This window comes from Corynebacterium gottingense, from assembly GCF_003693265.1.
In the GTDB taxonomy this organism is placed as follows: domain Bacteria; phylum Actinomycetota; class Actinomycetes; order Mycobacteriales; family Mycobacteriaceae; genus Corynebacterium; species Corynebacterium gottingense.
Window position 1 is genome coordinate 114,207 of record NZ_RDRE01000005.1, and the last position, 54,207, is coordinate 168,413.

A 54,207-nucleotide genomic window follows, 5' to 3' on the forward strand; every position below is an offset into this window, starting at 1 on the left:
TAAAACCAGGTTTTATTCGTTCACCACGGAGAAGTCTAGCCCTCAACCATTCAGGTGTATAGGCCCATATTGCTCGGAGCTTATGCTTGCGTCATCCTGCGACGAGCAAGCGCTGCACCAACGAGCATCAGTACGGTGCTCAACGCCAACGGCGCTTGGAGCCCTGGCCCGCCGGTCTTGGGCAGGTTGCCCTGGCGGACGTTGGCGAGTTCCAAGTACACAGTGTCCGTCTCTTTCTCGGGAAGATCGGAGCCCTGCCAGACGCTCATCACCGGCGAGTCCGTCGAAAATTCGCCATTCTGACCACGGAACGCAACGACGTCTTTTCCATCTTGCTTCGAAATTTTGAAAATAACAGGCTCGGTCAGCAGTGAGTACTGTACCCGCTGATTGTCTACTTCCCTGCTCGGAGCTTGAGTTTCGATCAACATGTATTCAGTATCTCGTTTTAGAACTTTTTCAGTGGAGTAACCGACGCCATCCGCCGCCTTAGAAAGCTCGATGCTCTCGGGTGCAGGTGCACCGTTTACCATCTCATGCAACTCGAAGCGAGCTCCATCTAGCGCCACCTTACGGTTCCCATAGTCCACTTTATTCATTCGGAGTTGCACCGCCGACGACCCATCGCAGCCAGCTTCCACCTTATTATTGGTTTGATTCGTGTCATTATCGTTGTTGAAAACCGTGGCCGCGTTGGGGGCGCACGCACCGTCAGGCTGCTTCGCAAAGATGAAGAAACGTGCGCTTTCTCCGGGCCAAAGTGCACCCGAACTCAGCTCGAGATAGCCCGTCATCGTGTTCAGTGTCTCTTTCGACGTGAACTTGGCCCAATCTTCTGAAGGTCGATTTCCATTCACCAGGGTGCCAGGTAAGAAACCGATCGAATCTCGAAGGTATCCCTCGGGGATCTCATCTTCTACACGGCCACCACTGGATGCACCATCGCCGACGTTCTTAATTTGCACCTCCCAAAATGTGTACTGCTTAAATTCTGAACCAATCTTTTCCTTCGCCTGGGCTAGCTCTTTTTGAAAGTTTTGATCGTCAGGGAATACCCGCTGCTTCAAAACGGCTAGATCGGATTGTGGATTGCCTTCAGCACGTAAGCCGTTACTCGAGGCATCCGTGTTGTACGAAAACGGGACATTCCATAGCACTTCTTCAACCTGAATTACCCTATCTGGTGAGCTCGGGTTCGTGATTCGAATCTGGGCTCCAGGACTTCCAGCCGAAGACTGGCCACCAACTGCAAAGCCTAAGTTCCCATTAGCGTATGTCCACGCCTTACCGAACGTGGTCTCAGCCTTCAGGACTTCACCGCCCTTGGTTGTACGTTGAGCCTCGGTCAACGGAAAGTACTCGGCCTTTCCTGTCTGAAGATCAAGACGTTCCAAAATAATAGGGCCACCATTTGCATTAAATTTTTTCCAGTCAACTCCGGTTTTTCCGTAGTGATTGCTTCCTACGATGCCCCATGCATGACCCGGATCACCCGGGTGCACCGCCAAGTCTTCGGAGACGGTCCGGGAACCATCAATTTTCGTACCCTGAGGCGTGGGCGCGCCGAAATTTTTACTTGAAGGGAGAGGTACTTTGTAAAGTTTTTGGGTTCCAGAGAGCGCTCCGTTTGCAAGGTAAAGTGTGCCATTGCTTACCACGCCACTATTGATGAGCATCATGTCGTTGAGTCCTTGCTGGCCCTTGTTATAGGAGTAATCGAACAAGGGGACTCCATTAGCGTCTAGCACTGGTCCGAGATTGCGGACAGCGCCAGTAACTGGATTGATTTGGAGAAGATTTCCTGGCGGATAACAGTCTGATTTACCGTCGGGCGCTTTTCGGTACTGGCTTATCGCGTAAAGCCAGTTGTCTGCGGGGTCATACGCTAGACCATTGTAAATCCAGTCGGAATCCCCTATTTTCTGGAACTTATCGCTGCCCTGGATCTGCTGGCTCAAGTTGGTTTTAACCATCAAGGTACGATTTCCGGTTCCGCCATTCGCGTCGACAGAAGTCGAGACATACACTTGCGTGCCCTGCAAACGCTCTTCGTCGGTCAATGTGCGCTTCGGTGCGGGTGTAGCCATCTGTACTTCGTCTGTAGGGGAATCGGTAACCTTCCCAATTTTTATATCTCGAGCGGCGCCCACAAGCTGAACACGAGCATCGATATCGAGGCCCGCGTAATCGGTAGACACCGACACATCGAACGCACCTCCTTTAGCAATAGCATCGTTTCCGCCTCCCGGAGGTCGCACCGTCAGGGTGCGACCGTCAGCAGACACTTCACTGTAGGCGTTCATGTTGCGGCGCGTGGCTCCCTGAGAGCTTGACGTAGTCAAGCCACCATCAAGCTGAGACGTGTAGAAAATCTCGACCCTGTCTTTCGTTATTCGACTCCCCTCCGGCACAGTAAGCGTAATTTTCTCAGTCGCGAGTTCCTGCGGCACGCCAGTCACACGAATCACTCGCTGGCCGGGACCTCCGGCCGTATTTTCGCTGATGACGCCCTGGTAATACTTGTGCTTCCCGGATCCCCCGTCGCCAAAGACTTGGCATTTGTCGTCGAACGCGTCTTGCACCAAATCCTCTGGAGCGAACCCAACTGACATAATCACAGGCCCTGTCGGTCCCGCAACGTACTTGTCCACGACGTTATATGGACCAACATCCGGATTCGGCTTGAAGTTCATGATGAGTTCGATCTTCGAACCGACTGGAGCTGCGATACGTTCAGGAAGGTAGAAGTCTACGCCTCCCCAACCACGATTTTCTGGGTCATTCTGAGCGACGTTCGGGAAAGGATCACCATTAAATACGGCAGGAGCAGTCCGTTCGTAAAGTACTTTCCCATTAGGAGCTGTTATTCGAACAGTAGGCTCTCCAGCCTCATTGCTCAAGAAATATCCGTTTTGTTCTTTGACGCTTCCCCAGATATGGCCAAAAATTTCACCTTCTTCAGTTGTCGTTCGAGATACTTCCACCCGAGATACGCCTTCGCTGTCAGCAGGGTAAACGGTGGAGCGCATCACTGTATCTCCGACCTTCTCTTCCCAGCTATAGGTATTGCGCAGTCGCTCGTCGACACGGTAGGAGCCATACACCTCCATCTTGTAATTACTTGGTGTGACTCGCCCAGTAGAGCTGTTAAACACCATTGCAATGTCATTCCCGCTCCAAATGTCGACGTTCTCACCAGGTTTACCGTCTACCGGGTCGAAAAACTGAATGTCGTAGCCTTTAATCCGCCCTCTATCGTCCTTAATGGGCAGCGTTTCGATGTTGGACGATGGATAGTACCTCGTACCGTTCTTGCGCAATACCATAGGTAGGTTCACGCGATTAGAGTTGTTCTCCTCATTCCACACGCGGACACGCGTAACACGAATGTCCTTCCCAATTTGGTTAGGGTGACTTCCTGTAACTGTCGTCGAGAGGAACGGTTTCCCGTTCCCGGAAATTCCCAGTCCAGGTGTGCTTGGAATATTTACCGTTCCACCAGTTAAATCGGATGTTTCCATTTTTCGCTCAAGGGACCACGCTTGCCCCGAGCCAGCGCTCACCCGATACCCTAACGCGGTGAGATCCTCTTCTTCCGGTTGGCCGTCAAGACCTATGAATTCGATTTTGGTCGGGATGTCCTCGCTCTCGGCGATGTCGTACTCGCCCTTGGTCTCCGTCTTGACCTTGATGGTCACGTCGACCGGCGGGATCGTTTGCAGCGCGTTCAGGTCAAAGCCGATGAAGGTGCCGTCCTTGGTGTTTACCCAGCCGAACTTCTTGCGGTCTAGCTCGCGGCCGTCGGCGGTGACGGAAAGGACCTCGGTGACCTCGCCCTTGCGAGTCAGCGCGAAGATGTTTTCCTCTGAAGCCTTTCCGCCCCACTGCCACAGTTCGCCCTCGGAGTCGTGGACGTGGATGGTGTCCACGTCGCCGTCACGTTTCACGGTGATGCCGTCTTCGGTAACCGCGCCCGGGAAAAGCGGGCTCGGGCCAAGCGGCGCCGTGCCTCTTGGTGTCGCTGCTGGCGAGGACTGCGCCGGAGAGGTTGCAGCGCCCGAGGGGGAAGCGGGGGCTGCAGCGTCCGTGCCTGAAACTCCGTCGGCAGCTTCGGCAGCGCCGGAGTCAACAGATGGCAAACCTGCGTCCAGGGCCGGCTGTTCGGCGGACACGGAATCGGGGGCAGACTGGTCGGCAGTCGGCTCGGCCACGCCGGCGGGGGCGGTGCCGATAGCCATGACAAGCACGGCCGCGAGCAGCGCACGGACCGGTCGTGCCACGCGCGAGCGCGTGGTGGTGTGACGCATCGATGTACTCCTCATTAGTCTTCTTCCTTCCTCCGTGCCGCCAGGATCACGCCGACCAGCACCAGGGCCATGCCCAATCCTGCGGCCCAGAGCACGTCAGCACCGGTAGAGGCCAGGAAGCCTCCGCGGTCGTCGTTGCTGTTGCTGCCGTTCGAGCCGCCACCGTTACTGCCGCCGCCTCCGCCGTTGGCGGTGGCCAGGCCAGTGGTCGTTTCGGTGGTGCGCACCGTCGTCGGCTCCGTGGTGCGCTTGGTGGTGGTTTCGCCCGTCGTCTTCGTGGTGGTGCGGGTGCGCTCCGTCGATGGCGTGCGCTCCGTGCTCGGCGTCACAGTCGGGGTGGTGGTCACCGTGGTGGTCGGCGGAGTCGGGGGCGGGGTGTTCGGCGAGGTCGAGCCGCCTGGCAGGTTGTTGCCCGGCTTGGTCACGATCACGTTGTCATAGTTGAAGCGGTCGCCCGTCGCGTTGGCCAGCGGCAGGACGATCAGCTTCGGGTTGGACAGCCGGTAGTCGTAGTCGGAATCCGGCGCGGACTCCTCGAGCAGGTACAGGCCCGGCCGCAAGTCCATGAACTGTACGCGGCCGTTGTCGCCGGTGGTGAGGGTGGAGATTTTGTCCAGTCCGGCAGCGTGGGCGTCGTCAAGCGACATGCTCCGCGCCGCGCTACGGCCGCCGGACGTGGTGATGTCCACACCGCGCACCTGCGACAGCGTGAAGATTGCGCCGGCGATGGACGTCGGCTTCTGGCCCGCCGGGATGTCGTCGTAAGGGTTGCTGGCTACCTTGCGGACCATCAGCGAGATCGGCTCGTTGACGTCGACGCTTTCCGCCGCGATGTTGCGGTCGTTGCCGCTGATGACACGGTCGTCTGCGGTAGCAGGCAGCGACGCGCCGACGAGCACCACCGACACCGCACCAGCGGCCGCGAAGTATTTGAGTGTGCGCACTAGGACTTAAACCTCCTCGTTCGAAGCGCCCGCGCGATCGTTCTTCTTTTTCTCGCGCCAGATCCACCAGGCCAAGCCCAGGAGAATCGCCAGCGCAACAAGTCCGAGCGCCCACATCCACCACTGCACGGTGCTGGTGGATTCATCGAGCACGCTCGCCTCGTCCGGATCCATGGGGACGCGCTCCGCGTGGACGAGAAGGCGGTGCGTGTTAATGCCGTAGGGGGTGCAGGTGATCAGGGTGAGCAGGTCGCGACCTTCCTCGGCGCGGAGGCTGTCAGTCTCCTCGGGCAGGACCACCTCGATGTCGTAGACCTGGTACTTCATCCGCTCGCCGAAGGTGGAGAGGTAGATGGCGTCGCCGACTTCGACGTCCACGAGGTCGTCGAAAAGCGTGGCGTTGGTCAGGCCCGTGTGACCGGTGATCACCGAGTGGAAACCCTCGCCGCCGGTGGGCAGCGCCGAGCCGTACAGGTGGCCGAGGCCCTTCTGTAGCGTCTCGTCGCGCGTGCCGTGGTAGACGGGCAGGCGGAGGTCAATCGACGGGATGGCCAGCTGCGACATCGCGGACACGCCCTCGAGGTGCTTCTCGTACTCCTGGTAGTCCAGGTTGTCCTCGGAGATGCGTGCAAGCCACGGGTCCAGAATCGGGCCGTCGGTGTGCGTGCGGTTGTACTCCTTGGCCGCCTCGAGCGCTTGGTTGATCTGCTCCGGCGGCGCCTCTTGGATCTGCTCCTCGTACTGCTTGGCCACCTGCTCCTGCACCCGGTTGTTCCACTGGGTGGCCACGACCGGGTACATCAGCACCATCAGCCCCGCCAGGATAATGATGACCGGCAGCGCAATGCGCTGGAAAAACGGCTTCTGCGCCGGCTTTTTGCGGTGCTTGCCTTCCACGGCAGTAGTCACTGCGCGATCCTTCCTACCTAGGCACGGCTGATGTGTAAAAACTGGGCGGGAGTTTTACGCCTTCCCGCGTTGAGGCGTTGGGCGCCCATTGCTTATCGACGCCCACTCGCACCCCCGCCAGCCCCTCACCAAGGGCCGGACGGGAGTACCGGGTGGTCAGCGCACCGTTATCGTGCGCCGACCTTGGAAAGGCTTACGCCGCCTGGGAGTTGCGACGTGCCGCGTAGACACCGCCGCCGATGATGGCCAGGCCAGCCAGCACGATGATCAGGACACCCATGCCACCGGTGTTGGGCAGGAGCGGAACAGAGTTCTTGATGTTGTTCACCGCAACGCCGTTCATGATCTTGGTGCCGCCCTCTGCGTAGCCAGCAGACTTTGCATCAGTGCTAGTGAGGAAGTTCGCTGGCTGTTTACCGTTCTTGGTTTTACGTGTCAGCTCGAGCGGATAGACAGCATTCTTGTCGAAGGTGTAGCCAGCCGGAGCTTTGGTCTCACGCAGACAGTACTTGCCCGGGTCCTGCACTACAGCATCGTCGGCGTAGTCGGTGACGTGCAGGCCCTGGAAGGTCAGCTTGCCTTCCTTGTCGGTCTTCCCGGACGTGATCGCGTCGCCGTCGATCTTCGTGCCGTCGGCGTTGCACTTACCTACCTCGAAGGTTGCGCCTTCAAGAGCCTTACGGGTGCCATTTTCCTCACCGGTCTTGTACACCTCGATGTTGCCGAAGTAGGAAACGACCTTGTCGTTCGGGGTCTCGCTCGGCGGTGTGCCACCCGGAGGGGTAGTCGGCGGGGTCTTCGGCGGAACCTCGGAGAAGCTGCTGTCGTCAGTGGAGTGGCGGAAGTACTCGCGAACGGAGTTCTCCACCTCCTGGTCAGCGTTAGCGCCCTCGAGTAGCTTCGCGTTTACAGTGGCGATCACGCGGTCGCCCGGCTTAAGTACGGAAGGCTTCACGCCGACGAAGAAGCCTGCGTTCGCGCCAGCGGCAAGGTTCTTGTCCGCGACGGAGCCGTAGCCCGCGTCCGCACCGACAGCGAAGTCTGTGCCCTTGGTCAGGTCCTTCTCAGCACCGTCAGTGCTGATGACCTTGACAGTCAGGTTCTCGTAGTCCGGCGTGATCTCAGTGTTGTTGTACGCATCGCGCAGACCGAACCAGTCGAGCTTTTTGCCTTCCTGAGCAGACGGCACGACGCCGGTCAGCGTGTAGGTCACCTTATCCTGTTTGAGGGCGTGCTTGTCCTTATCCGCGACAGTCTTTTCAACGCGTGCGAAGGAGTTCTTCGGGTATACGTTGACGTTGGAGATCCAGCCTTCACCAGCCGGGTTGGTCATCGGCAGGAACACGATGAACGGGTCAGCCGGGATGAGAGTCTCGGTGCCGTTCTTGTCAAACTTTGCGGCCGGGGCCGGCAGCGTGTCCGCCGTCTTCGTTTCGGTGACAAGGTATGCGCCGGCAGGCAGGTTAGAGAACGTTGCCTTGCCGTCGCTGTCAGTGGACAGCTCCTTAGCGGTAAACCCGGTGTCCTTGGTGATCGTCGGCTTATTGGCGACACCGGCCTTGTTGTACTCCTGGGACAGCTTTGCGAGACGGTTGAAGTCCTCCTGCTTGCGGATGTCGCCCTGGAGCTTCTCGACCTTGAACTTGGCCCCCTCAAGTGCCGCGCCGGAAACCTTGGCGTCCTCCTGACCGGTGCCGACACGCAGCTCGGTCGGGTTGTAGCGCTTGTTCACCGTCAGGGAGAAGTTGCTGCCCTCGGGAATGCTGGAGGATGCAGCCTTCTGCTCGGTCGCGCGCGGGGCCGGATCCGCCGTGTTCGTCGTCTGCGCGAACGCGTCAGTAGCGATACCGGCGGAGCCGGCGAAGGTCAGGCCCGCAGCAACAGCGATGGCTGCGGTCTTTGCAATGGCTTTGGCCATGGTGAAAGTCCTTTCGGAAAATCAGAAATCGCTGGGCCCAAAGTGGTCAGCGGTGGGAAAGGTGCGCCGAGAACGGCACTCCCGGCTTGAACATGGGGCCCAGCATGGGCACCACTAAGGAATCTAAACCCAAACTGCATGAGTGTCTAGATAAATACATGTCTATTTCAATTAACTAGGGCTCAACTGGAAAAAATTTTAATATGCAGACATTTATGCAGCTAGTTTGCACTTCTTCACTAGAGAGTCAAGGCCCCTGACCTGGGAACTTGAATGTTTGACTAAGTCCCCAAAGATTGGCGGAGTGTGGTGAGACACATTCAACCCCTGGATACTCTTCGCCACAGCACCTCCCTCGGGTGTGGACGAACGGGGGTAGAAAGCCAGGAGGTAGGGCACAAAAAAGGGGCGCCCGCACATCAAGCGAGCGCCCAAGCCGACGATTCAGCCGGCGGCTTCCACAGAGCTACACCAGGTAGCGGCGTCCCACCACAAAAACCGCAGCGCCAACCGCGGAGGCGATCAACAGCGCCACGAGCGCGCGAGCCACTGTGTTGGAGCCGGTCTCGGCAGCCATGCCGCGGGCCTGTACCTCGGTGGCACCGGCAACAGCATCCGCGGTCACGGGCGCGGCCTGCTGCTGCACCTCCACAGCGGGTGCTGCCTCACCGTCGGCCTGCTCGGTCTTACCACCGGCCCGAGCCTCCTCCAGCCCCTGCTCACGGATCGCACCAGCGTTGCCCGCCACCAGCTGCGCCGAGGCTTCCGCCTCCTCTGGCGTCGGGGTTTCGGCAACGCGGGCCACGTCAGCAACGTAGGTGGCGCCGTCCTTGTTCAGGTAGTAGGTCTGCCCGTCCACGTTCAGCACAGACGGGAGCGCGACCAATCCGCCGGCAACTGGCGCCGGGTTGTTCGGGTCCACCGCGTCCGCGTCGAGCGCCTTCTCCGCCGGGGCCTGGTCCGCGTCGGGCTGCACCGGAGTGGCAGGCTGGTCGCCCTGCTGGCTCTCCGGCGCGTCGGCGGGAGTAGCCGGGGCGGAGGGGGCGGGCGCGGGGGCGTCGATAAGCCCTGCGACCGCTGCCCTGGTCACGTCGACCGCGCGCTCCTGGTCGTCGGCGCTCAGCTGCGCGTAGGGGGTGGCGACGAGGTTGGCGTCGGACACGTAGTGGTCCCCTGCCTGGTTGAGGAAGTAGGTGTCACCGAGGGCGTCCGTCACCTCGGCGGGGAGGTCCTGCGCGCTGGCGAGCGGGGCCGCGGTGAGCGTGAGCGCACCGGCAAAGGCGACGGCGAGGGAAGTGCGGTTCATGGTGGTCTCCTGTCTCGAGCAAGGGTCACTCTCAAGTTCACCTTTAGACTTTACACAGAGGTGCCACGTTTTCCCAGGAGTCACACGTAACACATTGGCAACGATTGTCGCGCATGTGCGTCGGCTACCCAGCGGCCTCCACCGTCGCGTCGTCCACCACGCCCACAAACTGCCACCCAACCACCGCGTTGCGTACCGCCGCGGCGAGTGGGTTCACCGGCTGGATGCAAGAGATGGTGAGGAGGCGACCGGGCATGGGCTCGGTGCCCCACACGGAGGCGTCGTCAGCCAGCCCCTCCTTCTCCGGGTTGTGCATGTCCGTCGCGCGGTACTCCAACCACTTGCCCGCCGCGCGCGAGTCCTGCGTGCGCAGGTAAAGCGTGTCCCCCTCGCGCACGTTGTGCGCATTCGCGCGCGCGTCGTACAGCCCGTCAAACACACCGTGCACCGCCGCGCCAGTATGCCCCGCCACCACGACAAGGTCGCCAGCACCCGGGCCCGGCAGCTGGTACGGCTTCCCCTCCGCCGTGTACGCGCACGCCTTGCCCATCGACGCCGGATTGATCGCACCGTCCTTCACCCGGCAATCCCCCTCCTCAAACTCGGCGCGCAAGCCTATCTGCGGCACCACGATCTCCACCGGCCGCGACTGCCCAATCGGGCCCGCCTCACCCGGCTCCCCTCCCGCACACCGGCTCAGCAGCGCCACCGGCAGCGCTAACACCGCCACCAGCATCGCAAGCACCATCGCGCGCCGCACCCAATACACCCACTGCGGGCGACGCGGTCTCCGGGATCCCATGGCGCAATAGCGTATAGGATCGGCCCCATGAAAACAGTCAATGTCACAGAAGTACCGCAGGGAGCACAGCTTATCGACGTCCGCGAGCCCGACGAGTTCGCCATCGCCCACGCCGCGGGCGCCGTCAATCTTCCCCTGTCCAACTTTGTCGGCCTAGCAGACAAGATCGACCCGGACCAGGACATCTACGTCATCTGCAAGTCCGGCGGCCGCTCAGCCCACGCCGCCGAGTACCTGGAGCAGGCCCGCGGTTGGGACAACGTCATCAACGTCGCCGGTGGCACAGGCGCCTGGCTCGCCGCCGACCTCCCCACGGAATAGCCGCCTGCCCCGGCAAAACGCACCGCCCGGCGGGGGCAGTTTTCCGCGCAACTGTAATTGATTGAATTAGCCAACTAACCGTATGATGTGGGCATGGCAACGCACGACGAGCTCCCCAATGCACTCACCAAGTCCCCGTCCTTCCAGATCGAGCGGGTCCGCCGCCACACCAAGGAAGAGGTGGAGCGCACCCTGTTCAAGCACGACGTGAGCATGCGCGGCTTTTGGGTACTCACCTGCGTTGACAACACTGCACTGTCGCAGTCGCAGCTGTCCAGCCTGCTGGCTGTCGACGCCTCCGACATGGTCCGCCTCGTCGATTCGCTGGAGAACCTGGGCTGGGTCAAGCGCGACCGCGACCCGAAGGACCGGCGCCGCCAGATCGTCACCGCGACCAAGAAAGGCTCCAAGGCGTTGGGGACGCTCGCCGAGGAGGTCGCCGATGCCGAGGACCGCGCCCTCGACGCGTCCAGCGCCAAGCAGCTCAAGAGCCTGAAGAAGCTGTCGAAGGCGATTCTGCAGGACGAGGACCAGTAGGGGCGTCGATAAGCGAAAAGCCCGGCCCCCGTGGGGACCGGGCAATGAGGCGCGAGCTTAGTCGCCGATCTGGTCGCGGCCGCGCTTGACAATCAGCGGGTCCGGCTCGCCGACGAGCTCGTGGTCCTTGTTCGTGTACTCAAACTTGGACAGGATGTAGCGCATCGCGTTGAGGCGGGCGCGCTTCTTGTCGTTGGACTTGATGGTCACCCACGGGGACTCGTCTGTATCGGTGTAGCGGAACTGCTCCTCCTTGGCGCGGGTGTAGTCGTCCCACTTGTCCAGCGAGGCCAGGTCCATCGGGGACAGCTTCCATTGGCGGACCGGGTCCACCTGGCGGATGGCAAAGCGGGTGCGCTGCTCGCGCTGGGTCACGGAGAACCAGAACTTGGTCAGCGAGATGCCGGAGCCCAAGATCATGTTCTCCAGCATCGGTACCTCGCGAAGGAACTCCGCGTGCTGCGACTCGGTGCAGAAGCCCATGACGCGCTCGACGCCCGAGCGGTTGTACCAAGAGCGGTCAAAGAACACGATCTCGCCCGCCGACGGGAAGTGCTCAATGTAGCGCTGGAAGTACCACGAGGTGGACTCGCGCGGGCTGGGCTTCTCCAGCGCAACCGTACGGGCACCACGCGGGTTGAGGTGCTCGTTGAAGCGCTTAATGGTGCCGCCCTTGCCGGCGGCGTCGCGCCCCTCGAAAAGGATGATGTGGCGCTGGCCCGTGTCCTTGGTCCAGTTCTGCCACTTCAGCAGCTCGATCTGCAGCGCGCGCTTTTCCTTCTCGTACTCCGCGCGGCTCAGGCGCTCGTCGTACGGGTAATTCTCACGCCAGGTCTGAATCGGCGTGCCGTCCGGCATCATGAGCACCGGATCGTCTTCATCAGTATCGTCAACAACCCAGCCCTCGACCTCTGCCAGGTCGATCAAAGGGAGTTCATCATCCTTGTGGTCAGCCATGTCCTTAAGTTTACCGCCCGTCTGGGGTTTGTGTTCGATGGAAGATTGAGAGGTGGAATCGGAAGTCAGTTTCGCCGGGGTGTCCGCCTGGTGTGCGTTGTAGGCCTTCGCCGCGGGCTTTGCATCCGGGGCCTTCTCCGTCGATTCCGGCACCGGAGCGACCAGCTTCTCCTCGGATGCGAGTGCACTGGGATCCTTGGCCGGCTGAGTTGCTTCCGGCTTCGGCTTTGAGGTCTTGGCCCACCCAGCCGCCGGGCGATTCGCCTCTGCGCGGGGAGCCTCAGCACGGGGAGCCTCCAGCTCAAGCTGCGCTTCGCCGGTTCCGCGCACGCGACCAAAGAGACGCCTTAAACGCAAAACAACCCCGCGCAGCGGCGGGGTTGTAAGGCGGTTTGTCTTACGCGACAAGGCCGATCAGCTCGCCCAGGTTGCCAGCCGCCTTAGCAACTGCGCCCAGGATGCCGAGCAGTGCGCCTGCAACGTGTGCGTCAGAGGACAGAAATGCCCAGTTCTGAAGTGCTTCCATGATGTTCTCCTTTTAACGAGTGACCCTATCCAAGGCCAATGAGGTGAGTGTTGAAGTTTGCGCGTTGCCGAAAGTGGACGCGCGAGAGACGACTACTTGGAGGCAGTGTCGTTCGGGAGCTCCTTGGCAGCGGTGCCCAGGGAGCCGAAGCGGATCAGGATGTCCGGAATGCCGCGGAACAGCTCGACGAAGTTCTTACCAAACTTGCCGAAGTCCTTCAGCATGTCAGCGATGGTAGAGAGGTCACCCATTGTTTTCCCCTTACGTGTAGGTGCCAGAGTGTCTGGCTCTAGATTGACAGTGTCCTGACACCCTCCATGGGGCATCACACGAAATATTCTGCCACAGCATTGTGAGCTCGCAAGTGTTCCGGCGAAACTTTTTCCCCGCCAAAGTCGGCCCCATTTGAGAGTTCGTTCACCCAAACGCAACCTTTTTCCAAGGTTCACCGCCAACCTGCGCCGTTACAGCTTTGTTATGATGCTACAAAGTTAACTGTCTCTTAACTCCGGCGGGGCGGCGTAACGGGGGTTGCGGTGGTGTCGATAAGCAATGCCCCCCCACATGGCCGGACATTTCCCCACATACGGGGGTATACGGGCTGGAAGGGGGCCGAGGGAGACAGCAAAACGCCCCAAGCAGCGCGGGGCTACTCGGGGCGTTTCGGACGCAAACGGGCTTACATCATGCCCATTGCCTCCGGGTCCATGCCGGCACCTGCGGCGCCAGCCGGCTCCGGCTTGTCCGCAACGACAGCCTCGGTGGTCAGGAACAGACCAGCGATGGACGCGGCGTTCTGCAGCGCGGAGCGGGTCACCTTGGCCGGGTCGTTGATGCCCTCGGAGAGCATGTCAACGTACTCGCCGGTCGCGGCGTTCAGGCCCTGGCCCGCGGGGAGGTTGGCAACCTTGTCCGCAACAACGCCCGGCTCCAGGCCTGCGTTGTGGGCGATCTGCTTCAGCGGGGCGGAGAGTGCCTCGCGGACGATCTTCACGCCCGTAGCCTCGTCGCCGGTCAGCTCCAGGTCGCCCTCGAGCTCCTTGGCGGCCTGCAGGAGTGCCACGCCACCGCCGGCGACGATGCCCTCCTCCACAGCAGCCTTCGCGTTGCGCACCGCATCCTCGATGCGCATCTTCTGCTCCTTGAGCTCCACCTCGGTGGCGGCACCGACCTTGATCACCGCAACGCCGCCAGCCAGCTTGGCCAGGCGCTCCTGCAGCTTCTCGCGGTCGTAGTCGGAGTCAGAGTGCTCGATCTCGGCGCGGATCTGCTTGACGCGGCCCTCAATCTGGGCCTGGTCGCCAGCGCCCTGGACCAGGGTGGTCTCGTCCTTCGTAATGACGGCCTTGCGTGCCTGGCCGAGCAGCTCGATGCCGGCGGTCTCCAGGGACAGGCCGACCTCCTCGGAGATGACCTGACCGCCGGTGAGGATAGCCAGGTCCTGCAGCATCGCCTTGCGGCGGTCGCCAAAGCCCGGTGCCTTCACGGCGACGGACTTGAAGGTGCCGCGGATCTTGTTCACCACGAGGGTGGACAGGGCCTCGCCCTCGACGTCCTCAGCGACGATGAGCAGCGGCTTGCCCGACTGCATGACCTGCTCCAGGACCGGGACGAGCTCCTTGACGTTGGAGATCTTGCCGGAGACCAGCAGGATGTACGGGTCTTCCAGCACGGCCTCGCCGCGCTCCATGTCGGTGGCGAAGTAGGCGGAGATGAAGCCCTTGTCAAAGCGCATGCCCTCGGTCACCTCGAGCTCAACACCGAAGGTGTTGGACTCCTCGACCGTGATGACGGACTCCTTATTCACGGTGCCGTTGCCAACCGCGTACATCGCCTCGGCGATCTTCTTACCAATCTCCGGGTCGGAGGCGGAGATGCCGGCGGTGGAAGCAATCTGCTCCTGGGTCTCCACTTCCTTCGCGGAGTCGAGCAGGTGCTTGGACACCTTGTCGGTCGCGGCCTGGATGCCGCGCTTGATGCCCATCGGGTTGGAGCCGGCCGCAACGTTGCGCAGGCCCTCGCGCACGAGCGCCTGGGCCAGGACGGTTGCGGTGGTGGTGCCGTCGCCAGCGACGTCGTCAGTCTTCTTGGCAACTTCCTTGACCAGCTCGGCGCCGATCTTCTCGTACGGGTCCTCGAGCTCGATTTCCTTCGCGATGGTCACGCCATCGTTGGTAATGGTCGGCGCGCCCCAGGACTTCTCCAGGACAACGTTGCGCCCCTTCGGGCCAAGCGTCACCTTCACGGCGTCTGCCAGGGTGTTCAGGCCGTTTTCGAGGCTGCGGCGTGCTTCCTCGTCGAATGCAATGGTCTTTGCCATGTGAGTTTGTTGCTCCTTATTTATTGTGGAACGAGTACTCAATTCGTCGGTTCAAGCAGGCGCCCGCGACGGCACGGCTGCTGAGTGGTGCAGCCTCACCCGCTTAGCACTTGGCGTCTCCGAGTGCTAGGACCCATTTTTAGCACTCACCCCCAGCGAGTGCAAGCACCATTTGCCTATCGACGCCCACCGTTTCCCCAATGGTAGCGTCGCCCCCATGAGTGAATTCACACCGGACCGCACACGCATCTTCGCCGACCTGGCCAAACTGGTCTCTTTTAACTCCCCGCACTCCACGCCTGAGCTGGCCGACCAGCACGAGGCCGCCTGCGCCTGGACCGTCTCTGCCCTCGAGGGCCTGGGCCTGACCGTGACCCGCCACGCCACCGTGGACAACGCGGACACCATCGTCGCCGTCAAGGAGCCGGTGGGCGACGCCCCGACCGTCCTCCTCTACTCCCACTACGACGTCGTCCCTGCGGGCGACCCGTCCGTGTGGACCAATGACCCGTTCGAGCTCACCGAGCGCGACGGCCGCTGGTACGGCCGCGGCGCCGCCGACTGCAAGGGCAACCTGGCCATGCACCTCGAGGCGCTGCGCCTGGTCGAGGCCACCGGCGGCACCGACCTGGGCCTCAAGGTCGTCGTCGAGGGCTCCGAGGAGCTCGGCGGCGACGACGGCCTGGGCAAGCTCATCGAGGCTGAGCCGGAGATCTTCCGCGCCGACGCCATCCTCATCGCCGATTCCGGCAACGCCGCCGTGGGCGAGCCCACCCTGACCACCTCCCTGCGCGGCGGCGCCCAGGTGAAGGTCACCGTGGAAACCCTCGAGGGCGCGATCCACTCCGGCAGCTTCGGCGGCGCCGCCCCCGACGCGGCCCACGCCCTGATCCGCATCGCCGATTCGCTGTTCGACGAGCACGGGCGCACCACCATCGACGGCGTCGACACCACCGCCAAGTGGACCGGCGACGCCTACGAGCGCGACACCTTCCGCACCGACGCCGGCGTCCTCGACGGCGTCCAGCTCCTCGGCACCGTCGACGACGACCCCGCCGACATGTGCTGGGCGCGCCCGGCCGTCACCATGATCGGCTTTACCTCCACCCCGGTCGCTGAAGCGGTCAACGCGGTGAACCCGCGCGCCGAGGCCCAGTTCAACCTGCGCGTCCCGGCCGGTCAAGACGCCGCCGAGATCGCGCAGAAGATGGAGGAGCACATCAAGGCCCACACCCCCTGGGGTGCCAAGGTGACCGTGGAAATCAGCGGCGTCAACGCTCCGTTTGCCACCGACCCGGAGCGCCCCGCCGCCGCGAAGCTCGGCGAGTGCCTGCGCGAGGCGTACGGCACCGACAAGCTCACCCTCATCGGTTCGGGCGGCTCCATCCCGCTGACCAACACGCTGCAGGAGCAGTTCCCGGATGCTGAGATCGCCCTCTACGGCGTTGAGGAACCCGCCTGCGGCATCCACGGCGTGGACGAGTCCGTCGACCCGACCGAGATCGAGCGCATCGCCGTCGCTGAGGCCAGCTTCCTCCGCCAGTACGGCAAGTAAGCCACCCTCAGCCACTCAGGGCGCGGTCACGATGCGGCCACAATTCGGTAGCGAAATAGTTATCTAATCGGTACAGTTGGACGCATTGGCCGCGCCTATTCTTTTCGACGCGCCCCACGCTCTCGCACGAGTTTCCAATTCATGGCCGCTCTGTGCCTCCTTGGGCCGCTTTGTTGGGCTTGTTGGGCTCGGTAAGAGAACTCGATCCGTACATGCCCGAGGAGGGGTCCGCACTTTGCTCACGCTGCTCGCCGCGCTCATCATCGCGACGATTGCCGCACCCCCACTCATCAGGTTGTGCGGCCGGGCAGCGTTCGGCATGCTCGCCACGGTCCCACTCGGCGGTTTCATCTGGATGGCCAGCCTGTTCCAGCGGGGCATCTTTACCGACGAAGGCGAGATCGTTGCCAGCTACGCCTGGATGCCCTCCGTCAACCTCAACCTGGAGTTCCGCCTCGACCCCCTGGCCGGGTTGTTCTCCCTGATCATTTTGGGCGTCGGTGCCCTCGTCCTGCTGTACTGCTGGGGCTACTTCGACTCCAACCCGCGCCGGTTGGCCAAGTTCGGCGGCGAGCTCACCATGTTCGCCACCGTCATGTACGGCCTGGTCATCTCGGACAACTTCCTGCTCATGTACGTATTCTGGGAGTTGACGTCCATCCTGTCCTACCTGCTCGTCTCGTACTACGGCGAGCGGGCGTCGTCACGCAGGGCCGCGATTCAGGCGCTCATGATCACCACCATGGGCGGGCTGGCCATGCTGGTGGGCATCAACCTGCTCGGGTTCAACGCGGGCATCTGGAAGCTCAGCCAGATCCCGCAGTTCGCAGACATCCAGAACACGCCGGCGATCTCGGCGGCGATCGTGCTCATTATGCTCGGCGCACTGACCAAGTCCGCCCAAGCCCCGTGGCACTTCTGGCTGCCCGGCGCGATGGCGGCGCCCACCCCGGTGTCCGCCTACCTGCACTCGGCGGCGATGGTGAAGGCGGGCATCTACCTGGTCGCCCGTCTGGCGCCGGACATGGCGGCCGTGAGCACCTGGCACCTGGTGGTCATCTCCACCGGCCTGTTCACCATGCTGCTCGGCGGGTGGATGGCGCTGAAGCAGCGCGACCTCAAGCTGATCCTGGCGTACGGAACGGTCTCCCAGCTGGGCTTTATCACCGCGGTGATCGGCGTGGGCTCGCGCGAGGCGGCGATGGCGGGCCTGGCCATCACGTTCGCGCACTCCATGTTCAAGGCGACGCTGTTCATGATCGTCGGCGCCATCGACCACACGACCGGCACCCGCGACATCCGTGAGCTCTCCGGCCTGGGTCGCAAGGAACCGTTCGTCGCGTTCCTGGCGGTCGTGTCGGCGGCGTCGATGGCGGGCCTGCCCCCGCTGTTCGGATTCATTGCCAAGGAGTCGGCGCTGGAGGCGATCCTGCACGAGGAGTCGCTGCACGGCATGCCGGGCCACATCACGCTGGTCGTGCTGGTGGTCGGCTCCATCCTGACAATGGGCTACTCCCTGTACTTCCTGTGGGGCGCGTTCGCCACGAAGGCGCAGCACCGCGAAACCGGCGTCTCCCCCGCCGTGGCAAAGATGCACCACATCGGCCCGCTCCTGTCCGCCTCCCCGGCGATGCTCACGCTGGCCACCATCGCGTTCGGGCTCCTGCCCGCTTGGCTGTCCAACGCCATCAACTCCTACCTGGACGTCCGCTTCCCGCACGTCGAGGGCGCGCCGTTGAAGCTGTGGCACGGCATCACCACCCCGCTCGTCCTCACCGTGGTGATCGTCGTGGCCGGCACCGTGCTGTTCTGGCAGCGCGACCTGATCCGCAGGGTCCGCTTTGACAAGCCGGCGCTTGGCGACGCCGACGAGATCTGGGATCTCATCCTCCACCAGCTCCGCAACGCGTCGCTCAAGCTCACGGCGTCGACGCAGCGCGGCTCGCTGACCATCAACCTGGCGGTCATCTTTGCCACGCTCATGGTGGTCCCGCTCGCCGCGCTGATTCTGGGGCAGAGCAACGACATCCACATGTTGCTGTGGGACAACCCGTGGCAGGGCCTTGTGGTCTGCATCCTGTGCGCCATGGCGATCTTTGCCACGCTGCAGCGCAACCGCCTCTCCGGCGTGGTCATGGTCGGTCTCACCGGCTACTCGCTCGCGTTCATCTTTGCGCTGCACGGCGCCCCGGACCTCGCGCTCACGCAGGCCCTGGTGGAGACCATCGTCATGGTGGTGTTCATGCTGGTCCTGCGCAAGATGCCCACGGAGGTGGAGCCGCGCAACGACGACAACCGGCTGCGCGCCTGGCTCTCCATCGGCACGGGCCTCTCCGTGGTGATCGTGGCTATGACGGCGATGTCGGCGCGCGTGCAGGACCCGATGTCCAAGTACATGCCGGACCTGGCGTACGAGATCGGCCACGGCCGAAACACCGTCAACGTGCTGCTCGTGGACCTGCGCGCCGCCGACACCTTTGGTGAGATCCTGGTCCTGGTCATCGCCGCCACCGGCGTGGCCAGCCTCATCTTCGGCACGGGCACGTTCGGGCGCGAGTCCCGGCGCCCCACCCTGTCCACCAACAAGCCCCGCTGGCTCGCCTCGGGCGTGGACTCGGAGACGGCGCAGAACCGCTCCATCATGGTCGATGTGGTCACGCGCATCCTCTTCCCGTCGATCATGCTCCTGTCCTTCTACTTCTTCTTCTCCGGCCACAACGCCCCCGGCGGCGGCTTTGCGGGCGGCCTGGTTGCCGCGCTCGCGTTCACGCTGCGCTACCTGGCGGGCGGCCGCGCGGAGATCGACGAGGCGCTGCCGGTCGACCCCGCGAAAATCCTGGGCACGGGCATCCTCCTCTCCGCCGCGTGCGTGGTAGTACCGCTCTTCTTTGGCAACCCGCCACTCACCACCGGCTACGCCTCCCTGGCGCTGCCGCTCATCGGCGAGTTCGACGTCCCCTCGGCGCTGGTTTTCGACGGCGGCGTGTACGCCATCGTCGTCGGCCTCACCTTGCACATCCTCGGCTCCATGGGCGCGTACCTGGACCGCGAGGAAGACACCCGCAAGCAGCGGGCCCGCGACCGCGCCCGCGAGCTGCAGGAAAAGAACAAGCGGCGCCGGGAGCAGCAGGCGCAGCGGCGCGCCGCCAGGGAGTCCGAGCGGGCTTCGGCTGGGGGAGCGGGATCGTCGATAAGCAAACAAGCCCAAGAAGGGAGCAAGTAGATGGAAGCGAACCTCTTCCTCCTGATCGGCTCGGGCGCGCTTATCGCGTGCGGGGTGTACATGATGCTGGATCGGGCGATGACCCGCATGATCCTCGGCGTGCTGCTTATTGGCAACGGCGCGAACCTCCTGCTGCTGCAGTCCGGTGGGCAGGCGGGATCGCCGCCGATTCTCGGGCGCGAATCCGAGCAGTACGCGGACAGCGCGGATCCGCTCGCGCAGGCGATGATCCTCACCGCGATCGTGATCTCCATGGCCATGAGCGCGTTCATGCTTGCACTGGCGTACCGGCAGTATCGCTACCGCACCGACGACATCATCGAACGCGACGAGGAGGACCGCGCGATTGCGAAGCGGCCGACCACGCCTGCAGCCGCGCCGGACCACGACCGCTCCGACGACCCGGAGACCGGCAAGCCGAGCGTGTCCGGCGACTCATTCGGCCCGCGCTCGTTCGAGACACCCGTGAAGGAGGCGGAGAATGACCAGTAGCCTCTTCGACTTCGCCGACTGGGCGCTGCCCGCCATGCCGTACCTGACGGTGATGCCGCTGATCCTGCCCGCCATCGCGGCGGCGCTCATCCTGGTCTCGGGCAAGCACGTCCAGCTGCAGCGCGCCATCGCGCTCACCACGCTGTTCGCGCTCGCCCTCATCGCCGGCGCCATGATTATCATCGCCGACGTCCACGGCATCCAGACCGTGCACATGGGCGGCTGGGACGCCGTCGTGGGCATCACGCTCGTGGCGGACCGGCTGTCCACCATCATGCTGTTCGTCTCCGCCACCGTGCTCTTCGCCGTCATGTGGTACGGCATCTCGCAGGGGCTTCGCGACGGCGGCGAGGACGACCCCATCGCCGTCTTCCTCCCCGTCTACATGCTCCTGTGCATGGGCGTGAACCTCTCCTTCCTGGCCGGCGACCTGTTCAACCTGTACGTCGGGTTTGAGATCTTCCTGGTCGCCTCGTACGTCCTGCTCACCCTCGGCGCCTCACCCGGGCGCGTGCGCAGCGGCATCGGCTATGTGATGGTCTCCATGGCCTCGTCCATGGTCTTCCTTTTCGCCCTGGCCCTGGTCTACTCCGCCGTGGGCACCGTAAACATGGCGCAGGCGGGCATGCGCATGGAGGAGATCCCCGACGGCACCCGCGCCGCCATCTTTGCCACCCTGCTTGTTGCGTTTGGCATCAAGGCGGCCGTGTTCCCGCTGGACGCGTGGCTGCCTGACTCCTACCCCACTGCGGCCTCCCTGGTCACCGCCGTGTTCGCGGGCCTGCTGACCAAGGTGGGCGTGTACGCGATCATCCGCATGCGCTCCACCGTGTTTACGGGCGGCACCCTGGACACCCTGCTCATGTGGGTGGCACTGCTGACCATGATCATCGGCGTGATGGGCGCGCTTGCCCAGAACGACATCAAGCGACTGTTGTCGTTCACGCTGGTCTCGCACATCGGCTACATGATCTTTGGCATCGCGCTCGGCTCCATGACGGGCCTGTCCGGCGCGATCTTCTACGCGGTCCACCACATTCTCGTGCAGACCTCCCTGTTCCTGGTGGTCGGCCTGGTGGAGCGTCAGGCCGGGGCCGCCCAGCTGCGGCGCCTGGGCTCCCTGCTGTACACGGCCCCGATCATTGCCATCCTGTACTTCATCCCCGCGCTCAACCTGGGCGGCGTCCCGCCGTTCTCCGGCTTCCTGGGCAAGGTGATGCTCATCCAGGCAGGCGCAGACGACGGGTCCTGGCTGGCCTGGGTCCTCATCGGCGGCGCCGTGGTAACCTCGCTGCTCACCCTCTACGCCATGATCCTGGTCTGGTCTAAGGGCTTCCTGCGCGACCGCGCCGACGCCCCCGAGGGCAACGTGGCCATGGCGCGGCCATCCCTGCTTGCCGAGCGCGGCGAAACCACCCAGTTCGAGCAGCGCGACGACGTCGGCCGCCTGCCCGCGGGCATGCTCCTCTCCACGGCGCTGCTCGTCGCCGCCTCTGTGTCCATCACCTTCCTGGCGGGACCGATCTCCAGCATCACGGACCGCGCGGCGGAGTCGGCGCAGGACCGCTCGATCTACCGCAACGCGGTGCTGGAGGGCCCCGTAGGGGCGGACAGCGACGAGCCGACCCGGCGCCCCGAGCGCTTCACCACCCCGCACTCGGACTACGGCGCATCCGACAACCTGGACCGCCACCACGTGGAGCGGGACCAGCGGACACCGGAAGGCGGCAAGGGCGTTTCCACGGAGACCGTGCCCACACCCGTCGCTGGGGATACGGAGGAAGCGACGCCGGGGGCGGAGGCGCAGACAAGCACGAGCACCGACGGAGGTGAGGAGTAGATGCTGGAGACGATGCAAGGCGTCAGGCACCGGTTCCGGCCGCTGTTTGTGGTGTGGCTGACGCTCATGTGGGTGCTGCTGATGGGCGAGCTGAGCTGGGGCAACGTCGCCGCTGGGCTCGCGCTCGCGCTGCTGATCGTGCTGCTGCTGCCGCTACCGCACATCCCCAACACCGGCTACAAGGTCCGGTGGGGCAAGCTGGTCCTGTTCGGGCTGGTGTGGCTGCGCGACCTGCTCATCGCGTCGGCGAAGGTGAGCTGGCTGGCGCTGCGCCCCGCGGCGCCGCCGAAGAACGCCATCCTCACCGTCCCCATGCGGCTGAGCAGCGAGTTCGTCCTGTACCTGGCCACCTGCGCGTACAACCTGCAGCCCGGTGGCTCGATCACGGACATCAACCTCGCCGACCGCGAGTGGACCATCCACGTCCTCGACGCCGCCGACCCGCACGCCATCCAGCGCGAGATTGATAACGTCGCCGCGCTCGAGCGCCAGATGATCGACATTTTTGAGAGCAGGAGCTAACCCATGGACCCAACCCTGTACAACGTCTTCCTCTGCATCGCCGCCGTCTTCATCGCCGTCGGCTTCCTGCTGCTGGCCTGGCGCGTCATCGTCGGCCCCGACTCCATGGACCGCCTGCTGGGCAACGACGCCATCACCGCCTCCCTCCAGTGTGCCTTCGCCCTCTACGTGTGCTGGACGCTGGATACCACGGTGGTCAACGTCATGATGGTCATCGCGCTGCTCGGCTTCATAGCCTCCATCTCCGTCGCCCGCTTCCGCAAGAGGGATGGTTCGCTGTGAATTGGGCAATGCTTTTCGACGCCATCTCCCTCCTCTTCATCCTCCCCGGATCCTTCATGGTGTTCTCGGCGGCGGTCGGCGCCGTCCGGTTCGGCTCCACCCTGGCCCGGGTCCACGCGATTACCAAGCCGCAGACCACCGGTCTCCTGCTCATGTTCGTGGGCACCATCATCCGGCTGGTCAGCTCCCCCAGCTTCTCCGTGCACGAGCGCGGTGACCTGGGCATCCTGGTGCTCCTGGTCCTGTTCGCGCTGATGACCAACCCGGTCACCGCGCAGCGCCTCGGCCGCGTGGCCAGGCGCGAAGGGCTCTACGGTTCCGAGGACCAGCTCACCCGCAACGACCGACCGGCCGCCTACCACCCGCGCCGCGTCAACCCGGACGCGCCCGCGGAGTAGCGCTCGCCGCTGGCAGGTCGCCGCTCTAGGCTACCGAGGCGGCTGCATCTCCTGCATCTCGTCGCAGGTCGCGTCCACCACGCGCTTCCAGTCCCCGGTTGCCTCGTAGATTTTCCGCTGTCGTTGGTAGGCCGCCCCGTCGCGCAAGATCTCGCGCACGAGCTCCAGCTCCTCCACGCAGTCAAGCTCCTCCGCGATGGGTGCGAGCTCCACGAGCATGTCGCGCAGCTCATCCTTTACCCAGCGCTCGTCGGTGTCGCGGCTGGTAATCACGAGCGCCTCCATGCCGTAGCGGGCGCCGCGCCACTTGTTTTCGGCGACGTGCCAGGGCTGCAGCGTCGGCAGCGCTTCGCCTGCGGACAGCTTCCTGTCGTAGTACACCACGAGGCAGTGCGTGAGGGCGACGATTCCGGCGAGTTCGCGGAGGTTCGAGGGGGCGTCGCTAATGCGCACCTCGATCGTGCCCCACTTGGCGGCCGGGCGGACGTCGAAGTGCATGCTTCCAGTATGGCTGATCACGCCGGAGGTCTGCTGGTCACGCATGAAGCCGACCCACTCGTCCCAGTCGCGGAACTGGTACGGCATGCCCGCGGTGGGAAGCTGCTGGTAGAGCATGGTGCGGTTTGAGGCGTAGCCGGTATCAATGCCGTCCCACCCCGGACTCGACGCGGAGATAGCCAGCAAGTGCGGGTAGTGCACCATGATCGCGTTGATGATGGGCCACACGCGGTCCTCGTGGCTGATGCCTACGTGGCAGTGCACGCCCCAGAGCAGCATTTGCTGCCCCCAATACTGCGTGCGGTTAATGATCTCCTGGTACGTCAGCTTGGGGCTGAGCGGCTGCTCGCGGAAGTCCGAGAACGGGTGGCCGCCGCTGGCCCACAGCCGGAGGCCCTGCTGCTCCGCGGCGCTGCGGACCTTGCCCAGGTCGGCGTTGAGCGCGCCCATCGCCTCGCGAGTATTGCGGCAGATCGGGGAGACCAGCTCGATGGTGTTTTGCAGGAATTCGCGCTCCAGCCGGGTCCCCGGGTGCTCGCGTTCCACCTGCTCAATGACCTTTTCGGCTTGCGGAACGAGGTCGCGCGTCTCGGGGTCGACGACGCAAATCTCCCACTCCACGCCCAGCGTGGGCTCCGCGGATCGAGCAAAATCGCGATAAGGATCCATGTGGTCAAGTGTAAGGCGGGGCGCCCCGAAACATCGTCAATTTGTTTCAGGGCAATTGCTTATCGACGCCCCCGTTACCGCCCCGCGAGCACAACCGTAATCGCGTTGCGGTTCTGGATGGCCTCCGACGGCAGCTGGGTCTCCCCGTCCGGCAGGTCGTTGTTCGCACGCGGCGTGCCGCCGACGCGCTGCGCCACATCGGCCGCCACCTGGTCCGCCCCCGCCACCTGCGGGTTGTAGAACACGTACGTCTCCGGGAACACGCCGAACGTCTGCTCCGGCATGTTCATCGCCGCCGGGTCCTGCGACTGGTTGGCCACGTGGTACTGGCCGCCCAGCTCGCCGGCCGTCTTGTTGGCTAGCTCCGGCACGCCCGAGTTGTTAAAGACGTAGACCTGCGCGTCCTGCGCCGTCAGGCCCGGGGTGGCCGGGTTGTTGGCGGGGGCGGCGGGGGCGGCGGGCGCAGCCTCGCCGGCATCGCGATTCGCGTTGGCGTCCAGGTTGTTGGTGTCCGGGTTCTGCGCATCCGAGTTGTTGGCGTCCGGGTTCTGCGCGTCGCCGTCCTGGCCCGCGTTTTCCTGGCCCGGCGCCGGTGCGGCCGCGCCGTTGTTGGCACCGTTCTCGCCCGCGCCGTTGGGCTGCGCGGCGCTGCTTGCCTGGCTGCTCTGGGTCTCTTCGGCAGTGTTGCTCGGGGAGTCATCGCCCTTGTTCAGCGCGAAGACGGCCCACAGTGCGAGCAGCACGCCGACTGCCAGCAGGATCATGCCGAGGCCGCGCTTCGGGAGCCCCGCTGCCGCGGCGTCGCGCGAACCAGCTGCGCCCGCAGCGCCGGCCGTGGCCACGGTGGATCCGCCCAGCGCCCCGCGGCGCTCTTCTTCCTCATCAACTAGCTCGGCCTCGACCGGCTCCGCCTCTACGTACTCCGCATCCTCGTACGCTGTGTCGTAGTACCTGTCGTCGGCGTAGCCGTCACCGTATTCTTCCGGCTCGTCGGCGCGCCGGTGGGCGCCACGGTAGTCGTCACGTTCGCGCGGGAACTCGTCTCGTCCGCGATGTCCATCACCAGGGTTCACAGTATTCACATGCGCCACTCTAAACCCTCAAGCCATACTTGAGGTAGAGGTGCGCGTGTGACACGCCGAACGCTGATCGTCGTCAAGCATAAAACGCTACCCAATCTCGCGTGTCTCTCGCACCGCGCGCAGCCGCCGGACCAGCTGCGGCGCGTACGCGAGCGCCTCCGGCGACTCCAACAGCAGGTTCAACCGCTGGTAGTACCGGGTGGGATTCAGCCCGAGCTCCCGCCGGATCGCTTCCTCCTTCGCGCCCAGGCTGCGGGGCGCGTGGGCTTCGAAGTCGAGGAGTTCGCGGTCGGAATCGGAAAGCGTCGAGAGCATGCTTAATATAGTAGGCATGACGATTCGACCCATCGTGATTTACGGCGACCCTGTCCTGCACAACCCGACCCGCAAGGTGGAGCAGCCCGTGGAGGAGCTGCAGGAACTCATCGCCGACATGCACGAGACGATGGACGCCGCGCACGGCGTCGGCCTGGCCGCGAACCAGGTGGGCGTTGACCTGCGCCTGTTTGTGTACCACTGCCCGGATGGAGACGAGATGCGCCGCGGCACCGTGATCAACCCGGTGCTGGAGACCAGCGAGATCCCCAAGACCATGCCGCGCGACGACGGCGAGGACGACGAGGGCTGCCTCTCCGTCCCCGGCGAGGGCTTCCCCACCGGCCGCGCGGACTGGGCCAAGGTCACGGGCCTGGACGAGCACGGCAACGAGATTGAGATCGAGGGCACCGGTTTCTTCGCTCGCTGTTTGCAGCACGAGGTGGGCCACCTTGACGGTAAGGTGTACACCGATGTACTGACCGGCCACTACAAGCGCGAGGCCAAGCGCGCGATCAAGGCCAATGGTTGGACCGAACCGGGCAACACGTGGCTGCCGGGCACCGACGAGGACCCGTTCGGCCACTAGCCCACGAGGGAAGGAACTTATGCGTACCACCGCCGCCATCGCCGCAGGCACGATTGTGCTCGCCGCAGCGCCGTTCGCATCGGCCGAGGAGCCGCTGGAGCAGTTGCTTATCGACGTCACCGCGTCCCACAACTCCCACTCCGAAACCCTCGAGACCCAGCAGGAGGACATCGACGCCGCCGAGGAATCGGGCGACGACGAGGCGCTGGTCGAGGCCCAGGACGCCTACCGCGCCACCCTGAAAGAGTGGCGCACCGACCTCATCGACGCCTCGGACGACCTGCGCGAGCTGCGCGAGGACGCGGAGCAGGAGGCCGAGGAGTCCGGCACGCCCCTGAGCAAGGAAGACAAGGAAGCCTTCACCGAGGCAGCGGACGCTATCAAGGAGGACCGCCAGACGGTCCGCGAGCTGCGCACCGAGGTGCTCGGCGACGACGAAGCGGTCTGCCTCCCCGGCCTCGTCGCCGGCGACACCGGCCTGGGCGGCCTGCTCGGCACGACCGCCATGGACGCGGTCGAGCGCTCCGAGCAGGGCGACAAGCGCATCGCTTTCGACTGCGCGCCGGAGTCCACCCACGCCACCACCGAGGTGAAACGCGCGGAGGAGCCGACGACGGTGACGGGGTCGACGGAAGCGTCGGCAAGCGTGAGCGCTGAGCCGGAAGCGACCGAAACGACCGCTGCGACCGAGGAGCCCAACGTGCGGTACCGCGCGAACGTGCTCGCGGACGACGACGAGGACGAAGACGACGAGACGACCTCGTCCTCCACCTCCAGCGAGTCGAGCACCACCAGCACCTCAGCGACCTCATCCTCCACCAGCTCGCCGGCGGAGACGACCACGGGGACCGCATCGAGCACGACGAGCTCCTCGAGCAGCACATCCGAGAGCACCTCGGCGACCGCGATCCTGCACAACCGCACGACGTCGGCGAGCTCGTCCACCAAGTCGTCGACCACCACGCGCACGACCAGCAGCACCCGCTCCTCCTCCACCACCACCGAGGAGGACGAGCGCGAGGGCGACCTCGCCGAGACCGGCACGCCGATGCTCAACCTGATCGTGCTGGCACTGCTGCTCACGGCAGGTGGCGTGTTCCTCGTGCGCCGTCCGGCGTAATGTCGCGCATCTTCCGCTCCGACGAGGTGGCCGTCGGCGACCGCGTGGTCGTGCGCCAGCGCCGCGGCGAGATGGCCAGCGACGTCATCGGCCACGTCCTCAGCCTCAACCCGCTGGTCATCCGCCCGCAGGAGGTCGGCGGTTTCCCGTCGTTCAAGGACGCGGTGGAGATTCGGGACGTCCACATCATTAAGAAACTGTCGCCGCGCACCGTCCGCAACTCCGACATCCGCGCGATCGAAACCGCCACCGCGCGCGCCTTTCCGGGCCAAGAGCAGCAGCTTATCGACGGCTGGCTCGCCCGCTCCGGTGCCGAAATCGCCGAGCGATCCAACTCCGCCGCCCCCATCGGTCACTCCGCCTCCCTGCAGCCGGTCCCGCTCGACGCGCTCCGCGAGTTCTACGCCGAGCGCGACATGCCGGTGCAGCTGCTGGTGCCGGAGCGCATCGGCAAACCGGCGCTGCGCCTCATCGAGGGCCACCAGGACCGGTGGGAGCTCGGCGAGGAAATCCTGGTCATGACGGCGCCGTGCGAGGACGCCCCCGCCGAACCCGCTGGCGCTGACTTCCGCGTCGACGACACGCCCGACGCCGACTGGCTCTCCATGTACCACTTCCGGGGCGCCGCGCTGCCGGAGGACGCGGTGCTCGACCTGGCGTCGCACATCGAGGGCCGCATCGCCTTTGCCCGGCTCGAGCGGGGCGGGCGGACCGTCGCCGTCACTCGCGCGACGCTCACGGAGTCCGACGACGGGCGCACCTGGCTCGGCTACTCCGCCGTGGAGGTCGCCGAGGACTGCCGCCGCCAGGGGCTGGGCACCCAGCTCACCCGGCAGCTGCTCGCGTGGGGCGCGCAGCAGGGCGCCGAGCGCGCCTACCTGCAGGCGCGCGTGAGCAACACGGCTGCGCTGGCGATGTACCACAAGCTGGGGTTCCTGGAGCACCACCGGCACCGGTACGCCCGGTTGTTGGGGTGAGTCGGGCGGGGGTGGACGTGGCGTCGATAAGCACTGCCCCGAAAACGCTAAGGTGGTGGGCATGCGAATTGCCACTTGGAACGTCAACTCGGTGCGGACGCGCGCCGATCGCATCGCCGCATTCCTCGAGCGGCAGGACGTGGACGTGCTGACCATGCAGGAGACGAAGACGGCGGACGCCAAGTTCCCCTACTCCACGTTTCAGGCGGCGGGCTACGAAGTCGCGCACGTGGGGCACAACCAGTGGAACGGGGTGGCGATCGCCTCGCGGGTCGGGCTCGAGCACGTGCGCGACCACTTCGAGCGGCAGCCCCGCTTTGCCAAGAAGGGCGAGCCGGAGCTGGAGGCGCGGGCCGTCGGCGCGGACTGCGGCGGCGTCGAGGTGTGGAGCCTGTACGTGCCGAATGGCCGCGAGATCGGCGACCCGCACTACGACTACAAGCTGCAGTTCCTCTACTCGCTGCAGGACACGGTGCGGCCCGGCGACCTGCAGGTGCTCACCGGCGACTTCAACATCGCGCCCCGCGACGAAAACGTGTGGGACATCGACTGGTTCGACGGCAAAACGCACGTCACGGAGCCGGAGCGCGCCGCGTTCCAGATGCTGGAGGAGACGGGACTGACCCAGATCACGCACGACGACCTCTACTCGTTCTGGGACTACAAGTCCGGCCGCTTCCCGCGCAACGAGGGGATGCTCATTGACTTCCAGCTGGCCACCGCGCCGCTCGCGGCGAAGGCGACCCGCGCCTGGGTGGACGTGGACGAGCGCCGCGGCACCGGCGCCTCCGACCACGCGCCCGTGATCGTGGATTACGACACCCACGGCCTGGACATCGACCAAGTGCGATGACGTTCTCGTTCGACCTCTCGGTCTGGCAGCTCGTTGCCATGACCATTGACTACGCGATCAAGTTCGTCATGATCGGCATCGTGCCGGAGAACCGGCGCCCGGCGTCCGCGAACGCGTGGCTGCTGCTCATCCTCCTGCTACCCATCGTCGGCCTGCCCCTCTACCTGCTGATGGGATCGACCCTGGTCTCGCGCCGCCGCCACCGCATCCAGCAGCGCGCCACCGCCGCGCTCAACGACATCTACACGCGCACGCCCGACCATCCCGTCGACGCTCGCCTGGCCCCCGACGTGGCGTCGATGATCCGGCTCAACCGCGAGCTCACCGGCTTCCCCGCCGAATACAGCAGCGTCCGCCACACCTGGACCGACTACGAATTAGTCATGCGCCGCCTTGCATCGCTTATCGACGCCGCCACCTCCTACGTCGACGTCGAAATCTACGCCGTGGCGTGGGACCAGACCACCGGCCCCGTCTTCGAGGCGATGGAGCGGGCCGTGCAGCGCGGCGTCCACGTCCGCCTCCTGTTCGACCACATCGGCTCCATGAAGTACCCGCACTTCCGGGCCCTGAAGCGCCGGCTCACCGACGCCGGCATCGACTGGCACCTCATGCTGCCCCTCAACCTGCTGCGCGGCCGCTTCCGGCGCCCCGACCTGCGCAACCACCGCAAGCTCGTGGTCATCGATGGCCGCGTCGGCTTCATCGGCTCCCTCAACCTCATCGACCGCGGCTACCTCATGCCCAACCACCGCCGCGCCGGACGCCAGTGGGTGGACACCTTCATCGAGCTCGAGGGCCCCATCGTCACCTCCATGGAGTCGCTCTTCGCCGTCGACTGGTACACCGAATCCGGCGAGCTCATCGACCTCCACACCGCCGCGGCCCTCCCCAGCCCCCACGGCGAGGACGTCAACCTAGTGCAGCTCCTCCCCTCCGGCCCCGGCTACCAGACCGAGCCCAACCTGCGCAGCTTCAACTCCCTCATCCACCACGCCAGCGAGCGCCTCATCCTCTGCTCCCCCTACTTCGTCCCCGACGAATCCCTCCTAGAAGCGGTGACCACCGCCTGCTATCGAGGCATCCGCGTCGACCTCCTCGTCGGCGAAAAGGCCGACCAGTTCATGGTCAACCACGCCCAATCCTCCTACTACGAGCAGCTTCTAGACGCCGGCGTGCACATCTGGGAGTTCCCCGCCCCCTATGTCCTGCACACCAAGTTCGCGCTGGCGGATCCGGAGGTTGGGTCTGGTTCTGGGGGTGGTTCTGGTTCTGGGGTTGGGCGGCCGGTGGCCATCGTTGGTTCCTCCAACATGGACATCCGCTCCTTCTCCCTCAACTACGAGTCCAGCCTCTTCGTCGCCGAGGGCACCCTCCTCCGCGACCTGCACCGCCTCGCCGACACCTACCTATCCGTCTCCAGCGAACTCACCCCGGAGCGCTGGAACCGCCGCCCCTGGTACCGCCGCTACGTAGACAACGTGATGAAGCTGACCTCCGCGCTGCAGTAGGCGGGGCGCTGGATGACGAGAATGCGTAAAATTTCCGGTTCGCCGCCTACCCAATTCGTCGCGACCTGGGGCCACGCCACGCCGCAACCACGCAGCGCAGAAATCTCTCACGCCCACCCCGCAAGACCCCACCAAAAAGCCCCCGACCAGCCGCAACCGGCTGCCCAGGGGCACAAAAACCAAACCTTTACGCGTCGCGCTTGTGCAGCAGCACCACGCCGGCCACCCACGCGACGAGGGCCCAGACGACGAAGATGCCGAGGGAGACGAGCGGGTCGTCGTTCGGCGCCTTCTGGTTGAGCATGAACGCGTTGAGGTCCTTGAACGGCAGGAACCGGTCGACGTGCTCGCCGATCTTGGGGATGACGGGCAGGACTCGCTCCACAAGCAGCATCATGAGCAGCCCGGCGCAGACCGTGACCGCAGTGTTGCGGAGCAGCCAGCCGACGCCTTGGACGAGGACGGCGAGGAGTGCCTCGCCAAGCGGGACCGCCCACAGCGCCCGGTGCACGAACGAGTTGCTGGCCCAGCCGACCGGGTTGTTGTCCACCAGGTCCGCCACCGTGAAACCCAGGACGAGGCTCACCAGCGACACCACGGCGACGAGCACCGCGCCAAGAATCAGCTTGGCCAGGGCGAGCTGCCAGCGCTTCGGCGCGACCCGGAAGTTGGTGGCGGCCATGCCAAACCGGTATTCCGTGGTCACCATCATTGAGGTCTGCACCAGCGTGTACATGGAGAGTACGACGGTGATGACGGCTGCCGTCGTCAATGGCTTCGGGAACGACATCGTGTTGTAGATCCAGCCGGTGAGCGCGGCGTTGAGCAGCGAGAGCACGAGCGCCACGATCACGCACGCGTAGAACGACGCGGTGGTGCGCAGCTTGGTCCATTCGGCGTTGATCAGATTAAGCACGGTTTCCCTCCGGTGCGACGTATTGGGCCTTGTCCATGGTCGAGTGCATGTACGCGTCCTCCAGCGAGGCGTGGCGCTGCGTCAGCTCCGCCAGCTGCACGCCCGCCTCGTGGGCGATGCGGCCGACCTCGTCGCTGGTCAGGTCGGGGATTTCCAGCACTTCGCGCTGCGCACTATCGACGCCACGCTCCACCCGCGCACCGGCCTGGCCGATCGCGGCGCTCAGGCCCTTCAAGTCCGCGACGGTGGCGGTGCGCACGACGGTGGTGACGTTGGAGTTCGACGCGATGAACTCATTCACCGACGTGTCCGCCACCAGCCGGCCGCGGCCGATGACCACCAGGTTGTCGGCGGTCTGCGCCATTTCGGACAGGATGTGTGAGGACACGAGGATGGTGCGCCCCTCGTCGGCAAGCCGACGCAGCAGGCTGCGGACCCAGCGGATGCCTTCGGGGTCGAGGCCGTTGACCGGCTCGTCAAGGATGAGGTACTCGGGGTCGCCCAGCAGTGCGGCCGCGATGCCCAGGCGCTGACCCATGCCGAGCGAGAAGCCGCGGACCTTCTTGTCCGCCACGTCGGTCAGGCCGACCAGGCCGAGGACCTCGTCGACGCGCTGCTTCGACAGCCCCGCCGCCTGCGCCTGCCAGAGCAGCGCGTTGCGCGCCGAGCGGTTCGGGTGGATGCCCTTCGCGTCCAGCAAAGCGCCCACGCGGTGGGTGGGGTTGGGGAGGTGCTGGTACAACGTGTCGTCGATAAGCGCACTGCCCGCGGTGGGCGTGTCCAGGCCGAGGATCATCCGCATCGTCGTCGACTTGCCCGATCCGTTTGGGCCGAGGAAGCCGGTGACCACGCCAGGTTTGACGGTGAAGGTGAGGTCATCGACGGCCCGGACCGGACCGTAATGCTTGGTCAGTCCCTGTACTTTAATCATGCGGTTCAGTATGCCCGATAAGGTGATCCAGCGCGGCAGCGAAACCCGGGTGGAGGGGCAGCTCGCGCAGCGCGCCCAGCGGAACCCAGCGCAGCTCCTCGCTCTCCTCGTTCGCCGTGACCGGCAGCTGGGCGCCGTCGTCGGTGCGCGCGATAACGGTGGTGTACGCCCAGCCGGGGACCTCGAACGTGACCACTTCCTCGAGCGGGCGCACGCGGTCCGGGTCGATGCCGCACTCCTCCACCGTTTCGCGCAGCGCGGCCTCGCTGGCGGTTTCGTGCGAATCGCGCGCGCCGCCGGGGATGCCCCACGTGTCGCCCTGCGCGGTCCATGCGGCGCGGTGCTGCATCAGGATTGCGTCGCCTGCCTGTAGGAAGAGGCCAGCCGCCCCGAATTTGCCCCAGTACTTTTCACCGTGGGGTCCGATGACCCATCCGTTTCCGTCGCCAAGCATGCCCCCACTGTAGACAGACACGTTATTCTTGGGGAATGAGCCACAACGTGCAGCTGCCCGGCACGGCCCAGGACGGGGCCGCGCCGACGTCTGATGACGCGTGGCTGGACGAGCTCGAGCGCGTCCCCACCCGCCGCACGTTCGGCGCGATCGTGCGCGACTACGCCACGGGCCCGGCGCGCATGGCCCGGCGCGGCGCGAGCTTCCTCGCCACCACGCCGGGCAAGCTCATCGCGATGATGCTGGTGCTCACGCTCGCCCTGCTGGCGGCGGGCGCGGCGATGAGTAGCTCCATGTCCAAGCGGCAGGACTCGCTGGACACCCTGGTCACGGCCACGGAGCCGATGAGCAACTCGGCGCACCTGCTGTTCACCTCGCTGTCACAGGCAGACACCGTCGCCACCACCGGCTTTGTCCAGCCGGGCATGCTCACGCAGGAGGAAATGGACCTGTACCTGGGCTCGCTGGACCGCGCGGTCTCCGCGTCCAACGACGTCTTCCGCGGCTCGGTGGAGACGGAGAACGGGCAGGACGGCGCGGAGATCGAGCGCCTGGTCACCTCCATCCAGCGCCAGATCCCCCTCTACTCCGCGCTGATGGAGCGCGCGCTGGTGAACCAACGGATGGGCAACCCTGTGGGCGTCGCGTACATGTCCGAGGCCTCCGGCATCATGCGCGAGCACATGCTTAGCGACGCCGACCGCCTCTACAAACTCACACAACGCCAGGTCGCCCGCGAGATGGCCCGGCTGTCCGCGCCCCAGCTCGTGCCGTTGTCGGGGCTCTTCGCCGCCCTGTTCTTCCTGCTTCTGGCGCAGTGGTGGCTGTGGCGCACGTTCCGGCGCCGCCTCAACCGCGGCTTCCTCGTCGCCACCGCGTCCATGGTGGTGGCGATCCTTTGGGTGGTCGTGTCCAACCTGCAGCTGTGGCAAGCGGGCGTGGTCGGCTTCGCGCGGGCGGCGGAACCGTGGGAGCAGCTGACGGCCGCGCGTATCGACGCCCAAGAGGCCCGCACCGACGAAACGTTCGCGCTGCTGCGGCGGCAGTCCGTGGCACAGTCCTCGCGCTCCTTTGACTCGACGCACCAGCGGGTGGAGGACGCGCTCGGCGCCGCAGAGAACGCGCTGGACGCGCGCGATACGCCCGCGCTGCGCAACGCGCGGGGCGTGGAAGCGCAGGATGTCCCGGTCCCGGCCGAGGAGACGATCGCCTCCGCCCACGAGTCCCTCAACGAGTGGTCCTCCAACCACGACGCCCTCCTCGCCGCTATCGACGCCGGCCAGTACCAGGAGGCCGTGGTTCTCCTCACCGGCACGGAGCCGGGGGCCGAGAAGGCCGGCGACGTCGGCGCGTCGGCGTACCGCGACCTGGACGCGGATCTGCAGGACCTGATCACGCTGTCGCGCGTGTCCACGCGCGAGTACATCACCGCATCCCTCGACGCGACCCGTCTGGTCTCGGGCGCGGTCGCGCTCCTGTCGCTGCTCGCGGTGATCTGCATCTGGATTGGTATCCGCCGCAGGATCGGAGAATTCCTGTGAACACTTCCCGCCGCGTCACCGCCGCCGCCACCGCCGCCGCGCTCGCCCTGTCCGCTTGCGCCCCCGCGCCCAAGCCCTCCCCGACCCCGCCGAGCGACCCGGAGCCCACGTACGAGGGCCTCCCGCTGCCGCCGGGCGCCATCCTGGACCCGCCCGGGATCGCGCCGGAGGGCGAGTTCGCCACCGCGGACTTCGACTGGCCGGGCTCGCTGCGTCCCCACGACGAGGAGGACGGCATCGGCGGCTCGCTGGAGCAGATCCGCAACCGCGACCGCCTCATCGTGGGCATTGACCAATCGCAGTACCTGTTGTCCTACCGCGATACGTCGGCAGGCGACTTGCGAGGCTTCGAGGTCGACCTCGCCCGCGAGATCGCGGCCGACATCCTCGGCGACCCGGAGAAGGTCGACTTCCGCTTCGTGGAGTCCGCCTCGCGCTCGGAGATGCTGCAATCCGGTGCGGTGGATGTGGTGATCCGCACCATGTCCATCACCAAGGAGCGCACACAGAAGGTTTCCTTCTCCACCCCGTACATGATCTCGTACGTGCGCCTGCTCGCCCCTCGCGACCGCGGCATCGAGAGCCTGGACGACCTCGCGGGCATGCGCGTCTGCATTGTCGACGGCACCAACCTGCTCAACCTCGCGCGCACCGTCGCCCCGGAGTCCGAGGTCCTGCGCACCCGATCGTGGTCGGACTGCCTCATGGCCACCCAGCAGTTCCAGGCGGATGCAGTGCTTGCCGACGATGCCATCCTCGCCGGCATGGCCGCACAGGACCCCCACGCCGAGATCGTCTCGGAGTCGCTGGCCCGGCAGCTCTACGCCGTCGGCGTGCAGAAGGGCCACGACGACCTGGTCCAGGCCGTGAACCGCACCATCGAGCGCATCCGCGCCAACGGCACGTGGTCCACGATGCACCGCAGCTGGCTCGGCGGCTCGCTGGCCGAGCCCACCCCGCCGCCCCTGATGTACCGCGAAGAGGAGGAGCAGTGAGCGACCCGACCCCCAAGCGCGACCCCGAGGACGCCCCGCCGACGGACGCCGGCCCCGCGACCGAAGCCGTCGCCTTCGACCCCTTCGCCGACGACACCGACCCCGGCACCGAGGCCGTGGCGTTCGACCCGTTCGCCGACGACGAGGACGAAGACGAAGACGAGGCAGACTTCTCCGGGCTCGGCGAGATGGCCGGCCTGCTCAAAGACCTCGACGACCTGCGCAAAGGGTCGGTGAAGGAGGAGACCTCGTCGCGCTCGCGCAAGCTGGCGCTGGACACATTCCGCGAGCTGCGCGGCACCCGGCGCGACGACCGCACCGTCGCCGACGGCATGGTGAAGCTGCCCTGGGTCGAGCCGACCGAACCGCAGAAGGCGCTCAAAGACCCGCGCACCGCGGAGGTGGAGAAGGGCATCCCCGCCCCGGCCCTGCACCCGGGCGACATCGTCGCCGGCCAGTACGAGATCATGGGCGTGATTGCCCACGGCGGCATGGGCTGGATCTACCTGGCCCAAGACCACAACGTGGCGGAGCGGGTGGTCGTGTTGAAGGGGCTGCACTCGTCGAAAAGCGCTGATGAGGCGGCGGCCGCCGAGGCCGAACGCGAGTTCCTGGCGGACATCACGCACCCGGGGATTGTGAAGATCTTCAACTTCATCGACGACCCCCGCGTGACCAGCGGTTTCATCGTGATGGAGTACGTGGGCGGGCCGTCGCTGCGCACGCGCTGCAACGAGCAGCCCGACCACAAGCTGCCGCCCGACGTGGCGATCGGCTACATGCTCGAGGTGCTGCCGGCGCTGGGGTACCTGCACTCGCGCGGCGTGGTGTACAACGACCTGAAGCCGGACAACATCATCGTCACGGAGGACCAGGTCAAGCTCATCGACCTGGGCGCGGTCTCCGGCATCGGCGCCTACGGTTTTATCTACGGTACGCGCGGCTTCCAGGCGCCCGAGGTGGCCTCGGAGGGGCCGTCCGTCCACTCCGACATCTACACCATCGGGCGCACGCTCGCCGCGCTGGTCGTGGAGTTGCCGCAGGTCGACGGCGTGTACAAGCGCCACATCCCCACCCCCACCGAGGAGCCGTTGTTCCGCCGCTACATCTCGCTCTACCGCGTGATCATGCGCTGCTGCGAACCCGAGCCGGCGAAGCGCTACAGCTCCGTCCAAGAGCTGCAGGCGCAGTTGCTCGGCGTGCTGCGCGAGATCCTGGCAATTCGCGACGGCCGCACCTTCCCCGCCCAGCAATCCCAGTTCTCGCCGCAACGTACCACCTTCGGCACGAAGCACCTGGTTTTCCGCACCGACCAGCTCATCGACGGCATCACCCGCACCGTCGAAATCACGCCCCAGGAAGTCGTCTCCGCGCTGCCCACCCCGCTGATCAACCGCGACGACGTCGGCGCCGGCATGCTCCAGGGCTCCTCCTACACCGAGCCGCAGGAAACCCTGGAAACGCTGCGCCAGGCGATGCAGACGGACCAGTACCAGCAGTCGCTGGAAATCCCGTTCGGCGTCGTCCGCTCCATGTTGGACCTCGGCCTGACCCAGCAGGCCCAAACGTGGCTGGCCAGCATGAGCTCCCGCCTCGCCGGCAACTGGCGTTTCTACTGGTACTTCGGCGTGGTCAACACCCTGCTCGGCGACTACGCCGCAGCCCAGCGCGACTTCGCCCGCGTCCTCGCCTTCCTCCCCGGCGAGGCCGCCCCCAAGCTCGCCATCGCCGCCGTCAACGAGCTCATGCTCCAACACCTCGGCCTCCACGAGGAGCCATTGCTTAACGACGCCCTCGCGCGCGCCTCCGCCGGCCTCCGCTCCAAACTCGACGACGTGGACCAATCCTTCTTCGAGGACCTCCACGACCGCGGCCTCCTGGACCGGGAGTGGGGCCTGATCACCAACGACCCCGCCATGCTGCGCTTCCACTCCATGCGCCTCTACGCCCTGGTCTGGGTGACCAACCCGACCACGGTGTCCTCCGCCTTCGGCCTGGCCCGCCAGCTCATGAACGAAGGCGAGGTCGAACTCGCCGTCGCCGCCCTGGACAAGGTGCCCAACTCGTCGCGCCACAACCGGATGGCCCAGCTCACCGCCATCCTCTGCCTCGTCTCCCGCGACCTGACCGAGTCCCGCATCCGCCGCGCCGCCCGCCGCCTGGACCAGATCCCCAACACCGAGCCGCGCTTCCTGCAGATCAAGGTGTTTGTCCTCCGCGCCGCGCTGACCTACCTGCGCGCCAACAACCTGCGCCGCGCCGACTCCACGATGCCGCTCTTCGAGTACACGTTCAGCCTCCGCGGACTCCGCCGCGGCCTGGCCATCACGCTGCGGGAACAGGCCCGCGTCGCCCCCTACGCCCGGCACCGGTTCGCCCTGGTGGACATGGCCAACAAGGTCCGGCCCGCGACCTGGTTCTAGGCGGGGGCCGGGTGCGGGCGCCGGGTGCCCCTCTTCCTTGCTACTTGACGAGATCAGGGGGACGAGGGTACGAGAGTTTCGTCGCATCCTCGTCATCGTGATTTCGTCATCTAGGCCGCAGCCCGCACGTTTCCAAACCACGCCAGCCGGCGGCTGCTACATTGGCAGCTAGTGGCGATCGGGGGGATCGCGCCAACAGATCGGGGGAACACCAATGGATAAACGTGCGCTCATCGGCCATCTCATCCGGCCTGGAAGTGCAGACGAGCTCGCCTGCACGAAGCTGTCCGCAACCAAGTTCATCGCCACATCGGTGTGGCAGCAGCTCAAGCCCCACGAGCAGGAGTTTCTCCGCACGTACGCGGTTGGCGCGGCGGCGCAGACGGCCGTGCTGGTGGGGCGCTCAGCCGCCGTGGTGAGCGGCATCTGGGTCCTGCCCGACCGGCACGCGCCCGTCACGTTGTCCTACCCGGAGCAGGCGGTACCGGGGAAGGCGTCGTGGCCGAAAGGGGTGCAGTATCGGCGCCTGCACATCCCGGAGGCGGACCGCTACGCCTTCACCCTGGAGCGCGACACCGTCCAGGTCACCACGGCCGCGCGGACGGCGGTGGACATCGCGCGGTTGTACGGGGTCCGGCACGGGGTGGTGGCGATGGATTCCCTCTTCTACCAGGTGGAACGCAAGGACCACCACCGGGTGTTGGCGGAGTTGGAGGAGGTGGTGGACAGGCTCGTCGGTAAGCAAGGCATCGCCCACGCGCGCAAGGCCCTGGCCTGGTGCTCGAGGAAGTCGCAGTCGCCGTACGAGTCGCTGCTGCGGGTGGTGCTGCGCGAGCGCGGGATCGAGGTGGCGGAGCAAATGTGGATTGGGCAGTTCGTGCGGCCGGACCTGCTGTGGGGACAGCTGATCATCGAGGTCGACGGCGACGCAAAGTTCGCGGCGAACGGCCAGGTCGCGGCGCTCGAGCAGCTCGAGCGCGAGAATTGGCTCCGGCTGCAGCACTACGAGGTCGTGCGCGTGACTCCGCGCGAGCTGCTGCGCGATGAGGCAGGCGTCGTGCAGCAGATCCTGGAGCTCAAGGAGCATTCGTCGCTTCTCGACGCCCCACTCACCCCCGCCACCTCGTCCCGGCCCCAAGCGGGCGTGGACTGGCGGCGGCGCAAGGCGGGGTAGGCGCTACAGCCGACCGCTACAGCAGCCCGGCCTGCGCCGCGACGCCCGCGCCAATCCCCAGCGCCGCGAGCAGCGCGAGGACCACGGCGATCGCGATGCCGGTCGAGCTCGAACCGCCCGCAGGCGAAGCAATAGCCGCCGGAGCCGGCTCAGCAGGTGACGCAGGCTCAGCAGGCGACGCCGGCGCCAGGTCGGTGACGCCCGGGGCGCGGGTCGGGGTGGGCAGGGCGGAGTTGGGGCGCGTCGGCACCGGAGCCGGGGTCGCAGCGCCCTGGCCAGCACCCGAGCCCGAGCCGGGCCCGAGGAGCGCGGCTTGCGCGTCGGCGAGCAGTGGGGACCGGGTGCGCTGGAGTTCGTCGATAAGCGACTGCATCTGCGCCTTCGTGTAGGTGAGCACGGAAAAGTCCTGGGTCTCGTCGGCGACGAGACGGCCGTCCTCGTTGTAGACGCGGAACTGGATGGGCATGGTGGCGTCGCGGTAGCCGGCGGTCTGGGCGATGGGGACCGTGACGGTGCGCTTGGAGTCGCTCGACAGCGCGGAGGCGACCTGCACGGTGTCGGACCACTCGCCGCCCGGGTAGGACGCCTGGACGCGGAAGCGGTGCGGCGCACTGCCCAGGTTGGACAGCTCGACGCGCACGGTGGAGTCGGTGCGGTTGGCCACGATGACGTTGGGCGAGTCCGGGTCGTTGAGCACGCGGAAGCCGGCCTTGCCGTTGTTGTGCTCGGCGGCGTGCTTCTCCAGGTCGCGTACGGTCACGTCGGCGCGGTGCGACGTCTCTTCCCCGCCCGCCGTGCTCGTGCCGGCGGTGCCTTGGGCGGTGCCGATGCGCCCGTTGACCAGCTCGATGTGGTCCCAGTCCGGCGCGATGTCATAGTCGCCGTCGTAGCAGGTCACGGAGCCATCGGTGCAGGCGCGCGGCAGCGGCGCGGCGGCGTCGGGGCGCGCCTCCGTATCCGAGTAGTCGAAGTAGGCGAACTGGTAGAGGTAGTTCATCACGGACCGGTAGTTGGGCACGTAGGCCGAATCCGGGTGCGCCACGTTGTACGCGCCCGAGTGCGTGAGCCCCAGGTTATGGCCGTATTCGTGCAGAATGCTGTTGCGCAGCTGCTCCTGCGACGTCATCAGCTCGTTTTTGGACACGAAGAACGAGCCGTCGCGCACCAGCCCGGTCCCGGAGGAGAGGTCGCCGGGCGCCTGCTGCCCGCCGATCACGCCGACGCGGAACACGCCCGCGCGGTCCCCCAGCAGCCGGTCGCGTTCGGCCAGGAGTTTCGCCGCGTAGGGCATGCTTGTCGACGCCCCTCCGAAGTAGTACTCCGCGTAGTCCTCAGTGGGGCCACCGTGAAAGTCGGTGTAGGCGGGGATGTTGGTGTAGTAGGCGCCGGCGTCGATAAGCAAATTGATGCCCTGGCGGTCAAACACCTCGACGAGCTGGTTCAGGGTGGCTCGCGAAGGCCGGTAGGTGTTCGTGTTCGCGCGCGAGCAGGCGGTGAAGGCGGCGAAGTCGGCCGGTGTGGGCGCGTAAGCGCGGCGGGTGGCGCAGCCCAGCGTCTCCCACTCGGACTTCATCCAGTTGAGCTGGAGGAGCAGGTCAGGACGGTTGGGGTCCAGGCCCCACGCGTTGAGGGGGAACTCGGTGCCGTCGGCGGTTGTGAAGCCTTGCGCCTCGAAGACGTCGGGGAAGCCGTCGCCATCCGTGTCGTTGAGGCGGTCGTCCGCGGTGCCGGTGAGCGTGGCGCGGGCGTGCAGCGACTCGCCGGGGGCGACGGTGCCGGCGAAGCGGCCGGCCTGGTAGCGGGCGTCCGTGCCAGGTTCGTCCGAGCCCGGTCCGTCGGAGCCGGCGAGGGCCGCGAGCGCGGCATCACGGTCGGCGCCGGTGCCGATGCGCTGCGCCCCCGCCAGGTCCAGGCGCAGCTGGTAAGCCTCGCCGATGTGCAGGTCGAGCGCGTCGCCGTCGCGGTCGGAGGTGACGGCGAAGTCGCTGTCCAGGGTGCCGTGGGCGAGGTCCACGCTCAGCTCGCGCGGGTCCTGCGCCAGGTTGCGCAGCTGCACATCCACCTCCACCGAGTCCGCCGAGACGCGGAAGGTGCGCACCATCTCCACCTGGGCGCGGTCGTCGCGGTGGGTGAGCGTGACGGTCTCGGCGGCTCCACCGGTGCCACCGGCGGCTCCGGCGCCTTCGGTGACCTCGGTGTCGTCGCCGGCGTACGAGACCTGGGTGCCGGCGGCGGTGGCGTCGATAGACAGCGCATCCTGCAGCACGCGCACCGTTTGGTTGGGGTGGTTGAAGGTAAGCCAGGACACGCGGCCCTTATTCACGTCCACGGTGTGGAACCCGCTCGGCGCGCCCGTGGTGAGCTGGACGGAAAAACGGCTCTGCGTGATGTCCGCGGCGGCCGGGCCGGGGGCGCCGGCGCATGCGAGCGCGATGGCGGTCAGCGCAGCGACGGCGGCGCGGGCGGGCCTGAGGCGCATCGGTTCCCCTTTCTGTGCGGAAGGCGGAGCGGCGGTCTAGCGGAGCGGGAAGGCCAGGAAGGTGCGGAAGAACTCGCGGTTCTCATACAGGCCGAACCCGACAGCACCCGCGCTGGCGAGGATACCCAGCGCAAGCGCGACGAGCTTCCCGACCGCGGAAGCACCCTCGCCCTGGGCCTGCGCCTGCGCCGTCACGTCCGCCGGAAGCACCGTGACGGTGGCGTAGGCCGTGGCCTGCGTGGAGTCGGCGAAGGTCACGCGCACCGGGACGCGGCGCGGGCCGGGGGCTGCATGTGTGGTGGCGGTGGCGGTGAGGGCCCCTGACGTGGCGTCGATACGCGTGGAGAGCCCCTCGACTTTCTCAACCAGGGAGAACTGTGCTGCCGCGAACGCGGGGCTGACCGTCACGGAGTCGCCGGGGCGGACCTCCGCGGCGCCGTACTCGGTGGGCTGCGCGCCGGCCATCGCATCGACCGCGGTCGCGCGAACCCCCACCAGCCGCTGCGAGCCATCCGGGAACGTGACCACCACCGGGACCTCGGCGCCGTCGCCCGCGTTCGCGCTCTCCGGGGCGGCGACGGTGAGCGCGCCGGTGGTGGGGTCGACGCTGCTGGGCCACGGCGAGCCCGAGTACTCGGCGGCGAGCGCGAAGGTGGTGCCCGCCGGCGCGCCTGTGACCTGGGCGGTCACGGCATCCGCGCCGACCGGGACCGCGACGGACGGCCACCGCACGTCGGCGTGGCGCGCCTGCGAGTCCGTGGTCACGGTCGCGCTCAGCTGGGTTGCGGATCCGTCCGGGAACGCCGCGCGCACGCCCAGGGTGTACGAGGTGTCCGCGGGGGCGTCATCAGGTAGTTTCGCGGTGATCACGCCTGTCGACGGCTCCACGTCAAGCTGCACCGGCGTCGCGCCCGCGGCGGCGAAAGCCACGCCCTCTGGCACCGCGCCGCGCGGGGCGATGGTGATGGTGCCGTCGGCGGCCGCGTAGGCGTCGTCGTAACGCAGCTCCGTGGCCTGCGCCATCGAGGCGGTGCGCCGCGCCGCGATGTGCACGGGCACGGTCTCCTCCGACCCGTCCGCGTACGACACGTGCACGTTCACGTCCAGGTCAGCCGGTGTCTCGGGAGCGGTGGCCTCGACGCGGCCGGTCCGCGCGTCCACGCGCACGTCCCACCCATGCAGGTCCGCGGCAGGGTCCAGGCTGAACTCCGTTTCCGCCGGCAGGTCCCGCGCGGTCTGCGCCACGGTGGCGGTCTCCCCCGCGCCCGCCGCACGTTCCGCCTGGTAGGCAGGGGTGTACAGCTCCGCGTCGCGCGCCTTGAGCACCTCGAAGCGCGCCACGGTCCCCTCGCTCGACCCGTCGGGGTACACCACCTTCACGGGCACCAGCTTCGCCTTGCCCACCTGCGCGTCCAGCGGCGGAGCGTACGTAATTGCACCATGCCTATCGACGCTCACCCCATCCCCATCAACCTCAAACCTCGTCCCCTCCGGCAACGGCTGGTTATCAAATTCGGAGGAGCGGACCGTAAAGGTGGCTCGCGGCGGCAGCGACTGCACACTGCCACCGGCGCGGGCGTAGGCAACGGCGTAGGTGGGCGTGTAGCGCTCGGCGTCGTTCGTCGCCTCGACAACCCGGACGTGGATGGTGTCCGTCTCCCCGTTGCTCGTGCGCACCTTCACCGGGTACTCGCCGGGCGCAACATCGCGCGACGGGCTCGCGTACACCTGGCCGCCCCGGAAGACGGTCACCCAGTCCGGCGCGCCTGCCTCCGCGGTGACCACGACGGAGCGCTCGCTGCGCACCGGGTCGACCGCGTTTTCCGCGCCGGCTGCGACGGTGAACTCGTCCCACTCGAACTGGTCGATCTCCTCCGGGCCCGCGGGGTCGACGGGGGCGGTGGGTTTTTCCGCCTGTGCGGAATTTTTGGTGGTGGGCTCCGCAACAGTCGTCGCGTTGGGCTCTTCGGATTCTTCCGCCTGTGCGGAATTTTCCACGCTCGTCACGCCGGCAGCCGTCGCAGTGGGCTCCGCAGAAGATTCCGCCTGTGCGGAATTCTTGGCGGTCGGCTCCGCGGACTCCAGCGCAGAAGTTTCCGCCTGTGCGGAATTCTTGGCAGTCGGTTCCGCAGACTCCGGCGCAGAAGATTCCGCCTGTGCGGAAGTTTCCACACCCGTCACACCCGTAGTCGTCGCGCTGGGTTCCGCAGATTCTTCCGCCTGTGCGGAATTTTTGGCGCTCGGCTCCGCAGATTCCAGCGCAGAAGTTTCCGCCTGTGCGGAAGTTTTGGCATTCGTCACCCCAGCAGTCATCGCGCTAGGCTCCGCAGATTCTTCCGCCTGTGCGGAATTCTTGGCGGTCGGCTCCGCGGACTCCAGCGCAGAAGTTTCCGCCTGTGCGGAATTCTTGGCAGTCGGTTCCGCAGACTCCGGCGCAGAAGTTTCCGCCTGTGCGGAACTTTCCGCACTCGTCACACCCGCAGTCGTCGCGCTGGGCTCCGCAGATTCTTCCGCCTGTGCGGAATTTTTGGCGCTCGGCTCCGCAGACTCCGGCGCAGAAGTTTCCGCCTGTGCGGAACTTTCCGCAGTCGTCACCCCAGTAGTCGTCGCGCTGGGTTCCGCAGATTCTTCCGCCTGTGCGGAATTTTTGGCGCTCGGCTCCGCAGACTCCGGCGCAGAAGTTTCCGCCTGTGCGGAAGTTTTGGCATTCGTCACCCCAGCAGTCATCGCGCTAGGCTCCGCAGATTCTTCCGCCTGTGCGGAATTCTTGGCGGTCGGCTCCGCGGACTCCAGCGCAGAAGTTTCCGCCTGTGCGGAAGTTTCCGCACTCGTCTCCCCCGCCACGACCAGGTCGAAGGTGTCGACGAGCCGCTCGCCGTCGTCAGTGATGAGGTCGACGGTCACGCTCGAGGTGCCCGGCTCCTCCGGGGTGCCCTCGATGACGCTGTCCTCGCCGTTGAACTCCACGCCGTCGGGCAGGCCGGAGACTTCGACGGATGCGGCGTTGTCGGCGGAGATCGGGATGCGGATGGGCTCGCCAGCGGCAACCGGTTCCGCCGGCGAATCCGCCAGGTCAGCTTCCAGCGGCTCCAGGTCGGCCGGGTCGCGGAAGGTGATGGTGAACTCGGTTTCCAGCGGGCCGGCGGCGTTTTCCACCGGCTCGCCGTGGCGATCCACCACGCGCAGGGTCACCGGGTACTCGCCCGTGCCCTCCGGGCGGCCGTTGACGTAGAAGTACTGACTGCGCTTGAGGCCGGGGGCCTGGAGGGTGGTCCACAGCCCGTCGGGAAGCCCGTCGAGCTCCAGCTTGGAGCCGAGCGGCACGTTCACCGCTCGCAGGTAGAGGGGCAGGATGAGGCGTCCAGACCAGTAGGTTTTGTCGCCGGGGGCGATGAGGTAGGGCTCGTCGGCCAATTCCACGTGTGCGGAAAATTCGCTGGAGGTGCCGTCCGAGAACGTCACTTGGACGGGGACGTCGAACTCGTCGACCGCGTCTTCGGTGAATGGGGTGGGTGGTTGGGCGGTGATCGCGCCGGCGTCGTCAAGCTCGATGCTCCAGCCCTCGGGGGCCTCGAACCCCTCGCTGAGTGCCCAGGATGTGGGCTCGGCCGGGCGGCCGAACAGGCCGAGTGCGCGCACGGAGGCGGGTGCGGTGGCGGACTCGCCGAATGCGGGACGCAGCGTGTCCCAGTGCACGGTCGTGCGGGGCGCAGCGTGGGCGACGGGGAGTGTGTGCTGCGCGGCGATGGGTTGGACGCCCGAGAGCGCGAGTGTGAGTCCGAATGCGCACGCGGCGAGCGAGGCGCCCCGACGACGTGACGAGCTGTGCGTGCCCATGGCCGCTCCTCCTGTGTTTGCCCGCGCACTGCGGGGACCGACCGCTTTCCTGGAAAACGTTATGGATGTTCCAGGAAAAGCCTAAGTGCCCTTTACTTTACCGGCAGGGTTTTGCGATGCAAGAAGCCGCGACCCAACGCGGGGCCGCGGCTTCAGTGGAGGGACGATTTACGCCATCTGCTTCGCAATCGCGGATGCCTTCTGCGCGATCGCCAGCTCCTCGTTGGTGGGGACCACCAGGACCTTCACCTTGGAGTCGTCGGTGGAGATGATGCGCGGGCCGTCGTTAGGCTGCGCATTGCGCTCCGGGTCGACCTTAATGCCGTACATCTCCATGTTGTCCAGGGCGTCCATGCGGACGTGCTGGTCGTTCTCGCCCACGCCGGCGGTGAACGTGATCGCGTCAACGCGGCCGAGGGCGATCATGTAGGAGCCGATGTAGCGGCGCAGCTGGTGGATGTACACGTTGTACGCCAGCCAGGCGTCGCCGTTCTCCTCATCAATCATCGTGCGCAGCTCGCGGAAGTCGTTCACACCAGACAGGCCCTTCACACCGGACTGGCGGTTGAGCAAGTTGTCAATCTCGTCGATGCTCATGTTGCCCTGGCGGACCAGGTGGAAGATGATGCCCGGGTCAATGTCGCCGGAGCGGGTGCCCATGACCAGGCCGGCCAGCGGGGTAAGGCCCATCGACGTGTCGATCGCGTGGCCGTTCTCCACTGCGGAGCAGGACGCGCCGTTGCCCAGGTGCAGGACGATCTGGCGGGTGTGCAGCGGGTCGCGCTCGATCAGGGCGGGAACCTGCTCGGAAACGAACTCGTGCGAGGTGCCGTGGAAGCCGTAGCGGCGGATCTGGTTCTTCTCTGCAATCTCCGCGTTGATGGCGTAGAGCGCGGCGGCCGGCGGCAGGTTGCGGAAGAAGCCGGTATCAAACACGGCCACGTGCGGGATGTCCGGCAGCAGCTCGCGGGCGACCTCAATGCCGTCGATGTTGGCCGGGTTGTGCAGCGGGGCGAGCGGGATGAGGTCTCGGATCATCTCCACGACCTGGTCCACGATCAGCTCCGGCTGGGAGAAGACCATGCCGCCGTGGACAACACGGTGGCCGACAGCCCGGATGTCAATCTGGGTCGGGCCGATGCCCTTCTTCTCCAGCAGGCCGAAGCTTTCTTCCAGGCCCACCTTGTGGTTGGGGATGGCGCGCTGCACCACGTACTTCTGGCCGTTGTGCTTGATGGTGATGCGGCCCTGCGGCTCGCCGATCTGCTCGACCAGGCCGGACACGAACGGGTCGTCCGAGGCGCTGGATTCCGGGTCCACGACCTGGAACTTGATGGAGGACGAGCCAGAGTTAATAACCAGTGCGTATGCCATTTACTTTGCTCCTGCCTGGATAGCGGTGATTGCGACAGTGTTGACAATGTCCGGCACGGTCGCGCCTCGGGACAGGTCGTTGACCGGCTTGTTCAGGCCCTGCAGCACGGGGCCGACGGCGAGGGCGCCGCCGGTGCGCTGTGCGATCTTGTAGCCGGCATTGCCCGCCTCCAGGTCGGGGAAGATGAACACGTTTGCCTGGCCCGCCACCGGGGAGTCCGGGGCCTTCTTCTTGCCCACGCCCGGGTCGCACGCTGCGTCGAACTGCAGCGGCCCGTCAACGACCAGGTCCGCGTCCGCAGCCTTGGCAGCCTCGAGGGCGGCGACAGCGCGGTCCACGTCCGGGCCCGAGCCGGAGGTGCCGGTGGAGTAGGACAGCAGCGCGACCTTCGGGTCGATGCCAAACTGCGAAGCAGTCTTCGCGGAGACCGCAGCGATCTCGCCAATCTGCTCCGCGGTCGGGTTCGGGTTCACGGCGCAGTCGCCGAATGCCCAGAGGCGGCCACGCATGACCATCAGGAAGATGGAGGAGACCACGGATGCGCCCGGGGCGGTCTTGATGATCTGGAAGGACGGCTTAATGGTGTGCGCCGTGGTGTGCGCGGCACCGGAAACCATGCCGTCCGCCATACCCTTGTGCACCATCATGGTGGCGAAGTAGGAGATGTCCTGCATGGTCTCGCGCGCCTGCTCGAGCGTGATGCCCTTCTTCTTGCGCAGCTCCGCAAAATCAGCCGCGAACTCCTCGCGCAGCTCGGACTCGAGGTGGTTGATCACCTGTGCCTTGGACAGGTCCAGGCCCTGCTCGTTTGCGCGGCGCTCAATGTCCGCCGGGTCACCCAGGATGGTCAGCTTCGCCACATCCTTGGCCAGCAGCTGGTGCGCGGCCTGCAGGATGCGGTCATCGTCACCCTCGGGCAGCACAATGTGTGCCTGCTTCTCCTTTGCGCGACCAATCAGCCAAGACTCAAACACCTCGGCGCTCATCACGGGCTCAGCCGCCGCGTCCACCTTCAGGGAGTCCGCGTCAAGGGCCCCTTGCTTCACGACGCCCGCGAGCACCGCCCCCTTCTGCCCAAACACTGCCTCCACGTGCCCGGTCTTTTCCGGCGTGGGCGTGACCAGCACGACCGGCACACCGTACGCCGCAGCAACCTCCACATCGAAGGAATAATCGCCGCTGCCCAGAATCAGCACATCGCCCTCTGCGAGCAGATCCTGACCGTAAGCCTGCGCGAGGGTTTCGCCCTCGACGCGGGCGGGGCGCACATTCAACTGGGCTGCGAGGGCGTCAACGTCGACGTCTTCCAGCGTGCAGTTGGCCGCGGTAAGAAGCAGGGAGTGGCCTTGAGCCATGGGTTCCGCCTTTCGTGTCCAGGCGTTTCACGGCCTGGTTCGAGATGCCAGTAAACGCGATCCATTATACCGGTAAAGGTAAGACTAGTCGGCTCCGAGTTACCCGCGTTTGAGTGTGGTTGCGAGCACTCCCCTCCCCCTGCAGACGCAAAAGCACCGGCGCACCACCCCTACCTGTGGGGCGTTGCGCCGGTGCGGTGCTTACGCGGTGTTAACCGCGTTGGGGATGGCTACTTAGAGGAACCATCCAGCTTGACGGAACTACCACCAAGACCACCAGGAGCACAGTTGTCGTAGATGATCGTGCCAGCAATGATGCCAGCAGCAATCACAGCGATACCAGCACCGACGGAAGCCAGGTCGAAGCCTGCCTTACGCAGCTGCTCATTCATCTGAGACAGTGCCTGCGCAGTCTGCGGGTTGAACATCCCCAGGTTCTGCTGAATCTGCGCATTCGCACCCTCCAGATCCTTCGAGACGTTCTCGACAAACTCAGAGACACCCGGGATGGACATCTGCGTTGCCAGACCGATCGGGATCAGCGCCAGCAGCGGCAGACCGAAGCCCACAGCAGAAGCCGCACACTTACCCTTATCGATCGCCGGCTCCTGCGGGGCCGGAGTACCGGTCGGGTCGGTTGCGCCACCCTTCGCCACAACCGTCGTGGTGACCGTATCGATGGCCTTGCCATCCTTATCCTTGACGGTCACCGTGATCTTCTCACCCGGCTTCGCATCACCATTGGCAGTAATGACCAGGTTGCCCTTGCCATCAAGCTCAGCCTTGCCCGGACCCTTGGCCTCAACGGTGGTACCAGCCGGCACCTTGCCGCCCGTGTTCGGAACAGTCACGGAACCACCAGGAGTGATCTCCTTCGCATCAGCCGTAATCTCCCAGTCCGGAAGCTCAATCTCCGGCGTCACAGTCGGCGGAGTCGGCTCATCAGAAGGATCGGCCGGACCCTCCGGATTCTCAGCCGGCTTGGAGTTCGGGTCATTCGGATCAGTCGGAGCAGGCTTGCCGTCCTTATCCTTGTTGTTGACCTCGTCACCATCATTGGTGCCGTCCTCATCGGTGTCGGCCTTCTTCGGATCCGTCGGAGCACCCGGCTTACCGTCCTCGACCTTCTTGCCGTCCTTATCGAACGGGTTCTTGGAGCCATTGACCTCGTCACCGTCGTTAATGCCGTCCTCATCGGTGTCGGCCTTATTCGGATCGGTACCGAGCTCCTTCTCCTTCTCGTCGGTCAGACCGTCGTTATCGGAATCCTTCGGATCCTCAGCCGGAACAGCCGGCTTGGAGTCCGGGTCATTCGGATCAGTCGGAGCAGGGTTGCCGTCCTTATCCTTGTTGTTGACCTCGTCACCATCATTGGTGCCGTCCTCATCGGTGTCGGCCTTCTTCGGATCCGTCGGAGCACCCGGCTTACCGTCCTCGACCTTCTTGCCGTCCTTATCGAACGGGTTCTTGGAGCCATTGACCTCGTCACCGTCGTTAATGCCGTCCTCATCGGTGTCGGCCTTATTCGGATCGGTACCGAGCTCCTTCTCCTTCTCGTCGGTCAGACCGTCGTTATCGGAATCCTTCGGCTCCTCAGCCGGAACAGCCGGCTTGGAGTCCGGGTCATTCGGATCGGTCGGAGCAGGGTTGCCGTCCTTATCCTTGTTGTTGACCTCGTCACCATCATTGGTGCCGTCCTCATCGGTGTCGGCCTTCTTCGGATCCGTCGGAGCACCCGGCTTACCGTCCTCGACCTTCTTGCCGTCCTTATCGAACGGGTTCTTGGAGCCATTGACCTCGTCACCGTCGTTAATGCCGTCCTCATCGGTGTCGGCCTTATTCGGATCGGTACCGAGCTCCTTCTCCTCCTCATCAGTCAGGCCATCCTTATCGGTGTCCTTATCCGACTTGTTCGGGTCGGTGGGCTCGTCCTCCTCGGACTCATTCGGAACAGTCTTGCCGTCCTCATCCACCTTGGTGTTGATCTCGTCGCCATCGTTGACACCGTCACCATCGGTGTCCGGATTCTTCGGATCAGTGTTACCCGGCTCGCCGTCCTCATCGGACTTATTGTCCTTGAACGGGTTCTTAGAACCGTTTACCTCGTCACCATCGTTGATGCCGTCATCATCGGTGTCAGCCTTATTCGGATCGGTACCAAGCTCCTTCTCTTTCTCATCCGGCAGACCATCACCATCAGAGTCCTTAGCGATTACGAACGAGTCAGAAGCAACGTCCTGTGCGCCAGAGACAAGTACCGCAGAGTAGATGTCGCCAGCCTCAGCATCATCCGGGACGGTGAAGGAGCCACAGTCCTTCAGGTCATTGAGAAGCTCAATGTCACAAGTCTTGCCGGTCGGCTTACCGTTCTTGCGCCACTCGATCTTGTTCGGCAGCACCGGAAGATCACCAGAGAGCTTTACCTCAGCGACATCACCAGGCTTGGCCGGGGTGTCGGTGGTATTGAAGTTGGTGATGTCCAGATCTACGCGGCGGTCCGGAACTGCAGCGAAATGGATGTTGTAGAAACGAGCACCACGAACCGGAAGTGCCTTCTGCTCTGCTGGGCTACCAGACGGCGCCCACGTGGTGGAGTAGTTATTCACTGAGTGGAAAACAGGCTGCTGCCACTGGCCATAGCCAACGATTTTCTCACCATCTTTATTTTCGACCCACATGAACGTATCGTGCGGGTGATACTCATCCTTCGGCACGTGGATGGTGTAATCACCGTTCTCATCAGTCTCGGTGTAACGGACTGACTGGACGTACTCTGGGTGCTCCTCGAGCATCTGCTTGGTAGCCAGCGCGCGCTCTTCAGCCGGCCGTTTCTTGATTTCAGCGTTGGCCTGGCGACCTTCTTCCGTCAATGTAGCGGCGTACACCTTGTAGCCAATACCGGAAGGCTCTGCCGTACCAGTCGAACCGGTCAAGAGCTGACGCTCATCGCCGGTCTCTAGCCATACACGGCCGGAGTAGTCGTACCAATCATCGATACCTTTAACCTCCCGGTCATCCTTGATCACCTTCAGGTCATTCGGAAGCGGCAAGCCCGGCTCCGGCTTCTTGTCGCCCATCCAGTAATTGTTCGGGTTAGTCGGCAATTCGGCAAGCCAGACACCAGTGCCCTGCATGTTACCGTTCGTACCAACAGCACCCGGGAACTCACCCAGCCCGTCGCCGGACCCCTTGCCGTACGCATACGGTGTATAACCCGGAGCTACACGAACGATTTCACGTTCATTTCCAGTCTCTTCATTGTCCGGCGACTCCGACCAAACACGGAACTTCTGAGCCGTCAAAGCCTTGTACTGACGCTCCTTACCGTTTGCATCAGTCCACGTCGGCACCTTAAAAGCGTACATACCCGGGCCGTTCGCACCGAGGACTCCGTCAATAGTGTGGGTTTCTGCGGAGTAAATCGGGGACTCCGCGCCATCTACATCCTTCCACTGGAAGTAGACCTTCGTGCCATCCGGCGCTCCCTCGAAACCGTCGTACTTCGTCGATAGAATCGCGGAGTTCTTCGGCGTCATCAGGTTGACGCGGCCAGAAACAACGTCCTTGGCGACGGTCTGCGCAGCAGATAGCTGCGTACCGGAGGTAATGGTGCCGTCTGCGATTGCGTCGATATTGATGGCGCCATCCGCATCAGGCGCGGGGTCGCCTGCCAGCTGGGCAGAAGCTGCCTGGACGGTGTTCGGCGCTGCGATCGGCTGCGCAAACGGGGCAACCAACGCGAGCGACAGCGCTGCTGCCGCAATAGAGGTCCCGCGACGGCGGGAGATACTGTACTTCTTCATGCTGTGAAATCTTCCTTCCACGAAGATGTTCTGGACAAAGAGAAAGCCCGAAGGAGCGTGGCTGCCAGCACCTGCCTAAGGCGATAGCAGGGACGTCCACGCCGACTTTCACACTTGTCAATCTAGTGACGCTCGCCTGTCACTCGCCGCAACGTTTTCAGCGCATCCCAATCCTGATAAGAAACAAGGAAATTGGGCGTTCGACTGGGCAGGTGTGGCGTCGATAGGCGTTGGCCTGCGAGTTTGTGTGCTAGTGAGACGTGAAGGATGGTCGAGAACGTGAAGTACAGCCGTGAAATTCGATCTATACGTAAGAAGTCACGACAGGAGCGTTGGGCCGGTACTTCTGCATATCGGGACCCGATGCGCTGATGCTGATCGACACCCAAGGAACAGGCAATCTGGGCTGAGCACTCGCAAAACATTTGTCCAGGTTATTTTCTCGGGCAATGGAAGTGATAGCAGTATCGATACAAGAACGTCTTCACGAGCGTACAAGATTGTCGAGCGATTGAGCGTCAATTAATTCTTGCTAAGAGTTTGCGCATGAGCTATTTTGCACCCCCGAAACGGGTGGACGGCTCACAGAAAACTATCGAGGGCGTTCGAGTTACACTGCGCGCGAGGTGTGAGGGAACGCGAAAGCGCCCGCCCCGATCCCCATACGGGGAGCAGAGCGGGCGCGGTGCTTACGCGGTGTTAACCGCGTTCGGAATGGCTACTTAGAGGAACCATCCAGCTTGACGGAGCTACCACCAAGACCACCAGGAGCACAGTTGTCGTAAATGATCGTGCCAGCAATGATGCCAGCAGCAATCACCGCGATACCAGCACCGACGGTGGCCAGGTCGAAACCTGCCTTACGCAGCTGCTCATTCATCTGCGACAGCGCCTGCGCAGTCTGCGGGTTGAACATACCCAGGTTCTGCTGGATCTGCGCATTCGCACGCTCGATCTCCTTCGAGGTGTTCTCGACGAACTCGGAGACACCCGGGATGGACATCTGCGTTGCCAGACCAACCGGAATCAGCGCCAGCAGCGGCAGACCGAAGCCCACAGCAGAAGCCGCACACTTACCCTTATCAATCCCCGGCTCCTGCGGGGCCGGAGTACCAGTCGGGTCGGTCGGCTTCGACGGCTCATCAGTCTTCTTGTCGACGATCGAGCTGACCGTGCCGATCACAGTGCCGTTCTCATCCTTGATGGTCACCGTGATCTTCTCACCCGGCTTCGCATCATCATTGGCAGTAATGACCAGGTTGCCCTTGCCATCAAGCTCAGCCTTACCCGGACCCTCGACCTCAACGGTGGTACCAGCCGGCACCTCGCCACCCGCATTCGGAACAGTCACGGAACCACCCGGGAAAAGCGAACCAGTATCCTTATCAGCCTTCCAATTCGGAAGCTCCGCTTCTACAGGCTTATCCGAGCCATCGTCGTCCACACCCTTGGCGTGGCCAGCAACCGGAACCTCGACCTCAACCTGACCATTCGGCAGATCCTCATCCGCAATGGTCACCTTGATCGGACCATCAACATCGGTACCCGGAGTGACAACAACATTGCCATCGGCATCAATACGAGCATCGACCTTGTTGCCATCCTCGTCGGTCGCAGTCACCGTGGTGCCCTCAGGATTATTCACCTTGACACCAGTCGACTGCTCCTCACCATTCGGCTTCACCTCAGACGGATTCTCAACACCCTCAACCGTGGTCTTCTCCTCGACCGGCTTATCCGAAGGCACATCCGAATTGTTGTCGTCGGCACCCTTCTCGTGGCCCTCGACCGGGACCTCAACCTCAACCTGGCCGTTCGGCAGATCCTCGTCCTCAATGGTCACCTTGATCGGACCATCAACGTCAGTACCCGGAGTGACAACAACGTTGCCGTTGTCATCAATCTCGACCGGCACGTCCTTTTCGTCCTCGTCGGTCGCAGTCACCGTAGTGCCCTCAGGATTATTCACCTTGACACCAGTCGACTGCTCCTCATCAGTCGGCTTCACCTCAGACGGATTCTCGACACCCTCAACCGAAGTCGTCGGCGCAGGCGCAGGAGTCTCATCCGACTCGTTGTCGTCCTCGCCCTTGGAGTGGCCCTCGACCGGGACCTCAACCTCAACCTGACCATTCGGCAGATCCTCATCCG

The 54,207-nt window shown here is 65.0% G+C and carries 40 protein-coding genes; 18 read left to right on the plus strand and 22 right to left on the minus strand.

The window, feature by feature from the left end:
• Positions 1–80 precede the first annotated feature (80 nt).
• From EAW56_RS04850 to EAW56_RS04875, 6 genes are all read right to left on the minus strand, one after another.
• The gene (locus EAW56_RS04850) at positions 81–4,280 is read right to left on the minus strand and encodes a DUF6923 family protein (protein WP_147453255.1); all 4,200 of its coding nucleotides are present in this window, start codon (positions 4,278–4,280) and stop codon (positions 81–83) included.
• A gap of 41 nt (positions 4,281–4,321) precedes the next feature.
• Positions 4,322–5,251: a prealbumin-like fold domain-containing protein gene (locus EAW56_RS04855; RefSeq protein WP_095536308.1), complete on the minus strand. Its 930-nt coding sequence runs from the start codon at positions 5,249–5,251 to the stop codon at positions 4,322–4,324.
• Between the two features lie 6 nt (positions 5,252–5,257).
• Positions 5,258–6,160, minus strand: a complete 903-nt coding sequence (locus EAW56_RS04860) for a class C sortase (RefSeq protein ID WP_095554044.1) — start codon at positions 6,158–6,160, stop codon at positions 5,258–5,260.
• A gap of 193 nt (positions 6,161–6,353) precedes the next feature.
• Positions 6,354–8,078 (minus strand): SpaH/EbpB family LPXTG-anchored major pilin, encoded by a 1,725-nt coding sequence (locus EAW56_RS04865; RefSeq protein WP_122085398.1) that lies wholly within the window; start codon positions 8,076–8,078, stop codon positions 6,354–6,356.
• 466 nt (positions 8,079–8,544) lie between these two features.
• Positions 8,545–9,384: a hypothetical protein gene (locus EAW56_RS04870; protein WP_122085399.1), complete on the minus strand. Its 840-nt coding sequence runs from the start codon at positions 9,382–9,384 to the stop codon at positions 8,545–8,547.
• Positions 9,385–9,508: 124 nt separating this feature from the next.
• Positions 9,509–10,186, minus strand: a complete 678-nt coding sequence (locus tag EAW56_RS04875) for a sortase family protein (RefSeq protein WP_122085401.1) — start codon at positions 10,184–10,186, stop codon at positions 9,509–9,511.
• A 27-nt stretch (positions 10,187–10,213) separates the two neighbouring features.
• On the opposite strand from EAW56_RS04875, the gene EAW56_RS04880 reads away from it, so the two are divergent.
• Both EAW56_RS04880 and EAW56_RS04885 read left to right on the plus strand, forming a co-directional pair.
• Positions 10,214–10,507 (plus strand): rhodanese-like domain-containing protein, encoded by a 294-nt coding sequence (locus EAW56_RS04880; protein WP_122085403.1) that lies wholly within the window; start codon positions 10,214–10,216, stop codon positions 10,505–10,507.
• 93 nt (positions 10,508–10,600) lie between these two features.
• Positions 10,601–11,044 (plus strand): MarR family transcriptional regulator, encoded by a 444-nt coding sequence (locus EAW56_RS04885; RefSeq protein WP_095547814.1) that lies wholly within the window; start codon positions 10,601–10,603, stop codon positions 11,042–11,044.
• Positions 11,045–11,101: 57 nt separating this feature from the next.
• On the opposite strand, the gene ppk2 is transcribed toward EAW56_RS04885, so the two are convergent.
• The 4 genes from ppk2 to groL all read right to left on the minus strand — a co-directional run bounded on the left by ppk2 (position 11,102) and on the right by groL (position 14,847).
• Positions 11,102–12,001: a polyphosphate kinase 2 gene (gene ppk2 / locus EAW56_RS04890; protein ID WP_095275641.1), complete on the minus strand. Its 900-nt coding sequence runs from the start codon at positions 11,999–12,001 to the stop codon at positions 11,102–11,104.
• A 397-nt stretch (positions 12,002–12,398) separates the two neighbouring features.
• Entirely contained in the window at positions 12,399–12,527 is a 129-nt protein-coding gene (locus EAW56_RS13120) for a hypothetical protein (protein WP_255396015.1), read from the minus strand.
• Between the two features lie 92 nt (positions 12,528–12,619).
• A complete protein-coding gene (locus tag EAW56_RS12685; RefSeq protein WP_158221635.1) occupies positions 12,620–12,778 on the minus strand; it encodes a hypothetical protein in 159 nt (52 codons plus the stop codon).
• 428 nt (positions 12,779–13,206) lie between these two features.
• On the minus strand, positions 13,207–14,847 hold the full coding sequence (gene groL, locus EAW56_RS04895) for a chaperonin GroEL (protein WP_095536313.1): 1,641 nt from the start codon (positions 14,845–14,847) through the stop codon (positions 13,207–13,209).
• 217 nt (positions 14,848–15,064) lie between these two features.
• Between groL and EAW56_RS04900 the strand changes: the two genes are divergently transcribed.
• The 7 genes from EAW56_RS04900 to EAW56_RS04930 all read left to right on the plus strand — a co-directional run bounded on the left by EAW56_RS04900 (position 15,065) and on the right by EAW56_RS04930 (position 23,159).
• A complete protein-coding gene (locus EAW56_RS04900; RefSeq protein ID WP_122085405.1) occupies positions 15,065–16,402 on the plus strand; it encodes a dipeptidase in 1,338 nt (445 codons plus the stop codon).
• Between the two features lie 235 nt (positions 16,403–16,637).
• The gene (locus tag EAW56_RS04905) at positions 16,638–19,625 is read left to right on the plus strand and encodes a Na+/H+ antiporter subunit A (RefSeq protein ID WP_122085407.1); all 2,988 of its coding nucleotides are present in this window, start codon (positions 16,638–16,640) and stop codon (positions 19,623–19,625) included.
• Entirely contained in the window at positions 19,626–20,117 is a 492-nt protein-coding gene (locus EAW56_RS04910; protein WP_122085409.1) for a Na(+)/H(+) antiporter subunit C, read from the plus strand.
• Positions 20,107–21,957, plus strand: coding sequence for a Na+/H+ antiporter subunit D (locus EAW56_RS04915; RefSeq protein ID WP_122085411.1), 1,851 nt, complete (start codon positions 20,107–20,109; stop codon positions 21,955–21,957). Before EAW56_RS04910 ends, EAW56_RS04915 begins: the two co-directional genes overlap by 11 nt.
• Positions 21,958–22,479: a Na+/H+ antiporter subunit E gene (locus tag EAW56_RS04920; RefSeq protein ID WP_244213355.1), complete on the plus strand. Its 522-nt coding sequence runs from the start codon at positions 21,958–21,960 to the stop codon at positions 22,477–22,479.
• A 3-nt stretch (positions 22,480–22,482) separates the two neighbouring features.
• Positions 22,483–22,761 (plus strand): monovalent cation/H+ antiporter complex subunit F, encoded by a 279-nt coding sequence (locus tag EAW56_RS04925; protein WP_122085413.1) that lies wholly within the window; start codon positions 22,483–22,485, stop codon positions 22,759–22,761.
• The gene (locus EAW56_RS04930; protein WP_095554811.1) at positions 22,758–23,159 is read left to right on the plus strand and encodes a monovalent cation/H(+) antiporter subunit G; all 402 of its coding nucleotides are present in this window, start codon (positions 22,758–22,760) and stop codon (positions 23,157–23,159) included. The genes EAW56_RS04925 and EAW56_RS04930 overlap by 4 nt, the downstream gene beginning before the upstream one ends.
• Positions 23,160–23,189: 30 nt before the next feature.
• Here the strand turns inward: EAW56_RS04930 and EAW56_RS04935 are convergent, their stop codons facing one another.
• The 3 genes from EAW56_RS04935 to EAW56_RS04945 form a co-directional block, all read right to left on the minus strand.
• Positions 23,190–24,326, minus strand: a complete 1,137-nt coding sequence (locus EAW56_RS04935) for a glutamate--cysteine ligase (RefSeq protein WP_122085415.1) — start codon at positions 24,324–24,326, stop codon at positions 23,190–23,192.
• A 74-nt stretch (positions 24,327–24,400) separates the two neighbouring features.
• Positions 24,401–25,408: a LytR C-terminal domain-containing protein gene (locus tag EAW56_RS13125; RefSeq protein ID WP_147453256.1), complete on the minus strand. Its 1,008-nt coding sequence runs from the start codon at positions 25,406–25,408 to the stop codon at positions 24,401–24,403.
• Between the two features lie 87 nt (positions 25,409–25,495).
• Positions 25,496–25,723 carry a DUF3263 domain-containing protein gene (locus EAW56_RS04945; protein WP_244213356.1) on the minus strand — a complete coding sequence of 76 codons (228 nt, stop codon included), beginning with the start codon at positions 25,721–25,723 and terminating at the stop codon, positions 25,496–25,498.
• Positions 25,724–25,739: 16 nt separating this feature from the next.
• Between EAW56_RS04945 and EAW56_RS04950 the strand changes: the two genes are divergently transcribed.
• The 5 genes from EAW56_RS04950 (at position 25,740) to cls (ending at position 30,773) form a co-directional block, all read left to right on the plus strand.
• Positions 25,740–26,312 (plus strand): peptide deformylase, encoded by a 573-nt coding sequence (locus EAW56_RS04950; protein ID WP_208636486.1) that lies wholly within the window; start codon positions 25,740–25,742, stop codon positions 26,310–26,312.
• A 19-nt stretch (positions 26,313–26,331) separates the two neighbouring features.
• Positions 26,332–27,432, plus strand: coding sequence for a hypothetical protein (locus EAW56_RS04955; RefSeq protein WP_122085421.1), 1,101 nt, complete (start codon positions 26,332–26,334; stop codon positions 27,430–27,432).
• Positions 27,432–28,409 carry an N-acetylglutamate synthase, CG3035 family gene (locus tag EAW56_RS04960; RefSeq protein ID WP_122085423.1) on the plus strand — a complete coding sequence of 326 codons (978 nt, stop codon included), beginning with the start codon at positions 27,432–27,434 and terminating at the stop codon, positions 28,407–28,409. Before EAW56_RS04955 ends, EAW56_RS04960 begins: the two co-directional genes overlap by 1 nt.
• A 61-nt stretch (positions 28,410–28,470) precedes the next feature.
• The gene (locus EAW56_RS04965; RefSeq protein WP_095275623.1) at positions 28,471–29,262 is read left to right on the plus strand and encodes an exodeoxyribonuclease III; all 792 of its coding nucleotides are present in this window, start codon (positions 28,471–28,473) and stop codon (positions 29,260–29,262) included.
• The gene (cls, locus tag EAW56_RS04970) at positions 29,259–30,773 is read left to right on the plus strand and encodes a cardiolipin synthase (RefSeq protein ID WP_122085424.1); all 1,515 of its coding nucleotides are present in this window, start codon (positions 29,259–29,261) and stop codon (positions 30,771–30,773) included. Before EAW56_RS04965 ends, cls begins: the two co-directional genes overlap by 4 nt.
• Positions 30,774–30,960: 187 nt before the next feature.
• Here cls and EAW56_RS04975 read toward each other — a convergent pair whose 3' ends face one another.
• Genes EAW56_RS04975 through EAW56_RS04985 form a run of 3 tightly spaced genes read right to left on the minus strand, consistent with a single transcriptional unit; the run spans position 30,961 to position 33,074 of the window.
• A complete protein-coding gene (locus tag EAW56_RS04975; RefSeq protein ID WP_095554804.1) occupies positions 30,961–31,689 on the minus strand; it encodes an ABC transporter permease in 729 nt (242 codons plus the stop codon).
• Positions 31,682–32,620 (minus strand): ABC transporter ATP-binding protein, encoded by a 939-nt coding sequence (locus tag EAW56_RS04980; RefSeq protein ID WP_095275626.1) that lies wholly within the window; start codon positions 32,618–32,620, stop codon positions 31,682–31,684. The genes EAW56_RS04975 and EAW56_RS04980 overlap by 8 nt, the downstream gene beginning before the upstream one ends.
• Positions 32,613–33,074, minus strand: coding sequence for an NUDIX domain-containing protein (locus EAW56_RS04985; protein ID WP_122085426.1), 462 nt, complete (start codon positions 33,072–33,074; stop codon positions 32,613–32,615). Before EAW56_RS04985 ends, EAW56_RS04980 begins: the two co-directional genes overlap by 8 nt.
• A 35-nt stretch (positions 33,075–33,109) precedes the next feature.
• Here EAW56_RS04985 and EAW56_RS04990 point away from each other — a divergent pair, with 35 nt between their 5' ends.
• From EAW56_RS04990 to EAW56_RS05005, 4 genes are all read left to right on the plus strand, one after another.
• A complete protein-coding gene (locus tag EAW56_RS04990) occupies positions 33,110–34,615 on the plus strand; it encodes a hypothetical protein (RefSeq protein ID WP_122085428.1) in 1,506 nt (501 codons plus the stop codon).
• Positions 34,612–35,610: a glutamate ABC transporter substrate-binding protein gene (locus tag EAW56_RS04995; protein WP_122085430.1), complete on the plus strand. Its 999-nt coding sequence runs from the start codon at positions 34,612–34,614 to the stop codon at positions 35,608–35,610. The genes EAW56_RS04990 and EAW56_RS04995 overlap by 4 nt, the downstream gene beginning before the upstream one ends.
• Entirely contained in the window at positions 35,607–38,033 is a 2,427-nt protein-coding gene (locus EAW56_RS05000) for a serine/threonine protein kinase (protein ID WP_244213357.1), read from the plus strand. Before EAW56_RS04995 ends, EAW56_RS05000 begins: the two co-directional genes overlap by 4 nt.
• A 214-nt stretch (positions 38,034–38,247) precedes the next feature.
• On the plus strand, positions 38,248–39,207 hold the full coding sequence (locus EAW56_RS05005) for an endonuclease domain-containing protein (RefSeq protein ID WP_122085434.1): 960 nt from the start codon (positions 38,248–38,250) through the stop codon (positions 39,205–39,207).
• A gap of 16 nt (positions 39,208–39,223) precedes the next feature.
• On the opposite strand, the gene EAW56_RS05010 is transcribed toward EAW56_RS05005, so the two are convergent.
• The 6 genes from EAW56_RS05010 to EAW56_RS12690 all read right to left on the minus strand — a co-directional run.
• A complete protein-coding gene (locus EAW56_RS05010; RefSeq protein WP_122085436.1) occupies positions 39,224–41,686 on the minus strand; it encodes a zinc metalloprotease in 2,463 nt (820 codons plus the stop codon).
• A 36-nt stretch (positions 41,687–41,722) separates the two neighbouring features.
• Positions 41,723–45,523: a Rib/alpha-like domain-containing protein gene (locus EAW56_RS05015; RefSeq protein ID WP_122085438.1), complete on the minus strand. Its 3,801-nt coding sequence runs from the start codon at positions 45,521–45,523 to the stop codon at positions 41,723–41,725.
• Positions 45,524–45,691: 168 nt separating this feature from the next.
• Positions 45,692–46,897, minus strand: a complete 1,206-nt coding sequence (locus EAW56_RS05020; RefSeq protein ID WP_095275634.1) for an acetate kinase — start codon at positions 46,895–46,897, stop codon at positions 45,692–45,694.
• The gene (gene pta, locus EAW56_RS05025; RefSeq protein WP_095275635.1) at positions 46,898–48,253 is read right to left on the minus strand and encodes a phosphate acetyltransferase; all 1,356 of its coding nucleotides are present in this window, start codon (positions 48,251–48,253) and stop codon (positions 46,898–46,900) included.
• A gap of 230 nt (positions 48,254–48,483) precedes the next feature.
• Positions 48,484–52,056: a hypothetical protein gene (locus EAW56_RS05030; RefSeq protein WP_122085440.1), complete on the minus strand. Its 3,573-nt coding sequence runs from the start codon at positions 52,054–52,056 to the stop codon at positions 48,484–48,486.
• A gap of 718 nt (positions 52,057–52,774) precedes the next feature.
• Positions 52,775–54,207 (minus strand): putative sodium/potassium/calcium exchanger (locus tag EAW56_RS12690; RefSeq protein WP_167457394.1); only part of this gene is annotated, 1,433 nt, incomplete at its 5' end.

Excerpts from the sequence above, each read along its gene's own strand:
- EAW56_RS04865 (WP_122085398.1), bottom strand. The coding sequence starts at position 8,078 with ATGGCCAAAGCCATTGCAAAGACCGCAGCCATCGCTGTTGCTGCGGGC.
- EAW56_RS04870 (WP_122085399.1), bottom strand. The coding sequence starts at position 9,384 with ATGAACCGCACTTCCCTCGCCGTCGCCTTTGCCGGTGCGCTCACGCTC.
- EAW56_RS04875 (WP_122085401.1), bottom strand. The coding sequence starts at position 10,186 with ATGGGATCCCGGAGACCGCGTCGCCCGCAGTGGGTGTATTGGGTGCGG.
- EAW56_RS04880 (WP_122085403.1), top strand. The coding sequence starts at position 10,214 with ATGAAAACAGTCAATGTCACAGAAGTACCGCAGGGAGCACAGCTTATC.
- EAW56_RS04885 (WP_095547814.1), top strand. The coding sequence starts at position 10,601 with ATGGCAACGCACGACGAGCTCCCCAATGCACTCACCAAGTCCCCGTCC.
- ppk2 (WP_095275641.1), bottom strand. The coding sequence starts at position 12,001 with ATGGCTGACCACAAGGATGATGAACTCCCTTTGATCGACCTGGCAGAG.
- EAW56_RS13120 (WP_255396015.1), bottom strand. The coding sequence starts at position 12,527 with ATGGAAGCACTTCAGAACTGGGCATTTCTGTCCTCTGACGCACACGTT.
- EAW56_RS12685 (WP_158221635.1), bottom strand. The coding sequence starts at position 12,778 with ATGGGTGACCTCTCTACCATCGCTGACATGCTGAAGGACTTCGGCAAG.
- groL (WP_095536313.1), bottom strand. The coding sequence starts at position 14,847 with ATGGCAAAGACCATTGCATTCGACGAGGAAGCACGCCGCAGCCTCGAA.
- EAW56_RS04900 (WP_122085405.1), top strand. The coding sequence starts at position 15,065 with ATGAGTGAATTCACACCGGACCGCACACGCATCTTCGCCGACCTGGCC.
- EAW56_RS04910 (WP_122085409.1), top strand. The coding sequence starts at position 19,626 with ATGGAAGCGAACCTCTTCCTCCTGATCGGCTCGGGCGCGCTTATCGCG.
- EAW56_RS04915 (WP_122085411.1), top strand. The coding sequence starts at position 20,107 with ATGACCAGTAGCCTCTTCGACTTCGCCGACTGGGCGCTGCCCGCCATG.
- EAW56_RS04920 (WP_244213355.1), top strand. The coding sequence starts at position 21,958 with ATGCTGGAGACGATGCAAGGCGTCAGGCACCGGTTCCGGCCGCTGTTT.
- EAW56_RS04925 (WP_122085413.1), top strand. The coding sequence starts at position 22,483 with ATGGACCCAACCCTGTACAACGTCTTCCTCTGCATCGCCGCCGTCTTC.
- EAW56_RS04935 (WP_122085415.1), bottom strand. The coding sequence starts at position 24,326 with ATGGATCCTTATCGCGATTTTGCTCGATCCGCGGAGCCCACGCTGGGC.
- EAW56_RS04945 (WP_244213356.1), bottom strand. The coding sequence starts at position 25,723 with ATGCTCTCGACGCTTTCCGATTCCGACCGCGAACTCCTCGACTTCGAA.
- EAW56_RS04950 (WP_208636486.1), top strand. The coding sequence starts at position 25,740 with ATGACGATTCGACCCATCGTGATTTACGGCGACCCTGTCCTGCACAAC.
- EAW56_RS04955 (WP_122085421.1), top strand. The coding sequence starts at position 26,332 with ATGCGTACCACCGCCGCCATCGCCGCAGGCACGATTGTGCTCGCCGCA.
- EAW56_RS04960 (WP_122085423.1), top strand. The coding sequence starts at position 27,432 with ATGTCGCGCATCTTCCGCTCCGACGAGGTGGCCGTCGGCGACCGCGTG.
- EAW56_RS04965 (WP_095275623.1), top strand. The coding sequence starts at position 28,471 with ATGCGAATTGCCACTTGGAACGTCAACTCGGTGCGGACGCGCGCCGAT.
- cls (WP_122085424.1), top strand. The coding sequence starts at position 29,259 with ATGACGTTCTCGTTCGACCTCTCGGTCTGGCAGCTCGTTGCCATGACC.
- EAW56_RS04980 (WP_095275626.1), bottom strand. The coding sequence starts at position 32,620 with ATGATTAAAGTACAGGGACTGACCAAGCATTACGGTCCGGTCCGGGCC.
- EAW56_RS04985 (WP_122085426.1), bottom strand. The coding sequence starts at position 33,074 with ATGCTTGGCGACGGAAACGGATGGGTCATCGGACCCCACGGTGAAAAG.
- EAW56_RS04990 (WP_122085428.1), top strand. The coding sequence starts at position 33,110 with ATGAGCCACAACGTGCAGCTGCCCGGCACGGCCCAGGACGGGGCCGCG.
- EAW56_RS05005 (WP_122085434.1), top strand. The coding sequence starts at position 38,248 with ATGGATAAACGTGCGCTCATCGGCCATCTCATCCGGCCTGGAAGTGCA.
- EAW56_RS05010 (WP_122085436.1), bottom strand. The coding sequence starts at position 41,686 with ATGCGCCTCAGGCCCGCCCGCGCCGCCGTCGCTGCGCTGACCGCCATC.
- EAW56_RS05015 (WP_122085438.1), bottom strand. The coding sequence starts at position 45,523 with ATGGGCACGCACAGCTCGTCACGTCGTCGGGGCGCCTCGCTCGCCGCG.
- EAW56_RS05020 (WP_095275634.1), bottom strand. The coding sequence starts at position 46,897 with ATGGCATACGCACTGGTTATTAACTCTGGCTCGTCCTCCATCAAGTTC.
- pta (WP_095275635.1), bottom strand. The coding sequence starts at position 48,253 with ATGGCTCAAGGCCACTCCCTGCTTCTTACCGCGGCCAACTGCACGCTG.
- EAW56_RS05030 (WP_122085440.1), bottom strand. The coding sequence starts at position 52,056 with ATGAAGAAGTACAGTATCTCCCGCCGTCGCGGGACCTCTATTGCGGCA.